Origin of the sequence: Treponema sp., from assembly GCF_024696245.1 — a bacterium.
Lineage (GTDB): Bacteria > Spirochaetota > Spirochaetia > Treponematales > Treponemataceae > Treponema_D.
Genome location: NZ_JAILGZ010000107.1, coordinates 1 through 46,115 on the forward strand (window position 1 = coordinate 1; position 46,115 = coordinate 46,115).

Below are 46,115 nucleotides of genomic sequence, written 5' to 3' on the forward strand. Positions count from 1 at the left end.
ATGATGTTTTGCATAAGTTATGTAATTACTCCATAAAAGGAAAAAGTCATAATGAAGTCGCAAAAAAATTCTTTTTTGCAAGAGGTGTTGTTTCTGGATTGTTAGATTCTGGAAAAATCAATTATACAAAAGATTGGAAAAACGATATTAAGAGTATTATGGTTTATGATCGAGAAACATTTAATATATTAAAACAATTAAAAAAAGAATTAGATAAAATTGGAGATTAGATTGGACAGTTTTAAGAATTATATATTGCAAACTTTTGTTGTTTTTATTGTTGTTTTAATAGGCGCTTTTATCAGATTTTTATTTTATGGTATTCCTTTTAAGGAATTGAAATGGATTTTTTTGTTTTACTTTCTTTTAATGTTTAGTGGGGGCATCTATATATTTGTCTTAAAGAGATAAATAATTCCCATCAATAGAAATTTGTCTGCCTCATGTCAGCAAACCGCAAGCCCTGCATACAAAACGCAGCCAAGCAGTAATTTGTATCACTAAGGGGGGCGGGAGAAAGCTTGTCTTATCTGAGTCAGTTTTTTAATTCAATGGGACTAATCTCTTTCCTTGTAATAAGGGCCCAGTCTGAGAATTTTGTAGTTGTATAAACTATCTTTTGAAATTTTGATATAAGGAATTTCAGATGATTTGCGGAAGAGTAAAGCTTCGTCGTGGGGCATACCGTGATTATAGCTGAGGAAGACAGCATCCAGATAAACTTCCGGGGCTGAATCGGATTCTCTTTCATAAAAGTAAAAAGTACAATCAATCATGATATCAGAAAGGCTTTTGATTTTAAGAAATTTTACCAGGTTTCCATCGACGATTGAATAACAAAAAACTTCAATGTGATAAACCATTTCATTATCGTAAACTTTTTTTGCAGACACAGGAGTGGACCTGGGATTTCGGAAAGTTCATCAAAGTAAATGTCCGTGTAGCTTTGTCCTTCATAATAGTCTTTTAAATATCCTCTAAAGATCCAGCCAAATTCAGGATCACTGTTTGTCCAGAGATATTTTGGCAGGAGGATTTCGACCCAGGCGCTTTTAATTCCATCAATGCAGTCTTCCGGACCAAGACAGGTGACATTCACATTAAAGTTGTGAGGCAGTGTGCAGAGATTCTCCTCATCGTGCAAAATCGTGTACTTTCCTCTTTTTACAGCATAAGTCTGTGGAGAATATTATTAAAACTATGACGGTGGATGTATTGAAGAAGGAATGGATTGGAAAGAAAGGGCCTCCTGAAATTGGATTCAGTTTATATAATACAATTTCAGGAGTTGTCTTTTTTTTATTTGATTTCGTTTACAAGGGGACTTCCATTATTAAAGTCACGGATGTTCTCAAGGGTTGTTTCGCTGATGTTCTTAAGGGCATTTGTTGTAAGGAATGCCTGGTGGCCTGTGATTATTACGTTAGGGAATGTAAGGAGGCGGGCAAGAACGTCATCTGTCATAATGTCTGTGGACCAGTCGTTAAAGAAATACTTGCTTTCTTCTTCGTAAACATCCATACCGATACCACCAATGTGCTGATGCTTAAGTGCGTGAACAAGTGCTTTTGAATCAATGAGGGCACCGCGTCCGGTATTGATGATAACTGCATCATGCTTCATCATCTTCATGCGGTCGTGGTTTACGATGTGTTTTGTTTCTTCTGTAAGAGGACAGTGAAGGCTTAAAACATCGCTCTGCTTAAATAATTCATCAAGAGAAACATAAGTAGCTTCTCTTGATTTTGCCCATTCTTCATTAGGGAATGGATCGTAAACAATAAGTTTCATTCCAAAGGCCTGAAGAAGTTCTGCCATGATGCGGCCGATTTTACCTGTACCAAGAACACCGGCTGTTAATCCGTGAAGGTCGCGGCCTGTTAATCCTTCGATATTAAAGTTAGCAGTTTTTGTGCGAAGGTATGCCTGAGGAATGTGTCTTGTAAGTGACATAAGAAGGGCGATTCCGTGTTCGGCTACTGCGTAAGGAGAGTAAGCTGGTACACGTACAACTTTAATTCCTGCTTCTGCTGCGGCTTTTAAATCAACGTTGTTAAATCCGGCACAGCGTAAGGCTATCAGTTTTACACCATAGTTTTTAAGGCTCTGGATAACCTGTGCATTTACGACATCGTTTACAAATACACAGACTGCTTCATAGCCCTGGGCTGTTACTACAGTGTTTTCATTCAGTTTGAACTCATGAAAAGCAATATCAAAGTTAAAGTCTTTGTTTGTTTCTTCAAAGGACTTTTTGTCATAAGAATGGGTGTCGTAAAATGCAATTTTCATTTTTTACCTCGCAATAAGATTATTCTGAATAAAATTCAGTTCTACTTTAAAGATAATCAAATTTTTAGAAACAAGCTAGTTTTTTATGTTATATTTAATATATAAAAAATAAGTATTATTAAGAGGTTTTTATGGGTGCTGGTAAGAGAGAATTTGTAATCATCCGTACAAGTATAGTTGGTGTTCTGGTGAATATAGCCCTTTCTGTTTTTAAGGCTGTTGCCGGGCTTATGTCTCATTCCATTGCTATCGTTCTGGATTCCGTTAACAATCTTAGTGATGCTTTATCTTCGGTTATTACAATTATTGGAACAAAGCTTGCAAGTAAACCGGCAGATAAAAAACATCCTTTTGGTCATGGCCGTATTGAATATCTTACTTCCATGATTATTGCTGTAATCATTTTGTATGCAGGTATTGCATCTTTTGGTGAGGCTGTTAAAAAAATCGTAAAGCCGGTTCTGCCTGATTACGAAAAAGTTGTCCTTATTATTGTGGCAGTTTCTGTAGTTGTAAAAATTCTTTTGGGGCTTTATTTTAAGCGTACTGGTAAAAAGGTAAATTCAGATTCTCTTTCTGCTTCGGGTCAGGATGCCCTTATGGATTCAATTATTTCTGCAGCAACTCTGGCAGGTGCATTTGTTTTTTTAATTACTGGAATTTCTACAGAGGCTTACCTTGGTGCTGTGATTTCTGTTTTTATTGTTAAGTCCGGCTGTGAAATGATCAGGGATGGTGTAAGTTCAATTTTAGGTGAACGAATTGACAGCAGTTATGCTAAAGAGATAAAGCATACTATTGTAGAAACAGATCCTGAGATTCAGGGGGCATTTGATCTTGTGCTGAATAACTATGGCCCGGATAAACTTTTAGGTTCCGTTCATATTGAAGTGCCGTCGGTCTGGAATGCTGCCAAGATTGATGAGGTTACCCGTAAGGTTCAAACAGCTGTTTTTGAAAAACATTCAGTTGTACTTACTGGTATTGGTATTTATTCAGTAAATGTAGACGACGAAGAAACCATGAATATCCGTTCCCGTGTTGCCCATATCGTTATGAATCATAGTAATGTTCTTGGTATGCATGGTTTTTATCTGGACAAAGTAAACAAAGCAATTTCTTTTGACGTTATTATTTCCTGGGAATCAAGAGACATGCAGTATTTGTGGAAGCATATTACTGATGACATTCAGAATGAATTTAAAGATTATTCCGTTAATGTTGCCCTTGATACAGATATCAGTGACTAAATATTTTTGAATTTATTGAAGTTTAACAAATAGAACTTTATAAAAAGAAAACCCTGGAGCTGCCATTTATTTGTTCTGTAAAGAACTTTATTCAGCTTCCAGGGTATTTTTTTAGTGCAGTTAATTTTACTTACTGCTTATTTAGAAGGGTTAAGGATTCCCTTGTGTTCATCTGAACCACAGTGACCTGCACCGTGGGATCCGCATGAGTGGGAAGAAGAGCCGCAGTTGTGTTCGTGGCCTTCTCCGTGATGATTGCATTTTACATCAGGGTTGTACTGCAGACTGTCAGAAAGAAGGGCATTTACTGCATCATCAGCTTTACCGTTTACACCGCCGTAAAGTTTGATTCCTGCTTCTGCAAGTGCTGACTGAGCACCTCCACCGATTCCACCGCAAATAAGAACATCTACATTTGCTGTTTTAAGGAAGCCGGCAAGAGCACCGTGACCCTGTCCGTTTGTTCCGGTTACTTCTGTTTTTACGATTTTGTTGTCTTCTACATCGTAAATTTTAAATTCTTCTGTGTGTCCAAAGTGCTGGAATACATTTCCGTTTTCGTAAGTTACTGCGATTCTCATAGTTTTATCTCCTTTGTCTTTTAATGTATTTGGAATTTCCGGTTGCTGACTTAACTGCCAGGAGCCGCCTGAAATTACCAGACGATTTCCGTTAACCAGACAGTCTGCAACTTTTTTTCGTGCTGAATCATAAAGGGCAGTTACAGTTGTGCGGGCAACATTCATCATGGCGGCACATTCTTCCTGAGTTAAACCTGCACAGTCTAAAAGGCGGATTGTCTCCAGTTCATCCAGTGACATAACAACATCGATGTTTGTACAGCCTTCTTCTGTGGCAAAAGTCCAGTACTCCGGAAGGGATTTAATCTGTCTGCATCTAACAGGTCTAGGCAATTGCGTCTCCTTGTTATTGACATTTGTCATTAATAAAAATAATAGTATATTTGACATTTGTCAAGAACCCTTAATTCCAGAATCTTTTGATTGAATGTACAATATTTTATATTTATGGAATAATTCTTTGGGAAAAAAAGGGGTGTAAAGATAATACCCTGGAATTTTTAAGGAGGGCTTTATGAAAAAGTTGTTTTGCAAAAGTATTATTATAGGATTGTTTTTATCACTTTTAGTTATACCTTTATTTGCAAAAGAGAAGCTGGACTGGTACATAATGGATAATGCAATTACCGTTACAAGCAGGGGTGAAGTTCACGAAAAGTATTATATACAGCTTGCAATTGGATATAACATAAGCGAAAAAAAAGCTCAGGCAGAACTTAAATCCCGTAAAATTGAATTGATAGATTTTTTAAGAAGATTTTTTTCTAATTGCAGTGCAGAAGATTTAAAGCCAGAAAATGATGCAGTACTTAGAGCTAAGCTTAAGGATGAAATAAACCAGAACCTGCTGACAAAACCTTTTGTTGAGGATGTGAAATTTATTCAGAAAAGAAAATTATAAATTAAAAAGATATTTGCAGTTTGTAAGGTAAAGAAGGCGTAAGATAATAAATCTTACGTCTTTTTTATTGAGGGTTTATTACAAAACCCTCAAAACGGCGAAGTCAAGGCTTTAAGCGTGAGCGTGCCTTGACTCGACGTATTTGCCTTTTTCCTCCTCCATAAGCTGCAGGACTTCTTCCCGGGTGATGGGGGTGTTGTTCTGGTAGGCTGTGGAGTCGGCCAGGATTTTTTCTTTGGGCCAGAGTTTGCCTGAGTTCATTCCGGGGCAGTCTTTAGCACATTCGTTCCAGGTGTCCTGGTCTTCTATCATCCAGGTCCAGAAGGGGTAGGTGGAGCACTGGACTGGTCTTGCAGGGTAAGCGGTACAGCCATTGTTCCAGAGGATGCAGTCGTAGTTCTTTTTTTCAAATAGGGCCAGTACTGTTTTGCCTTCGTAGTAGCCTGCCCAGCGGCAGTATTTTTTTACAAAGTCTTCTATATTACAGTCAAAATATTTGCAGAGGGTAAGCAGGTCTCTTTTGGAGAGGTAGACGTAACCAGGTGAGTGTCCGCAGCAGAAGGAGCATCTTTTGCATTCAAAGTGCAGGCCTTCCTGATAAAAAGGTTTTTCCATAGCTATAAGGATAGTGATATTTGCCTGGGAGTAAAAGGGCTAGCCCGGATTGGAATGGGTGCGGAGCACGTCCGGAACAGGGTGGAGGACCGGCCGGGAGGGTAAGCCATGGAAAGCCGGTTTACTTTTACATGGCTGCTTTTATTGAAACTCCTACTTATTCTCAATATAATTTGAGAATGTACCGCATTTACGTAGAAAGAAAGGACGGGTTTCAGAATGAGGCTAACCGCATTTATTCTGAAATCACAGGATTTTTGGGCATATCTGGTGTAACAGGTGTGCGTTACTTTAATCGTTATGATATTGAAAATGTTGCTGATGAGGTTGCAAAGGCTGCAGCTGTGCGTATTTTTTCTGAGCCTCAGAGTGACAGTGTGACTTTTGAAAAGCTGGAAGTTCCTTCTGGTGCTACTGAGATTATCTGGGAGTATCTTCCAGGTCAGTATGATCAGCGTGCCGATAGTGCTGCCCAGTGTCTTTCTCTTCTGCGTGAGGGAATGAAGAATTCTGCAAAGGTTGGAACAGAGCCTCCACGTGTTCGTTGTGCAAAGATTGTTTTTCTTGAGGGAGCGGTGTCTGCTTCTGATGTTGAGAGAATCCAGCACTATCTTATAAATCCAGTTGATTCACGTTTGACTGATGAAACTAAGCCTGAAACACTTGAGATGAAAGTAGAAGTTCCTGCTGACATTCCGACTGTTACAGGCTTTATTTCTTTAAATGATGATGATCTTGAATCTTACAGGCAGAAGCTTGGTCTTGCTATGGATCTTGCTGATATAAAATTCCTGCAGGATTATTTTAAATCTATTAAGCGTGATCCAACCCTTACAGAAATTCGTGTTCTTGATACTTACTGGTCTGATCACTGTCGTCATACAACTTTCCTTACTCAGCTTGATGAGGTAAAAGTAGAGAATGGTCCTTATCAGGATCTCTTCCTTCGTTCCCTTCAGAATTACAATATTCTTAGAACTGATCTTTACAAGGACAGGACTGACAAGCCGGTTACTTTAATGGACATGGCATGTATTGGTGCAAAGTTCCTTCGTGCTCATGGTAAGCTTGATGATCTTGAAGTTAGTGCAGAAATAAATGCATGTTCTGTTTATATTGATGTTCATGTTACTGATTCTTCTGCTGGCTCTGCAGGTCAGGATAAAGTTGAACGCTGGCTGCTTCAGTTTAAGAATGAAACACATAACCATCCTACAGAAATTGAACCTTTTGGTGGTGCGGCTACTTGTATTGGTGGTGCGATTCGTGATCCTTTAAGTGGTCGTTCCTGGGTTTATCAGGCTCTCCGCGTAACTGGTGCAGGGGATCCTACTGTTCCTTTAAATCAGACTCTTAAGGGAAAACTTCCTCAGATGAAGCTTACTCGTGAAGCTGCTCAGGGATTCTCTTCTTATGGTAATCAGATTGGTCTTACTACAGGTCAGGTTGCAGAAATCTATCATCCTGGTTTTGTTGCAAAGCGTATGGAGCTTGGTGCTGTTATAGCTGCTGCTCCTGCTGATCAGGTTATGAGGGAAGAGCCGGAAGCTGGTGATGTTGTTATTCTTCTTGGTGGTGGTACTGGTCGTGATGGTATTGGTGGTGCAACCGGTTCATCTAAAGTTCATGATGTTAAGTCAGTAACAACTGCTGCTGCAGAAGTTCAGAAGGGTAATGCGGTAGAAGAGCGTAAGATTCAGCGTCTCTTCCGTAATAAAGATGTTTGCCGCATGATCCGCCGTTCAAATGACTTTGGTGCAGGTGGTGTTTCTGTAGCTGTTGGTGAACTTGCTCCTGGTCTTGATATTAATCTTGATAATGTTCCTAAGAAGTATGATGGTCTTGATGGTACTGAGCTTGCAATTTCTGAAAGTCAGGAACGTATGGCTGTTGTAGTTCGTAAGGGTGATGTAGAAAAATTCATTAAGTATTGTAATGAAGAAAACCTTAATGCTGTTCTTGTTGCAACTGTTACAGATACAGACAAGCTTGTAATGAAATGGCGCGGTAAAACAATCGTAGAGCTTGACCGTTCATTCCTTGATGCAGCCGGTGCTCCTCATCATGCAGTTGCTTCTATTGAATCTCCAGAAGTTCAGGAAAAGTCTCCTCTTGTTAATCCACTTGATAGTGTAAAGAAGATTCTTGATGAAGATAAAAACTCTCCTGACCTTAAGGCTGCATGGCTTGCAGATATGAATGATCTTGCCTGCTGTTCTCAGCGTGGTTTGTGTGAACGTTTTGACGGATCAATTGGTTCTTCTTCAGTACTTTTCCCATTTGGCGGTAAGTATCAGGGTACTCCGGAAGCAGGTATGGCTGCAAAGATTCCTGTGGTATCTCCTGCAGAAACAACAACTGTAAGCCTTATGTCTTATGGTTATGATCCTCGTGTTGCCCAGTGGTCTCCATGGCACGGTGCACAGACAGCTGTTCTTTCTTCTCTTGCAAAGATTGCCTGTCTTGGTGGTAAACCAGAAGCATGTCGTCTCAGCTTCCAGGAATTCTTTGGTCGTGCAGTAAGCGAAAAGACCTGGGGTTATCCTGCTGCAGCACTTCTTGGTTCTATTGATGCTCAGATTGCAATGGGAACAGGTTCTATTGGTGGTAAGGATTCAATGTCTGGTACATTTGAAGATCTTAACGTTCCACATACACTTGTTTCTTTTGCTGTTGATACAGATGATGTTAAAAACGTAACAAGCGGTTCATTTAAGAGTGCCGGTTCTTCCGTTTATCTTGTAACTGTTCCTTACAGTAAGCAGCTTGCTCCAGACTGGGAAGCTTTTAAGAAGAATGCGGCTGCCCTTTATAAGCTTAATTCTGATAAAAAAATAAATGCCATGTATCCTGTTCAGGCTGGTGGTATTGCAGAAGCTGTTACAAAGATGGCTTTAGGAAACAGAATCGGTCTTGAACTTGATGAAGTTCCTTTAAGTGCAACATGTTCCGGTCTTGAAAAGGCTGCCGGTGCAGAAGATCTCTTTACTCCACTTTATGGTTCAATTATCGTAGAGACAAATTGTAATCTTGAAGAGGATTCTTCTTTTGAAAATGGAACTGTTTATAAAATCGGTACAACAATAGCAGCTCCAGAGATTGTTATTGAAGATGTAAAGATTGGTCTTGATGAAATTAATTCTGTATGGGAAGAAAAGCTAAGTAAGGTATTCCCACCTGTTTCTGGTGCAAAGGAACAGCCTTCACTTCCTGGTTTTGCAAAGAAGATTCATAAGTCCCTTAAGAAGGAACGCAAGTCATTTACTCCAATCGTTGCTTCTGCAAAGCCAAGGGTAATTGTTCCTGCATTCCCTGGAACAAACTGTGAATACGATATGGCACGTGCATTTAATCTTAATGGTGCAGAGACAAAGATTCTTGTATTTAAGAACCGTACACCGGAAGATCTTGCAGAAAGCCTTGATGCCTTTAAGAAAGAAATTGATCAGTCACAGATTATTGCTTTCCCTGGTGGATTTAGTGCTGGTGATGAACCTGATGGTTCTGCTAAGTTTATTGCAAATGTTATCCGCGAAGGAAGAATTGCTGACAGTATCATGAATCTTCTTAAGAAGCGTGATGGTCTTGTTCTTGGTATCTGTAATGGTTTCCAGGCTCTTATAAAGACAGGTCTTGTTCCTTATGGAGAAATCCGTGAGCCTTCAGAAGAAATGCCTACACTTACTTTCAATAAGATTGGCCGTCATATCAGCCGTGTTGTTCGTACAAGAGTTGTATCTGCTGCAACACCTTGGGCTATGGATGAAAGTGTTCTTGATGAAAGAAATCACCTTATTCCTATAAGCCATGGTGAAGGACGTATCTTTATTGATCCAAAGCTTGCAAAGAAACTCTTTAAGAATGGTCAGGTATTCTCTCAGTATGTAGACGAAAAAGGTCGTCCTTCTATTTCTGAACCTGACAATCCTAACGGAAGTCTTTTTGCAATCGAAGGTCTTATCAGTCCTGATGGTCACGTTCTTGGAAAGATGGGTCATAACGAAAGAACAATGGGCATGTGCTCAGATGGTTCAAGTATTGACCTTATTAAGAATGTTACCTGGGATGGTGCTAAAGAAACTTCATGTGAAAATATTTTCCGTGCAGGTGTAAGATACTTTAAATAATAAAGGGTAACACAGAGGGGTTCATATTGTTATAATATGTAACAATATGAACCCCTATTAATTAAAGGAAACAGAATGAAGATGAATAAATGTATTCTTAAACTTACAGCAGCTCTTGCACTGGTTTTTGCAGTAAGCTCCTGTTCAAAAAAAGTACAGAAAGTACCGGAACTTGTATGGCATGAAGATTTTGAAGCTGCAAAAAAAGCTGCCGCTAAGGAAAACAAGGGCATCATGCTTTTGTTTACAGGCTCGGACTGGGATAAGTACAGTAAGAAGTTTAAGAAGAACGTTGTTGAATCAGAAAAGTTTCTTATTAAATTTGCAAATGACTATGTTTTTGTAAATCTTGATTTTACAGAAAAAGAATTTAATGCTGCATATCTTGTAAGGGAAAGAACGGAAGAAGAACAGCAGCGTCATGAAGAACTTCAGCGCAGATTTTTTGAAAAGGAACATCTTGGCAGGGATGTTTATAATGTAAATCAGTATCCTTCAGTTTTCTTTTTAACTCAGGAAGGCTGGTATCTTGATTCAATTATTTATACAGATGAAGTTTCTACTTTTGAAGGTTTTGAAAAAACAGTTCACTATGATCAGATAAAAAAGCTTTCGGCTTGTGCTGATAAAATCCGTGAGTCATCCGGTGTAGAAAAGGCAGAGGCAGTAAATACTTTTTACGAAACAATTCCTCCTGTTTATATTTCTTCAATTACAGATTTAATTGAAAATTTCCCTGCATATGATCCTGAGAATAAAACAGGTTATCTTGGAAAATTTGAACAGGCAGAAGCTTATTTTGAAGCTTATGCCCTTAACTCTAAGGGAGAAGATGCGTCTGTTGTATATATAAAGGTTGCAGAAGATGTTACAAATCATCTTAGTGCAGCTGAACGTCAGAATATGTATTCAATGGCTGTTCTTGTAAAGCTTCAGCTGGGTAAGGATACAGGCAAGTATGATTATGAAGGTATTATTAATTATCTTCAGAAGGCCTATGATATTGATCCTCAGAATGAGATTGCTCCGGATATTCTTTATCAGCTGGAAAAGGCAAAGCAAGTTTACAGGGAACAGAAACAGTAATAGATGGTTTTAATTTTAGTCGCAGTTTTTCTTATAATACTCTCCATGATTTTTTCTGCAACGGAAAGTGCTTTTCTTGCAGCAAATAAACTTCGTATAAGGGTATTAAAAAATCAAAAGAACAAGGCAGCCATAAGGGTGTGGAAGCTTTTAAATGATAAGGAAAGGCTTATTAACACACTTCTTGTGGCTAATGATATTGTAAATATTTCTTTGTCATCAATCCTTGCATATATTTCCATTCAGCTTTTTGGTAATGCCGGTGTTGGTATTGCTACTTTTGCTGCAACAATTCTTCTTTTAATATTTGGTGAGATTTCTCCAAAAACTTTTGCTACTCATCATCCGGAGCCTATTGCTTTTTTCTTTAGCGGCTTTGTGGTTTTTCTTGAGTTTCTTTTGTATCCTTTTGTAATTGTCTTTTCTGCTTTTTCCAGATTTGTCCTGAGAGTTTTTAAGGTTCAGATTAATCACAACAAGGTTTCTTTTACTGAGGAAGAAATAAAAACTTATATCGATGTAAGCGGTGAGCATGGTGTTCTGGAAAGAAGTGAAAAGAACATGATGCATAAGGTTTTTAAATTCAGTGACCTGGAAGCAAAGGACATTATGATTCCCCGTAAAGAAATTAAGGCTGTGCCTCTGGATGAAAGTTATAAAAATCTTGTAGAGCTGTCAGAAAGATTCAGGTTGTCCAGGTTCCCTGTTTATAAAAAAGATATAGATGATATCGTAGGTATTCTTTATGTTAAGGACCTTTTGTTTTATAAGAACAGGCAGGAGGATTTTTCTATAGAAAAGGTTATGAGGCCTCCTCTCTTTATTCTTGAAACAAAAAAGATGTCTTCCATTCAGCAGATGCTTACAGAAAATCATCAGGGTATGGCAGTTGTAATTGATGAGTATTCGGGAACAAATGGTGTTCTTACAACGGAAGATATTGCCAGGGAAATCTTTGGTCCTATTGCAGATGAATACAAGCCTTATGCAAAGAGGGTTGATGTTGTAATCAACAATAAAAAGAATACGGAAGTCAGCGGCTTATCAAGAATCCTTGATATTAATGAGCAGCTTAATATTAAACTTTACTCTGAAAATTGTGAAACTATCGGCGGTTATATTTCCGAAGCTCTTGGTCATATTCCGGAAGAGGGAGAAGGAATTTCCAGGGACAACTATCGCTTTACGGTTAAAGAGATGGATGATAAAAGAGTGTCTTCTGTTTTAATCAGATGTCTGGGGGATGACCATGAATAATTTTCTTATGATTGCTTGTCCTATACTGGCAGAGATTATTCTTTTAATCTGCGGTGCATTTTTTGCTTCTACAGAAACGGCTTATACTGCTATTTCGAGAATTACAATTCGTCAGATGATGAAGGATAACGAAAAGCATGCAAAGAGGGTTTTTCTTTTAAAAAGCAATCTTGACCGCCTTATTTCTACTGTTCTTATTGGAACAAACTTTGTTACAGCCCTTGCTTCTTCTCTGGCAACAGCCTTTACCATGAATGTGGCAGGTCCTGCTTATGTTTCTTATGGAACTGCCGTGATGAGTATTTTTATTATTATCTTTACGGAAGTTCTTCCAAAGACTTATGCCGGTGTTAAAACTAAAGAGACTGCTCAGATGGCTGCGGTGCCGGTAAGTATAGTTCAGTTTTTGATTTTTCCTATAGTATGGATTTTTTCTTACCTTACAAAATTTATTGAGCTTATAGAAAAAATATTCTTCAGAAAAAAGCGTCCTATTATCACTGAAGACGAATTTAAAACCCTGCTGGAAGTTGGAGAAACAGAAGGTACTCTGGAAGCGGAACAGAAGAAGATGCTGGACAGAATCTTTGAATTTTCTGACCTTACTGTTCACGGAATAATGAAGCATCGTTCCCTGATAAAGTATGTAAGTATTGATTCCAGTCTTGAAGAAGTAATTAAGGTTTTTGCAGAGTCAGGTTATTCCCGTATTCCTGTTTATGATGGAACTTCGGAAAACATTGTAGGTGTGCTGCATTATAAGGCTGTTCTTTTTGCAAGTGAACTTATTACTCAGAGTCATGACTTTGTAAAGATTTGTATGAGGCCTGTGCTTTTTGTTCCGGAAACTTTTTCTGCAGAAGAACTGCTTAAAACCTTTAAGAAGGAACATAATAATTTTGCAGTCGTAGTTGATGAATATGGCAGCATGGCCGGTATTGTTACAATGGATGATATCCTTAGGGAAGTTTTTGGCCGTATGTCTGATGAGTACGGTAGTTCTGAACTTGCTCCGGAAAGCCGTATAACTGTTATCGGCACCTGGGAGTTCCTTGTTCCTGGGGATATGAAAATTGATGATTTAAATGAAGTCTTAAACCTTAAACTGGACAGTTCTTATTTTGATACTTTAGGTGGCTGGCTTCTTGAACGCTTTGGTGAACTTCCAAGTATTGGTGCGGTTTATAAAAAAGACGGCGTGCTTTACATGGTAGAAGACCAGAGTGCACGCCGTATTCAAAGTGTAAGAATTAAGTTTATTGACAACAGGAGTTAAGTTTTTTAACGGGCAGAAGCTATAAACTGTCCGCACTTAACCCTGTATTCTTTATCTCCTGCAGTTGCTTCTTTTATTTCTTCAAGAATATCAACTTTATCTTTTTTAATCAGAAGTACGATTGTTGAACCATGTAAATCAAAGTAACCTTTTTCTGTGCCTTTTTTAAAGTCAGCATTCTGGTCGTGATTTATGATTCCTCCAACGCTAAAGGCTCCAACTTCTATCTGTGCAATATCACCAAAGTTTTCTGTATGAAGAATTGCCCAGCTGCGTCTGTTCTTTGTAAAGACGCGGAACTTTTCTAAAGGAAGGGGCTGTACGCTGTAAAGCTTTCCGGGAATAAAGTGATTGTCATCAATATGTCCGTTATCGATGTAGCAGTATCTGTGATAATCTGTTGCACAAAGACGGAATACAAGACAAAGGCCCCCCTGATATTCTTTTTCTAAATCGGGGTTCTGTAAAAAGTCACTAATTGTATAGTCAGCTCCCTTAATAAAGAAGCTGCTGTTTTCTTTTATGTCGTAAATACTTAAAAGGCTGTCACTTGGACTGATTAAATGTTTTGGATCCGGGTCAAAGGTAATTTCTTTTTTGCGGGTAAAAAAATCGTTAAAGGTCTTAAACTTTGCGTTTGGCCAGGCATCCATGTTAATGCCGTTCTTTTTAATAAATTTTTTAATGTAAAAGTGGGAGAGAGGGCTTCTTAAAAAAGCTCCAAGGAGTTTTGGTACTCTTATAGCAAGGGCAAATTCAAGAAGTGCCCTTCCTATTTTTGTGCCGTATAAAAATTCTACTGATTTGTCATTTGCTGCCATAAAAAATTATTCCTGACTTACAATTTCTTCTGTTGATGGAGGTATTTCGCCTGCTGTTCCATCTTCTGAAGTTATTACTGGACTTCCATCAGGATTAAGGGCAGGGTCTGCTGGAATCGAATGTTTTTCTGAATCCCAGATAAGGCTCTGCTGTGGTGCATCAGGACTTGCTGCAGCTGTTTTTGTTTCCCTTACATAAGCTTTGCCGCAAAGAAGGAGGGCAAGTTCCATAAGGCCGATAACTATCATAATGATTTTACCGATAAAGAGGGGCTTTATAAGCTTAAATGGAGTAATAAAGGCAATCCCCATTACTGCAAGAAGGAAGGCACAAGGAACAACAGGCGGCTCTGAAGAACCGGAAAAATAACTTACGATAAATACAAATGGAAGGATAAGGGCAATGCTTGTTACAGGAAGACCGCGGTATTCGTGACGGCATTCATCTGTTTTAGTCTGGCGTTCCATTTCTTCAACATTAAAATATGAAAGTCTGATAAGGGCACAGAGAAGATAAGCTGCACAAATGCAAATAACTACATATTTTCCGCTTGGGTGTGCTGATTTAAATTCAGACAGGGTTGCAAGTTTGTAAACTATAAGTGAAGGGAAAACACCGTAGCTGATAATGTCAGCCATGGAATCAATTTGAATACCAAATAATTTTTCGCTTGGTGTGCGGTCTTTTTTTGTTGAAGCAACTTTGCCGTCAAACATATCCATGACAGCAGAAATCATTAAACAAAGAAGAGCAAGGATAAAGCTTCTGTCCATTTCTGAGAACACAAAGTGTATTCCTGCAAAAGAAAAAAGCATTCCTAAATAAGTAAGAATAACTGTATAATTGTAAACACCTAACATTTTTTTATCTCTCCCGAAGTTAATTCTACATCATTGAAAAAAAATATACCACAAGTCTACCATTTATATGGAAAAAAGTGGATTTTAAGGTTTAGTGGAAATTTAAGCCGAAAATCAGGCTGTATCCCAGAATACTCCATATTTTTGCTGTAATTATAATAAGGATGAACCTTCTGTATGACATGCCGGAAGCTCCTGTAAAGTAACAGAGAAAGTCATCCGGTGCGATTGGTGAACAGATGGCAAGCCAGAGGAAGATGGAATAATGCTTCTTGTACTTTTTCATCCAGTTCATGTACTTGTTGATTTTCTTTTCAGAAAAAAGAGCCTGCATAAAGGAAGGACCAAATTTCTTAGAAATGCAGAAGGCCAGTATTGAGCCGCTTACCAGGCCTAAGTAATTGCATATAAAACCTACCAGAGGACCAAAGAGGGCGCCACCTGCGGCACATCCGATTCCTCCGGCAATTACAACATAAAGAACTTTTATGCACTGGAAAACAGTAAGGAAGAGAGGTCCAAAAAGACCAAAGCTGTTAATGTAGCTTTTAAAAGTCTTCCAGTTACTGAAGCTTCCCTGACGGTACTGGTAAATTAAAAAACCAGCAACGATTACAAATGCAATTAAAAATAATATTGTAAGTACTAATTTAAAAGAGGACTTCTTTTTTGGAGTGGTCAGCTGTATTTTCTGAGGGGCAGTATTGTCTGTAGTTATATCTTCAACCTTGTTTTCAGAAACCATAATGGATAAATATAACACCTTATTTAAATAAAGTCAGTCATTTTGGCCGTATACGATACGATTTTATACAAGGACAGAAAGCTTGTTGTGAAGGCATGTATAGTGAATTTTCCTTACATTTGGAAAGAATTCACCGTCGGTATGCACTGTCACAGGATTTTCTGCCTCTATTGTAAAGCAGCTTGTGTCCCGGAACATAAAATTCTTGCTGAAAACATGGAGGCCTGTGGTAAGCTGGGCAAACTTAAACAAAAGCAGGGGTTTTTTTACGTTGTGTACTGCACAGACAGTAAAGCAGCCGTCATCAGGGCGGGCCATAGGGCTCATTTTAATACCACCGCCTTCTGCCTTAAAGTTCATTGCTGCAAGGAAAACCATGTTATTAAAATCCAGGCTTTCGCTTTTACCCTGGTCTTCAAAGTGAACTTTTGCCTTAAAGGGTTTCATTAAGAAGATTGTCTGCAGGGAAATTGCCAGGTAGCTGAATTTACCCATGTGGAGTTTATTAAGGGCCTTTTTAATTTTTGAAGAATCGTTTTTTTCGCAGATAAGGGCGTCAAAACCCATGCCGCTGCTTATGGAAAAAAGCAGGTCTTTTTCCTGCCCCTCCTGGTTACAAAACTGGGCCCGGCCTATGTCTATGTATTTTTTTATTCCTGAATCATGGGTCTTTTGTATTTTCTTAAAGGCTTTTACAGGCTGATGGCGGGGAATTTTAAACTGTCTTGAGAAGTCATTGCCTGAACCTGCAGGAATTATGGAAAGGGATATTTTGCTAAAGTCAGTAATGCCGTTTATTACTTCGTTAAGGGTGCCGTCTCCTCCTACAACGATAATGTTTATGTCGGGGTCATTAAGGCTGCATAAGTCTGCGGCTATTTTTTTAGCGTGCATTACGTATTCAGAATAAAGAACTTTGTATTGTATATGGTTTTTATCAAGGAATTTACTGAGTTTTTTCCAGCGTTTTACGGATTTTCCGCTTCCGCCGGTTTTATTAATTATAAAATAATACATCTCAAAAAGTATAACATCGATTTGAACAAGTGTTAATGTTTATAATATAATTTCTTGTATGGAAGAAAATATTAATCAAAGTGATGAATCTCAGGTAGAGAAGAAAGTTGAATCTTTATCAGAAAATGAATCAGATGTAAAAGTTGAATTCAAGACTGATGATGTAGAGAATCAGACTATTTCTGAAAGTAATCTTGAAAACTCTCAAGCTTCTGACTCAAGTGAAAGTGTCAGAACAAATGAGGCAGGTGATTCAGAAGACAAGTCGGATAAGGAAGCAGAAAAAAAGGATAGTGCTGACAAGAAAAAGAAGAAGCCTTTTATTCTTCGTTTTATTTTTGGCATCCTTAAGTTTATCTGTGCAATCCTGGTAATACTTTTTGTTGCAATGGTAGTTTGTGCATTCCATAAAAAGAATGTGCTTGAAGTAATACCACAGGGCTTTAGTCTTTATGTTCATACTGATTCAGTTTGGGAAGCTGTAGAGCCTCTTGCTGAACTTGATGCAGCCGACTTGCTTTTTAGCGATCCTGAGTTTGCAGATTTCCGTGAACCTTTTATGGAATTCAGAAGCAACGAATGGAGAAAGAGTCCTTTCCTTTCGTTTATAGCTTCACGTAAGGCAGACGTTGCTTTGTATCCAAACGAAAAAGGTGAATTTGATTTTCTTGCTGTAGTTGATTTAAGTTATCTTTCTTTAGCTACCCGTCTTGTTGAACCAGCCCTTTCATTTATAGATGTTGAGGGAGTTACTCTTAATAAGGAAACCGGCTTAATTGAATATTGTGATCCTTCTTCAGTTAATGCTGATGGTACAAGAAAAGAAGAAGATGTTATTTACATTAAGCCAATGCGCAATCTTGTTCTTGTAGCACAGAAAGAAGAGCTTCTTATAAAAGCAGTTGCTTCTGACAATAATAATTATTCTGCAAAAGAAGCAGAACTTATGACAGGTAAATCTTCTGATGCAATCAAGCTTCTTGTTGATTCAAGAAAGTTTGCAGATCAGGCTGTGGAAAACAGTCCAATGCTTTCCCGTCTGTCTTCAGTAATTTCAAATGACAGTCTTACAGAAGTTTCTCTTTCCATTACAAATGACAACATTAAGCTTAAGGCAAAACTTCCTCTCAGTAAGGAAAACGTAGATTCTGCGGCTCTTGCAAAAATCATTAACCGTGACTCTAAGGAACCAAAGCTTTTGTCTAAACTTACAGAAAATGTTCAGTACTATACAATCTTGAATGCAGGCAGCCTTGCAGAATTAAAGGATGTGGCATTCAGCTATATTCCAAAATCAGAGAAGGCAGATGAACTCTGGGCTACAGGTAACAAACTGTCACGTACAGTATTTGGTCTTTCCCTTGAAGAAATGATTTTCTCATGGACAGGTGGAGAGTTTGCAGCCCTTGGTCTTGAAAATCAGAATGACCCTGTATTTGTAATTAAGATTGAAGATGAGAACCAGCGCGGAATTGTATTTGATAAGTTTATTTCTTCCATCGTTATTGAAGAAGATTCAAGCCTGATCCTTGACGGAATGAGAATGCGCAGAATTATGCTCCCTGGATTCCTTCAGGATATCATTGCCCTCTTTGACGTAAATATTCCACGTCCATACTACATGGTTAAAGACGGATACATCTACTTCTCAGAAAATCCGGAAACTCTTGCCGGTATAAATGGCGCTTCCAAAAAAGAACTTTATCTTACAGACAGCGAAGTTTATAACTCTGTAATCGGTTCAACCGGTGATAAAAATACAATCGATCTTTACTATAACCTTGAGCGCAGTATTCCATTCTTCTTAAGAAGCAATGCGGGTCTTGCAAAGATTCTTCAGTTGTATTCAAACGGACGCTTTACTCTTGGTCTTCACGGAGACAATGTTGAAGTTCAGGTTGAAGCAGTTTCTAAACACATAATCGACCTTCACTGTGTACCAGGCTTCCCTGTAAGTCTTGAAGGAAAGGCTGATGGTATTCTTGAAAAAAGCGGCTCTACAATTTTCTGGCTGGAAAATTCAAGAAATATAAAATCCATGGGTATTCCAAGTACAAAGACTTACACTTATAAATCAGATGATAAGCTTTACATTAAAGCCGGCAGTGAATCCCTTAAGAAGGGCGGTTGTCTCTGGGTTGTCAGTGACAGAGGTAAGGTAACTCTTCTGGATAGCAAGCTTAAGGAAGTATTTGTTCCTGTAAATATTGAATCCCGTCCTGCTTCTGGTCCTGCATGTACAAAAGACAAGGTTGTGATTCCAACTGTAGACGGAAACCTTGTTTTTGTTGATAAAAAAGGAAACGTAACATCTAAGGCTTTGAATCTTACCGGTTCATTAAAGTCTGCTCCTGTTGTTCTTGGCGATACAATTGCTGTTTATGACAAGAGCTTTATGGGAAGCATTATTCTTCTTAAAGAAAATTCTTCAGAAGAAAAGAGGCTTAATGTTTCTTCAATCGGATTTGAATCTCCTGCCCTTATGAAAAAGGACAAGGATATTTACACAGCATTTGTAACTCAGAACGGTCAGGCTTTTGTATGGAAGAATGACAAAATTGTGACAGGCTTCCCACTTAAACTTGATGGTGTATTCTTTAAGAACTTTGTAACAGACGGAAAATATTTCTATGCACTTTCTTATGGTTCAATTCTTTACAGGGTTGGAATTGATGGTTCAGTTCTTTCTGTAAAGGTTCCATGTGAATCTGCAAAAGACGGATTTATCAGTGCCGGAAAAAATATTTACGTAACACCGGATTCAAATGTAATTTATGGATTTGATTCTAACCTTGAAATGCTTTACGGATATCCTCTTCTTGGATGGGGTAAACCTGCATTTGCTGACGTAAACGGTGACAATAAGGATGAATGTTTTGTTCTTACTGTTGATAAAAAATTGTATGCATGGAATATAAAATAAAAACAGAATCCGGAGGAAGATTGAATGAAGAAACTGTTTTTTTATGGTGCGGTTCTTTTTGCCGCTGTAAGTTTTTTTAGCTGCCGTTCCCTTCAGAGGGACATCATTATGTCTACTGACTCACAGGTTCAGACAGAAGATGTTCTCCGTATAGAAAAGAAGCTTGCAAAAGTTGACTGTAATTCTATTTGTAATCTTTCTGATGCAAAGACACTGCAGGCAGACTGTAATTACATTCTTTCTGATATACAGGAATCAATAGAGAAGGCTGGAATGAATAAAGCCCTTCTTGCCCGTCTCTATGCTCTTGAGGGAAGAACATATCTTATTGCCGGAAAGAGATCTAAGGCAGAAGATTATTATGAACTTTCAAGGGATTCATGTAAGGGTGACTCTCAGACAATTATTCTTGGAGTGCGTCTGGGAGAAATAAAAAACCTTAACAGTGAAGACCTGGTTGCCGGAAGTAACGAAAACGGACTTCTTATTCTTGAGAGGGGTGTTCAGGCTTACTTGAACAAGAGCTTCTCTGAAAGCGTTGTTTATTTTGACAAAGCTTTTATGATGCTTCCTGACCACTATGCAGAAAACTATGGTCTTATAAAAAGTTCTGCATGGGAGCTTCGTGCTGTAGAAGATGTTACTGATGATAAAAAAATAAAGGAACTTCTTCTTAAGAATCAGGTTACCCTTAGCGAAATGCTTTTGATTACTCAGGAAACAACTGACCTGCTGGATGAATACACAGGTGGAGAGACTCTTTCTGAGAAAAAGCTTTATAAGATTTTAAAGAACAAGGGTATCTTTACTGCAGCTTCAGATATGAATCTTTCTGAGAAAGACCAGTCTGTTATAGAAAGGGATCAGGTTATGACAAAGATTCTTTGTGCCCGTATCCTCTGGAATCTTTATGCTGCCCGTCAGGGTGAAGGTTTTGTTATGAGCAAGTATTCACAGTTCTATATTGAAAATAGTTTTGATTCACCAATCACAGATGTGCCTGCAGATAACAAGGATTTTGATGCAGTTCTTGGTTGTGTAGAAAACGAAGTTATGGATCTTGAAGACGGAAGCAACTTTGACCCTGACCTTAAGCCAAGTGGTGTTCAGGTTAATAAGTGGGCTCAGAAAGTTAAATAAGTTTTACTGATTTTATAAAACAAAAAAACCGGCTTTTATTTTGCATCAGTTTGCATTTGAATAAAGCCGGTTTTTTTATGTAAAAATATTTTTTAGAAGAAAATTATTCCGCAGATTCCCAGAGGAATAAGGTAGGCTGCAAACCATTCAAGCTTTCCTTTTTTTATAAGACGCATAAGAAAGGCCAGGGCAAGGAGTCCGCTTACAAATGCTGTAAGGCAGCCTGCTGCAAGTGGCAGCATTCCAATGCTTTCCTTAACGGCAGACAAATCTTTTGCTTCAAGAATAAAGGCTCCAAGAATTGCAGGTATGGAAAGTATAAAAGAAAATTCTCCTGCATTTACCCTGTCGATTTTGCAATAGAGGGCGCCGGCAATTGTAGAACCGCTTCTGGAAATTCCAGGGAGGGTACCAAAACCCTGAGCCAGTCCTATAAGCAGGGCTTTTGGCCATGAAGGAACAGGGCTTTTGTTAATAGTAAGCTTTTCTATTTTTGCAGATGAAATAAGAAGAAAAGAAGTTACAAGAAAACCTGCAGAAACAATTTTTAAGGAAATCAAGTCATCGTTAAGAAGCTTTGATGTAAAAATACCGATAACTCCTGTTACCAGCGTTGCCAGAATAACTGCAAGTATCATTTTGCGGTTCTGTGTTTCTTTAGCAGCTTCTTCCGGGGCAAGGCTGCTGCTTTTTTTAAAAGTGATGATTCTAAAAAAAGAAAGGAGAAGTTCCAGTATTTTCTTTCTGAAAAATAAGAAAACTGAACAAAGGGTGGCAAGATGAAGCATGACATCAAATAGAAGGGGTACTTCATCAAGTCCAAACAGATGCTGGGCTATTTTAAGGTGGGCAGAAGAAGATATTGGTAAGAATTCAGCTATGCCCTGAATAAGTCCTAAAAAAATTCCTTGTAAAACAGACATTTTTATCTCCTCATTTAGAGTATAAGATTTTAGAAAAAGTTGAAATATGACGATTTTATAGAAAAGACTGCCTTGCAGGTGAAAAAATTTTATATACTTAGTATAATCTTTGGCATTGGAGTTAAAATATGAACGAATCAGAAGAAATCTTGAATTTGCTGCGTGATAATGGACGTATTTCGGTTGAAGATATTTCAGCCATGACAAAAAGATCCGTTGAAGAAGTTAATGCTATTATTCAGAAGTTAGAAAACGACGGCGTTATCATGAAGTACGCGGCGATTATTAACCCGGAAAAAGATTTAAGTGCAAAAGAAAAGGTTCGTGCAGAAATAGAGATTCAGGTAACACCTGAGCGTGAACACGGTTTTGACGGAATTGCAGACCGTATTTACAGATTCCCTCAGGTTAAGTCTTTATATCTTATGAGTGGCGGTTATGATTTTAAGGTAATCATAGAAGGAGACACTCTTCAGGAAGTGGCGGATTTTGTCGCCCGTAAGCTTTCTACACTTCAGGGTGTAAGGGCAACAAAAACATGTTTTATTTTAAAGACTTACAAAGAAAACGACATCGTATATGTAGAAACAGACTGCGACCGTCGTGAAGGAGCTATGGCATGAATACTCGCGAAGACAGGTTAAGCAAAACAATACAGAACATTCCCCCAAGTGGAATCCGTAAATTTTTTGAGATGCTCATCGGACATGATGATGTAATTTCCCTTTCTGTAGGTGAACCGGATTTTCCTACACCATGGTGTATGAGGGAAGAAGCTTTTTATCATCTTGAAAAGGGTCACACCAGCTATACAAGTAACTGGGGTCTTCTTGAACTCAGGGAAGAAATTGCTAAATACATGAGCAGATATGGTATGGATTATAACCCTGTTAATGAAATTCTCATTACAGTTGGTGCCAGTGAAGGTGTTGATGCAGCTCTCCGTGCAATCCTTAATGAAGGAGACGAGATTCTTGTAAGCCAGCCTTGCTATGTAAACTATACTCCTCTTGCTGAATTGTGCCACGCAAAGGTTGTGCCTGTTGATTCAAGTAAAAACAATTTTTACCCGACAGCAGCACAGATAGAAGAGCTTATTACACCAAAAACAAAGGCTCTTATGATTTGTAGTCCAAACAATCCTACAGGAACAATGATTCCTAAAGAAGAACTGGCTAAAATTGCAGAAGTTTGTAAAAAGCATCAGATCTGGGTTATCAGTGACGAGATTTACTGTGAACTTGCCTATGAAGATGCAGAACATGTAAGTATCGGTTCCTTTGACGGCATGAAGGATTACACAATCGTACTTAACGGATTTTCTAAATCCTTTGCCATGACAGGATGGCGTATTGGTTATATTGCAGCTCCTGCAGAAATCCTTGCCCAGATAGTTAAGCTTCATGGTTACAATACAATCTGTGCTCCAATTTTCAGTCAGTATGCAGCTCTTGAAGGCTTAAGGCATGGCTGGAAAGATGTAGAAAAAATGCGCATCAGTTACCAGCAGAGAAGAAACCTTATGGTTAAAGCCTTTAATGATATGGGACTTCCTGTTCCGGAACCAAAGGGTGCCTTTTATATGTTCCCGGATATTTCTTCTACAGGAATGACAAGTGAAGAGTTTGCTACAAAACTTTTTCAGCAGCATAATGTAGCAGTTGTTCCAGGCAGCGTCTTTGGTCTTGGTGGTGAGGGGCATATCCGTGTCTGTTACGCTACCAGCATAGAAAAAATCAAGGTGGCTCTGGACAGAATCAAGCAGTTTGTAGAAGAAAACAGAAAGTAATATTATATGGGCTGTTCCTTTTATACGGGCAGCCCTTTTTTGATTGAGGGTTTATTACAAAACCCTCAAAACGGCGAAGTCAAGGCTTTAAGCGTGAGCGTGCCTTGACTCGACGTATTATAGTTAAATATTTTTAAAAAAAGTGCCGATATTATATAAGTATAGAAGTCGATTTTTATTTGTAAGTTTGAGGTTAATTGTAAAATGACATATCTGATAGCCGCAGTAGTTGTAGTTTCTCTTATTGCAGTCCTGATGCTTGTTTTTGGGAAGAAATCATCTTCCGGTATTTCAAGTCCCGGGGACCATAAAAATCAGGCTCAGATACTCCGCATGGCTAATAAAAAACTTGCAAAAGACCCTTATGATCCGGAAGGACTTATTACTATTGGTGAGATTTATTTTTCAAAGCAGATCTGGGATAAGGCTTTTCCTGTTTACCTTCAGCTTTCAAAACTTCCACGGGAAAAACTTACTGATGAACAGCATTTTAATGTAATGCTCAGATGCGGAATGTGTGCAGTTCATCAGAATAAATTTCAGGAAGCTGTAGTTTCTCTTTCTGATGCCTACAAAATGAATTCCCGCAATTTTGAAGTGAATTATTATCTTGGTCTTGCCTGTTTTAAGAGCCAGCAGTACGAAAGGGCAATTCCATGTTTTAAGAAAGCTCTTATTTCTAAGGCTGATGCAGAAGGTGTTTATTTTTACCTTGGACAGTCCCTTTACTTTACAAAAAAATTCAGGGACAGCCTTCCATGTTTTAAGAAAGCCCTGGATGAAGATCCTTCAAATAAAGAGGCCCTGTATGACATGGCAGACGCTATGACAGAAGAAGGTCACGGAGAAAAGGCAATTAAAGTATTTATGCATTTAAGGCCGGACCCTGTTTATGGTTCAAAGTCCTGTCTTCATGCAGGTATTTACCATAGAAAAGTAGGTGACACAGAAACTGCCATTCAGGATTTTGAGATTGGTCTTAAACATGAAAATGCTTTACCGGATGTTCGTCTGGAAATTGAATACAACCTTGCTCAGGTTTACTTTGAAAGGAATCAGGTTGCAAAGGGTCTTGCTCTTTTAAAGACAATCAGAAATGTAAATTCAAATTATAAAGATGTTAATGCCCTTATCAGCCGCTATCAGGAATTAAGCCAGAACTCAAACCTGCAGATTTACCTTAGTGCAGGAAGCAGTGACTTTGTTACCCTTTGCCGTAAATTTATTGCAGTCCGCTATAAGAATGCCAGGGTAAAAATTCAGGATATAAATGTTGGTCCGGTATTTACTGATATTGTTGCAGATGTTTCTACCCTTAAGTGGAGCAACGTAGAGGTTTACAGATTCTTCAGGACTTCAGGTTCTACAGGTGAATTGTATGTACGTGAATTCCACGGCCATATTCAGGATATAAAAGCTGACCGTGGTTTTTGTGTAAGTGCAGGAACTTTTACAGAAGAAGGCCGCAAGTATACAGAAGGCCGCCCTATAGATTTGATAGAAAAATCTGATCTTGTAAAAGTCCTTAAATTAATTTCAATCTGACATTGCCGGAATAAAATATTTGTCTGCAAAAGCATCTACAGTGTTCCAGTAGGTTTCTGGATCCTTAAATGCAGAGCGGGCATGTTTAGCACCTTCAATCTTAAGCATTTCCTTTTCACACTTTGCAGCATTAAAGCATTTGTAAAGATGGTCACTTGGAACGTAATCGTCTTCCATTCCATGAATAAACAAAGTTGGTGTAATGGATTTTTTTACAGCTGCAAGACAGTCTGTTTTTTTAAGATTGTAGTCGTATTTTTTTTCTATAATATAATTTGCGGCATACATTAAAGGGAAGGCAGGCAGGTTATATTCAACCTGGAGTCTGTAGTTAATCTGATCCCAGGCGGTAGTGTAACCGCAGTCTTCTATTGCACAGAGAACGTTTACCGGCAGCTTTAATCCTGTGGTAAGCATTACTGTTGCACCACCCATGGAAACTCCCCACAAAAGAATTTTTGCATGAGGGTCCTGGTCAATTAAATAACGGCACCAGCTTTTAATATCGTATTTACAGTAATAACCCATGTCTACAAAGTTTCCGTCACTCCAGCCGTGGCCTCTTAAACCTGGAACAAGAACATTAAAATCTTTTTCAAAAAAATGCTGGGCGTAAGGAGAAACGTTTTTTGGTTCAGACTTCCAGCCATGAATAACAATGGCATACTTGTGACTGTCTGTAGAGGTTTTTGCAAGGTAGGCATTAAGCTGAAGTCCGTCAGTACTTTGAATTGAAGCAAGGGTTGAATTTTCCCTGAGCCACTGGTAGCTGGAATTAAAGGAATCGTTGGCAAATATTTCTACAGGGTCATCTGAATCACATTCTTCTGTAAGCTGACCTGTATAGTAATCGGAATCCCTGGATTCATTTGGAAGGATAGGTGCAACTGCTTTGTTTGCCATAAAGTTTGCACCAAGGAAAAGTGTAAGTATTATAAAAAGAAAGATGATACTTACAGGTATAAGAATCTTTGAAATCTTTTTCATACCTGTAAGTATAGCAATTATTTAGAATTGATTCATCATGTTAACCATTTCGATAGCACCAAGAGCACAGTCGTAACCCTTGTTACCTGCTTTAGTTCCGGCTCTTTCGATAGCCTGCTGGATTGTATCAGTTGTAAGGATACCGAACATTACAGGCATCTTTTCGTTAAGGCCAACCTGAGCTACACCCTTAGAAACTTCTGCACAAACATAATCATAGTGGCTTGTTGAACCGCGGATTACTGCACCAAGACAAATAAGGGCATCGTATTTTTTGCTTTCTGCCATTTTCTGAGCTGCTACAGGAATTTCAAAGCTGCCTGGTACCCAGCAAAGGTCGATGTTTTCTTCCGGAACATCATGGCGGAGGAGGGCATCCCTTGCACCTTCAATAAGTTTTGAAACAATGAATTCGTTAAAGCGTGCTGCTACGATTCCAACCTTGATTTTGCTTCCGTCTTTTTTAGAAGCTACCATTTTTCCTTCAATAATGTTCATATATTTCTCCTTGATATTTTGATAGGGCCTTTTGTAAAATCAGCACCTTCTTGTTTTTATTATTTAAGCCTGCTCAGACATTGGTCAGAATATGACCCATGCGGACAGCCTTTGTTGTAAGGTAAAACTTATCCTGGGCATGAACCGGCATCTGAATCGGAACACGTTCTGTAATTTCAAGACCGCACTCCTTACTGTTAAGACCGTAAATCTTTTTAGGATTATTTGTCATAAGCTTAAGCTTGCTTATTCCCAGGTCACGAAGAATCTGGATTCCGCAGTTATAGTCGCGGGCATCTTCCGGAAGTCCAAGGGCAAGGTTTGCATCTACGGTATCCATTCCCTGGTCCTGAAGGGCATAGGCCTTTATTTTGTTTAAGAGACCGATACCTCTTCCTTCCTGTCTCAGGTAAACAAGAACGCCTCTTCCTTCCTGAGCTATGTGCTTCATTGCAGAGTCAAACTGTTCACCACAGTCACACTTTAATGAACCAAAAGCATCTCCTGTAAGACATTCACTGTGAACACGGCAGAGAACTGGATTTCCGTCAGAAACATCTCCCATTACAAGGGCTGCATGTTCTACTCCGGAAATCAAATCTTTGTAACCGTACATTTTAAACTGGCCGTATCTTGTAGGAAGGTTAGCAACAGCAGCTCTTTCTACAATTTTTTCGTGGCTCTTTCTGTAAGTAATAAGGTCTGCAATGCTTACAAGCTTCATTCCCCATTCCTTAGCAAGCTGTCTAAGTTCAGGAAGGCGGGCCATGTGTCCGTCCTGGCTCATAATTTCGCAGCAGAGACCTGCTTCTTCAAGACCTGCAAGGCGGCAGAGGTCAACAGTTGCTTCTGTGTGTCCGTTACGTTCAAAAGTTCCTTTTGGTTTTGCAATAAGAGGGAACATGTGTCCAGGACGTCTGAAATCTTCCGGCTTAGCTTCTGGATTGACAAGAGCCATTGCTGTAGCAGAACGATCGAAGGCACTGATTCCTGTGGATGTAGAAACGTGGTCTACAGAAATTGTAAAGGCAGTTTCGTGGTTGTCTGTATTGTTTGAAGTCATAGGAACAAACTCAAGTTTTTTTGCAAGGGAAAGACTTACAGGCATACAGATAAGTCCCTTTGCATAACTTGCCATAAAGTTTACGTTCTCTGGAGTAGCATAGCGGGCAGCAACAATAAGGTCACCTTCGTTTTCCCTGTTTTCGTCATCGGTAACCATTATGATTTTACCATTGCGAAGATCTTCAAGAGCTTCTTCTATTGTGTTAAAAACTTCTTCCATGTTCTTCTCCTTATTAATGAAAACTTGTAAAGCCGGTCATAAAATCCTGGGGAATTGAATCGTCTGCCGGATTATTTTCAAAATTCATAAAGTGTTCTATATACTTGCCTACCATGTCACATTCAATGTTAACAGGGGCACCTGTATTTTTTTTGCTGAGGATTGTGTTCTCCCAGGTGTGGGGAATCACTGCAACGCTAAAGACATAATCCTGTCCGTCTTTAGTAAGGCTTGCTACAGTAAGGCTGATTCCGTCTATGGCAACGGAACCCTTTTCTATGATGTAGCGGCCAAGCTTGCTGCTAGCACAGAAATAAACGTTTACTGCATTTTCTTCTTTTTCTGTTTTTACTAAACGTCCGCATCCGTCAATATGTCCGCTGACTATGTGTCCACCAAAGCGGCCGTCTGCCTTCATGGCACGTTCAAGATTTACAGGACTTCCGCTTGATAAAATATTTAAGGAAGTACGCCTGAAGGTTTCCGGAGTTACGTCTGCACTAAAAGAAGAAGGGGTAATGTTTGTTACGGTAAGACATACACCATTAACTGCAACGCTTTCTCCTAAAGTAAGTTCTCTGGCAAAAGAGCAGTTAAGCTCAAGAACAAGGGAGGAGCCGTTTTGAGTTATCTGGGATACGCTTCCTAATTCTTCTACAATTCCTGTAAACATTTACACCTCGTATTTTAAAAGGATGTCATTGTCAAAAAATTCAACTGAAGGCTTTTTTAACTCAAGGGCATCCTTTGCAAGTTCAACACCAAGACCTCTTACCGGATTAAAAATACTCTGGCCGTCATTACCAAAGAATTTTGCAGCAAGGTAAACATGTACTTCGTTTACAAGAGGCATGCTTTTCTGAAAGAGGAAAGAAGCATTAAGGTAGCCGCCGCTTTCTATAAGTATGCTGTCTATACCTTCCTGACCTAAGAGAGTCAGAAGTTTTTCAAGATCGATTTTTCCGTCACAGCTTTCTGTCTGAATGAATTTTACCCCAAGACTTTTAAGATGTTCCATGCGGCTGTTTTCTTCTTCTGTAAGGTCCAGGGCACAAACTTCAATAAGGGGAATATCTTTTGCACTTTTAACAAGAGCTGAATCTTCCTTTAACTGAACATGGGAATCAAGAATAATTCTTGTGGGATTAAAATGTTTTTCTCCGTCATTAAGGCGGCAGTTAAGCATAGGGTTGTCACAAAGGGCTGTCTGTATTCCTGTAAGAACAGCTGCTACATTTGCCCTGGTTTTGTGAACGTTAAGCCTTGAAGCTTCTCCGCTTATCCATTTACTGTCTTTTGTATAGGTTGCAGTCTGGCCGTCTAAGGTCATTGCATATTTTAAAATTACATAAGGTTTTTTATGCTGAATATAATGGAAGAAAATTTTATTTATTGAATCACATTCATCTTTAAGAAAATCCTGAACTACTTCTATGCCTGCAGCTTTTAAAAGTTCTACGCCTTTTCCGTTTACAAGTGGATTTGGATCACGGCTGCCTATATAAACCTTTTTTATTCCTGATTCAATAATTGCCTGGGTACAAGGAGGCTGTTTACCCTGGTGACAGCAAGGTTCAAGAGTTATATAAATCTCTGCACCCTTAACATCTATATTATTGTCAGCTGCATTTTTAAGGGCATCCCTTTCTGCGTGAAGATTGCCGTAATTATGATGATATCCTTCTGCAATTATTTTATTGTCACGAACAATTACGGCTCCAACCATAGGATTAGGATGTACAAAGCCTTCTCCCTTTTGAGCCAGTTGAATTGCGCGGCGCATAAAATCTTCAGAATAGTTTGATATCGAACTTTTCATACTTTATTTGTATATCTTATAAGCTATTTAATCAAGTACAAGGATATTGTAAAAAAAAGAAGGATTTATAAAATTTCTTAACTTTTTTCAATAATTTTACACACTATTGAATTAATATTACTAATATTTATAATTTTGTTTCCTATAAGTAACACTTAAATATTGATGACAATGTTATTGTTTTTATTTAGTGATTACATCTGGGTATTTAGGAGTATTTACGATGAAAAAGATTTTTGCAGTCGTATTAGCAATGGTTGCTGCCCTTTCACTTGGAAGCTGCAGCAAAAAAGATTCAGCAAAATCAGTAGAACTTAAAGGAAGAGTTTTTGAATCCTCTGAAGCTTCTGCTACAATTAAATTTGTTGATGAAAAAAATGTAAAGCTTGAATCTGGATGGCAGGAATATGAAGGAACTTATTCTGTAAGTGGAAACAATATTGCTGTTACTGTTCAGGGAGAAAAAGGTAAATTCGTTTATAAGGATAACACAATCATCGACAAAACATCTGACGTAGAATTTGTTTATAAAGAAGTAAAAGCTGACTCTGATGACGAAGAAACAGCTGACGAAGATGAAGACGAAGATGAAGACGAAGACGAAGATGATGACGACGATTATAGCGAAGATGAATTTGATTTAGATGATCTTGAAGATGCATTAGATGGTTTAGATTTCTAATCTGTCATAAATTTCTTTAAGGGAAGGCTTCCTGCAATGCGGGAGGCCTTTTTTCTTTTAAACATAACTTTCTGTGTAATTATCAGGATTATTGATTTTAGCTTGAAATCTGTTATTTAACATGATACCTTTTAAAAAGAGGATGATATGAAAAAGTTTGTTCTGTTGATATTAACAGTAGTTATGTCTCTGACTTTATTTAGCTGCGGCAAAAAAAAGGCTAAGGCAAAGAAAGATACCCGTTCAGCTGCAGAAAAAAAATATGAAGTAAAGCTTTCTCCACCAGAATATGCTGATGATGCCTTTGATCTTGAAGATATAGAAGTAGATGATTTTGGCTTTAAGGCATCTGATTTTGAGTATATAGAATAGTTGTCTGGTAAAATCTTTCGTTGACAGAAGAAAATATTTCTTAAATAATAAACTATCGTGTTCAGAAAATTATTTGCAATTTCAGTTTTAATTCTAACTCCCCTTCTTTTGCTGTCCTGCAATAAAAATAATAAAAAGAGTTCTGTAATTACAGTTGATGATTTTTCTACTGCCTGGCTTAAGGGAAGCTGGGATGCAGAAATCTCAGAGACAAAAGGCATATATCAGGTAAACAGGAATTTTACCGTAACAGTAGATTCAGAAGATAAGGTAGAGATTGTCCGTCAGTCAGGTTCTAAGGAAAGCACTGATATGGATGGTCTTAGGGATGAAGTCTTCTATTATTATGTATCAGATGTGCCTTCTCCTGAAGATATAAAAAAACTTGAATATGATGGATTAAAAATAGAAGGAGATGCACTTTTGTATTTAAATCCATCAAAAACTAAAATTACATCGGAAATAAAAATTACTGAATTAGATGGCCGTACTGAATTTTATTCATTCAGTATGACAAAAAAATAATGTAGTTTTTAGAAATAGAAATACCATCTAGGAGGATGATATGAAAAAGTTAATGGCAGTACTTGCAGGTTTATTCCTGGCTTCAGCAGTAACATTTGCTGACAAAGTAATTGAAGCAGACGATTTGAATTCAAAGTGGATTGTAGGAAACTGGACACTTGAAGTTTCAATGGAAGAAAATGGAGAAGCTCAGACAGAAACTGCAGAAGTAGAAATTAAGGGAAAGAAGGACTCTTCTAAAGTAATCATTAAGTCTGAAGGTGAAGAAGAAGAAACAACACTTGAAGAACTTAAAGACATGATGTTTGTTGAACTTCCAGGCCAGATTCCTTTAACAGACGAAATTATTGCTCAGTCTGCTGACTACGGAATTACAATTGGTGGTGATACTGCATGGCGTTTAACTGATGACAAGAAACAGTTCTATTTTGCACTTTCTATTGCTGCAGAAGATCAGTCAATGGTTGTAAAAATGACATTTACTAAGAAAGACTAATTGATTCTTTCTGTAAAAAAAAAGCCTGATGCTTAAGAAAATAAAACTTAAAACATCAGGCCTGAGTGCCCGGCAGTTAAAGCCGGGTATTTTTTTTATTGTGTAAGTTCAAGATATTTATATGAGAGGGCTGCACATTTTGCATCGTCTCCGTCTACTGTGTAGCTGTAAGGATCATCACTTGTTGCACGATAAACACAATATTCATGTCTTATATAAAGATCATCATCACTTGCAAGCTTAATAGCCTTCCATGTTACATAACCGTCTGAAGAACCTGCATCATTTGTTCTGTAAGAAGAATAATCTTCCATATAGAAAGTAGCAGTCTTGTAGTTGCCAATCAGGGTGTTGATTGTATCAGTATCTTTAATAAAGAGTTTGTTTGTTCTTGCATTATTGTCATCTACTGTAGTGTTCCATGCGGACATAGATGTACCTTCTTCTATTTCCAGAGTGTCGCTGGTATCTGCAAAGAGATAAAGGTTAGAGAGGGTACCTACTGTTGTAATGCTGCTGTAGCTGCTGTTGCCGCCGGTACAAGCCATAAGACTGAAGGCGTCAGGGTTTGTATCATCACATAAGCCAGGCATTACAAGCCAGTAACGGTATTCATTTTAGTCATAGTTTTCCCTCCTTAAGTATTTATGAAAACGTTTTCACGTAATTATAAATCCGGCCTTTAAAAAGTGCAATTTTTTTAGATTTATAAGCTAATTTTAAGCAGACAGGGCCTTTATAGGGGACTTCATTTATGGACAACAGACATTTTCAATGTTATTATTGTATAGATAGATAATTAGTAAAAAAAAATAAGACGGAATGCGAGGTAAATATGGCAAATATACTTGTAGATGTAGTAATTCCTGAAGGTACTATCGAAATTACAGAAGATACTATCGAAAATCACAGAAACGTACGTTCTGTAAAAATACCTGAAAGCGTTCTTGTAATAGGTGACAGGGCTTTTTCTGATTGTATTCACCTTACTAATATCGAAATTCCCCCAACAGTTATGGCTATTGGTAAATATGCCTTTGCAAACTGCGAAAGTCTTGATTCAGTAGAGATTCCTGATGGAATTGCTGTTATTGATGACGGTACTTTCTGTGACTGTGTAAATGTTGAATCCATAATTCTTCCGGAAAGTGTTACAGCTATTAAAGAAAGGGCTTTTGCCAACTGTACTGGTGTAAAAAACCTTGTTCTTCCGGATAATCTTACTTCCTGTGCAGCATCGGCTTTTCCAAATACCAATAAATATCTGTCTGTAAACAAGAATTATCTTTACCAGGATAATATGATGATTAATACAGGCAACAGCATGCTTCTTTTTTATAACGGCGACAGTGATGTAGTAAAAACTACCCGTGAAGTTCGTGGTATTTCTCCAAGAGCATTCTATGGAACAAAGGCAAAGCTGGTTCGTATTTCTGAAGGCGTTACTTCTATTAGTGAAGAAGCTTTTGCCGGTACAAAGGGAATCAGTGTAATTCTTCCTGAGACTGTTGATTACATAGAGTTGAGTGCTTTTGATAAACATGTTAAAGTCTTATGTCAGAAAGGTTCTTATGCAGAGAACTGGTGCCATGAAAGTGGCCTTAGACAACTTGAAGACGAGATTGCATAAAGTACAGCTATGTTTAGATTATTAAAAAAGTTAACCTCTAAAAAAGACAGGGAAGACCCAAACAGTTCCCTGAGTCAGATTAAGACCCATATGGTGACTCTTAATGAAAAAGCTACAGCTCTTCCGGATCTTTATTCAGAAGAAAAGGAAAAGATTGCTTCTATTTGTGAGATTGTAAGGGGAATTAAGCCTGAAACAAATCCAACTGCCCTTAAATTTGAACACAATATTCTTGAGCGTCTTACTACTGCTCATTACTCATGTTCACAGGCTATCATCGGAAGAAAAGGTGACGAGTTTAAAAAAGACGTCGCTTCCCTGGCTCATGCAGTAAAGCAGCGCACTGTTTTTGAAAAGTAAAAAACTCTTTAAAATTTATTATTGACTCCCGTAAAAAGTATAAAAAAAGAGGACCCGACTTCTGTATTAACAGGGCCAGGTCCTTTGTTGTCAGGTTAAAGCTCTTGTTTTAATCAGGCAGCTGTGATTGCAATCTTCTTTACTGAAGGTTCAGGGCGTTTCTTCATAGAGATGCTGAGAACACCGTTTTTGAAGGTTGCATTAACCTGTTCAGGATCAATGTCGTTTGGAAGCTGGAAGGTTCTTCTAAAGTCAGAGTTGCGGCGTTCTTTAATGAGCCACTTTTTCTGTTCTTCTTCAGATTCTGCTTCTTTATCATCAGTTTTTTCATCAGCCTTTCTTACAGAAGAAATTGTAAGGATTCCTTCTTTAAGGGAAAGGTCAATGTCGGATTCAGTTTTTCCAGGAAGATCCATCTCCAGAACGTATGAATCCTTTGTTTCCATTACATCAACCTGTGGCATTGTGTTGCATCCAGTTAATGCAAAGCCGTCGTTACCAAAAAGTGTGTCAAAAAGTGAAAGTGTATTCATATCGTTACCTCCTGCAGTACGATTTAATTTTTGTTTTCATATATAGTTATAGCAATTTCTGTGCCAAGTTAAAGTTTTGATTGGAAAAATCCTGAAAATTTGTGGATTTTTTGAAAATTTCTTATTTTTAAGCTGAATTCCGGGGCAAAGAGGCAAAAAAATGGGTTAAACATAGAAGAAAAGTGCTTTTTGGGATGGAGCAGGGGTGCCGGCAGGAGTTTTTTTGGGACAAAAAAAGGCTGAAATTTTTTTTTACAGAGCTTTTTTTAAGGGTAAGGAGAGGGCTTTTGGGCTTTGAACGGCCAGTTTTATGGTGAATTGGGGCAGGATGGGTAATTTTGACCCAGTGGCATGTGTCATTTTGATGCATTTTGATTCAGGCTGACGCTTTTTACTAAAGATTATTTTTAAGTAAGTGACTTTCCTTATAAAATTTCAATAAATTTCTGTAGACAAAGCTTTTACTTGTAAGTATATTGAAGTTCTTATGACAAAAAGACGTAAAATGTCATTTTGTACAGGCTGAAGATGAAAGTGTCAAAGTCATTCAGGCATTTTCTTTTTACCCTTCATGGGTTTAACAAGGAGAGTTTTATGAAAAAGTTGGTACTTACTGTAATTGCAGCTCTTAGTACAGCAGCTGTTTTTGCCAGTGGCGTAGAAAACAAGACAAACATGAGCACTGGTTACCTTCGTAATCCAAGCCGTAACACAGAAGCAAAACGTCCAGAAGCTTCTTATTACAATGTTGCCGGAACAGTATTTATGGAAGACGGTCTTTATTTAGAAGCAGGAAACCAGTTTGTATTTAAGGAATATGGTAACGAACTGCAGACAGGTAATGCTTATGCTTCTTATGGTATAAACGATTACTATTCAAATGACGAAACAACTGTATGGGTATACCCTGATGCTGATTTTGTTTACAAGCGCGGTAAGTTTGCAGTATTTGGAAACTTTGGTGTTTATGCTGGCGGTGGTTCCCTTTCTTATAGTGAAGGTACTTCTGCTACAACCCTTCTTTTTGCTTCTGCAGCTTTAGATTATCAGACTCAGGCAACACAGGCTTATACAGCAGCAGCAGCTTATACAGCAGCAGGTGATTCTACTACAGCAGCAGCTTATACAGCAGCAGGTGATCAGGCATCAGGAGCAGCAACAGCTCTTGTTGGAGCAGCTACAAATCATTCCCTGGATGTAACTTCAATTACTTACGGTGGACAGCTGGGCGTTGCTTACATGTTCCTTGATAACCTTTCTTTTGCAGCAGGTCTCCGCTATGTACACGGAACCCAGAGCATGGAAATTCAGTCTGCATATTTTACTTCTTTAGGAAATGGAAGCGATTCAATTTCTTATGAAGCAAACGGCTATACAGTAAGTGGTGTATTTGGCATTCACTACCGCCCTATTGAAGAAGTAGACCTGGCAGTTCAGTTCCAGTCAAAGTCTTCTGTTAAATATGAAGTTACAGAAGTAAAGGGTGCACTTGCTTCCAGCTTTGGTATTTATGACGGAAAAACTTTCCATACAGATCTTCCAGCTGCCCTTAACCTTGGTGCAGGATGGCAGGTAATTGAACCTGTTTACGTAAGTGCAAGCTTTAACTATTACTTTAACAAGTTTGCTAATCAGGATTCAATTCTTGGAGAAACAGACTATGATGATTCATGGGAAGTTGCTCTTGGTGCTGACTGGGATATCTGCAAATGGGTTTCTTACAGCCTTGGTATTCAGTACGGAAAGCAGGGAACTAAGGATGATTCAAACTCTACATTCAACCCTGTTCTTGACAGCTTCTGTGTAGGAACTGGTTTTGAAGTTTACCCTGTAGAAAACCTTACAGTTACAGCTTCATGTCTTTGGGCAAAATACTTTGACACTGATTATTATATTGAAGGAAACAAGACAGAACTTAGTAAGTCAGTTACTAACCTTTCACTTGGTGTAACTTACGTGTTCCCTAACTTATAATTTTATTCAATAAACCCTGGCAGCCTTCCATTACATCAGTGAAGGTTTGATCAAAGTTGCCGGTATACCAGGGATCGGCAATCTGACCCGGACGGTTTGTGTAATCCAGCAGGAGAGACACTTTCTGATCCGGGTCATTTTTTATTATCCCCATAATGTTGCGGTAGTTCCATTCATCCATTCCGATTATCAGGTCAAAGTTATCGTAATCTGCTTTTGTCATTTGAGAGGCGCGGTGCTTTAAAACGGGAATATTCATCTGGCGGAGTTTGTTTACGGTGCCATGGTGAGGCGGATTGCCGATTTCTTCTGTACTTGTGGCTTTTGAATCTATATAAAACTTTTCAGAAAGGCCGGCTTTGTTTACAAGATCTGTCATTACAAACTGTGCCATTGTTGAGCGGCAGATGTTGCCGTGGCAGATAAAAAGTATGCGTGTCATGGTGGTATTGTAAAATAAAAGAAGGCTTTTTTACAGACCTTTGCCTGGGACTTTAGCAGCTGATGATGACAGGATTGGGGACATGGGGTATTATTAGGGCATGGAATTAACTAAAGTCAGTGATGGCTCCATAAGATTAACAGGTCCTCAGAAGGCAGCAATTCTTTTGTGCGAAATAGGTTCTTCGCCGGAAGGACATGGTGTAGCCCGTTCCCTTTATAAAAGGCTTAAGCTTAAACCGGAACAGGTAAAAAGACTGACTGAAGAAATAAGGGCTCTTGGATATTACGATCCTTTTGATGAAAAAATGGTCCGCAGGGAAAATTCCGTACTGGAGTTTTTCAGGTCCTGGGGAAAAAACAAGGGCTTTGCCGTAAAAGAGCTTACTGATTTTGAAGCTGCAGCAAAGGCAAAAGTAGATCCGGATTACCTTAAGAAGCTTAGGGAAAATCCGGATGTTGTTACAAATGTTCTAAAAAACTGGCTTAAAGATTAGGCTTAGTTATTTTTGCAAAAATCATTCAGCCTGGTTATTAATCTTTTCTGCCTTTTCTATATTTTCTACAGCCTGGGCAGCACCTGAACCACCACCTTCTCCAGGGCGGGCAGTTGAATCCTGAATCTCAAGCTTTTCTTCATTTTCCTGAGGGGGATTTTCTTTTTTAGAAGAACAGCAGCTGCTTAAAAGTAAAAAAAGACTGCTGATAAAAATAAGCTTTTTCATTCAATTTGCTCCTTAAAAATTATTCCTTAAAACTTAAATCTGAAGTTCACCATCTTTTAAAACAGTAAATTCACTTTTATCTTTATAGCTGATTACGATTGTAGGATTACGAACAACGCCGTCAAAGTGGATGAGGGCATTTCCGTCTCCGTCGTAGTTTTCTCCCACAGCAAAGTGGCAGGTGCGGAAAGCTTTTTCGTCTTCAAGCATATTGCCGGTAATTGTGGCATTTGGATTAAGACCGATTCCCAACTCTCCGATACTGCGGGCATTTCTTGCGTAAAATTCTCCCTGTCCCTTAGGAAGGGTTCCCTTGTTTTCCATTTCTACAGCGGCCTTTTCTGCTGCAGTAATATCTTTAAGAAGACGCTTTGCTTCTTCTCCACCGCTGATGTCTGTTATATAGCCGTTTTCGATTTTTACATCGATTGGTGTTTCAAGAATAGAATCCCCGTCACTAAAGGTCATGCTTCCGTCGTAAACAATGCGGCCGTGGGTTTTACCTACAACAGGACTGATAAAAACTTCTCCTGCAGGAATGTTGCCACCTGAGCCGGGCTTAGAAAAGTCACCGTCGTCTACAAGACCTTCCCTGCCTTCTACGTTAATAATTACGTCTGTTCCACCAGAGGCTGTTACATGTACGCTTACTGCATCCTTGTATTTTTCGCAGATTTTTTTACAGCGTTCACCAAGAAGTTTGTAGTCAATCTGTACCGTACGGTTAAACATGTCCTGAGTAAGACCAGGTGTCCATACAGCACGCATGGTTTTTTTACCGTCAAGAAGGTAGTCAAAGGCAGAGTCATAGCTTTTGCCGTCTTCTGTCTTGTAAGGATTTGCCTGAGCTTCTTTGTCCTTACCAAGTTTTACTGCACTGATAGAAAAACATACGTCAGGTTCTGATTTAATTGCTGCAACAACTGCATCTTCTGCCGCATCCATAGATGTTTTTTTAGGCTGAAAGATAAGGGTGGGATTTGCACCATTATCACTGGCGGCTGTGTATAAATCCTGGGCAATAAGATTTGTTTCCGGATTTGCAATGATTAAAACTTTTTCACCTTTTTTTACTTTGCACACATCCTGAATGACTGTCTGCGCTGGTGTTTTGTCTTTAGAAGAAAAGATGCTCATAGTGTGTCCTTATAAAAAAACTGCATGCCTTAACTTGAGAAAAGACAATGCAGTTTTTTGATTTAGAAATTACTCTACAGCGTTATCAAATTCATCCTGAATGAGGATAATTACATCTTCATTGGAATTTGACTGACTTGTAAATGTAAGGGTTACTGTATCAGAATTTGCCACACCTGCATAGTGAATCTGGAAACCGTGTGGTCTCAGGTTTGAAAGTGTATATCTTTTATTGTTGTAAGATATAGCATCCGGATATGACTGATCATCATAGATGGCAGGACCAAGAAAATCACTGTCTGAGTAGACAAAGTCAGTGGAATAAATATCCAGGGCATTCATTACACTGATAAAGTTGTCGTCGGTAATTTCTCCACCGGCATCCTGGTAAAGAGTTGGCAGGTCATTTGCCGTTGCAAAATTATTTCTGAAGGCACAGGCTTGAATGAATCTTCTGCGCAGCTGGTTTGCAGAAAGGTTTTCTCCTGTAAGTTCATAGATAGCCTTTCTTATGGATTCCATTCCGGTATAGTCGTTCTGACTGATTGAGCTTATAAGTTCAGGGCCTCCAAATTCACGGGCAAGCCAGGCTCCAAAAGTATATGCAGTTGAATAAGAGAATACTGCCAGGTCTGACATATCATCATCTTCACCCAGGTATTCATCAATTCCGGAAACATAATAATAGGCATTAAAGGTAGGGAGACGGGCACCCCATGGAGCATCATCGTCACTTACACCAAGATTTGTAGCAAACATATCTTCTGCAAGCATGGAAAGCATTTCGTTATACCAGGTTTCTACAGAACCGTAGCCCTTCTGGTAATAATTAATCATGTGCTGGAATTCGTGGAAGAGGGTAGTAAGGGCAGTATCGCTGGCAATAGAGTTACCATCTGAATCCTGAACACCTGCATATCTTACTGATTTACTGTCTGATGAACTTGAAGAACTTACATAGTTACAGAAAGAAGAATCAAGATAGAAGTATTTTCCTTCGTTAGAATACATGGCCATTGAGCTGCTGTTGTCACAAGGAACCCAGTAGTCTTTTGAATAGAAGTAACCAACTATACCACTGGTATTGTCATCAGAATAATCATTACCGATATCATAAATTACAATGTTTACAAGAGAACCTGTATCACTGTCTCCGTTTTCCATGGAAGTTGAAGAAATATATCCTGAGCCTGATGAAGTTTCGTGGATAAGATATTCACCTTCTTCTCCAAAGACTGTGCGTTCATGATTGTAAAGGCTGGCAAATTTTGAAGCTATGTATTCAGCCAGATCTGTGTTTACATATTTACCGTTGGCCTTGTTTTCCGTTGTATAACCGGAAATTACCCATACAAGACAAACAGAATTTTTTGCATAAAGGGTAGCTGTCTTGGACTTAAACTGAGAAATAGAAGAGTTAACGTCAACGTAAAGGGATTTAGTATCTCCTACATTAAAATCACTGGCACTTACAGTTGAATACCTTGGCTCTTCTATAGAAGCAGAACGGTCGCTGGAAGTAAGAACCTCTCCCATGTCAGCTTTTGGAATAAAGTGCTTGATTGGACTCGATTCAACTTCTACAGTTTCTTCAGATTCATCCTGAACATCAGCACTTCTTGTAGTGATGCTGCTGCTTGTGGTAAGACCGGTGGAAGAAGACAGGTATCTGAGGTAACTTTTGCTTATGGTTGATGATGAACTTTCGTTGTAGTTTACATAAAGAATAGTTTTGCCGCTGACGTTGTTCAGTGTAATAGTATTTGCAGAACCCAGGGTTTTTACGTAGTCAGTATCTTCGTCACTTGCATAGTATTCACTTGTTTCTTCAGTTGAATCGATAAAAAAACATCCGCTAAAGGCAAAAAGTGAAGCTGCCAGAAGGATTCCCTTTGAATAAAGCTTAAATATTTTCATGTGTAACTCCGTCTAAAAATATTCTCCATTAAATTATATAGCAAAAATATTGATAGAACATAAGATTTTTACAGATTCAATTTAATTGAGAAAAAAATGCTTATATAAGGTAGAACACGGCTCTTTGCCCCATGTTACGGCTTTCTTTATTTACTAAAGTATTTTTCTCCTCTAAAATATGGGTATGGCTAAAACAGTTGACGATAAGAAAATCATTTACACGATGGATCGCGTTTCCCGCGCGTATGGTACAAAAGTTGTTTTAAAGGACATCAGTATTTCCTATTATTATGGAGCAAAGATTGGTGTAATCGGTGAAAACGGTGCAGGTAAATCTTCTCTCTTTAAAATTTTTGCAGGAAAAGATACTGAATATACCGGCGAGACTCATCTTGAAAAGGGTTATTCAATGGGATATCTGGAACAGGAGCCTTATCTTGAACCAGGCAAAACCGTTATGGAAATCGTTAAGGAAGGTGTTAAACCTATAACAGACCTTCTTGAAGAATTTGATAAAGTGAATGAAGCATTTGGTGACCCTGATGCTGATTTTGATAAGCTTTGTGCCCGTCAGGCTGAACTTCAGGAAAAACTTGATGCAGCTGATGCATGGAATCTTGATGCAAATCTTGAACTTGCTATGGATGCCCTTCGCTGTCCACCTGCTGATCAGGTAGTAGACGTGCTCTCCGGAGGTGAACGCCGCCGTGTTGCCCTCTGCCGCCTTCTTCTTCAGCAGCCTGATATTCTTCTCCTTGATGAACCTACAAACCACCTTGATGCAGAAACTGTAGCATGGCTTGAACGTCACCTTCAGAATTACCCTGGAACAATTATTGCAATTACTCACGACCGCTACTTCCTTGATAACGTTGCAGGATGGATTCTTGAAATGGACCGTGGTGAAGGCTATCCGTTTAAGGGTAACTATTCTGAATGGCTGGAAGCTAAAGAAAAGAGAATGGCCCTTGAAGAAAAACAGGCTTCAACCCGCCGCCGTGAAATGCAGGAAGAATTGGAATGGATTCACGCAGGAGCAAAGGGACGCCAGGCTAAACATAAGGAACACATCACTAAGTATGAACAGCTCCTTGCCGAAGAATCAAAACGCATTCAGCTTAAGGACACACAGATTTCTATCCCTGCAGGTCCTCGTCTTGGAAATGTTGTTATTGATGCAGAAAAAATTACCAAGAGTTTTGACGACCGCGTTCTTTTTGAAAACCTGGACTTTCATATTCCGGCAGGTGCAGTTGTTGGTATTGTCGGCCCTAACGGTGCAGGTAAAACAACTCTCTTTAAGATGATTGCAACAGCTGCAGGTCAGCAGGTTGAACTTCCTGATGGAAAACTTGGTGAAGAAAAACCTGATTCTGGAAACATTAAAATCGGTGAAACAGTTAAGCTTGTTTACGTTGACCAGATGAGATCTAAGCTTGATATGAACAAGACCATTTACGAAACTTTAAGCGGCGGTTCTGACTTAATTAAACTTGGTGCCGTTGACGAAAAGGGACGCCCTCTTAACGGTGGTGTTCGTGAAATAAATGCACATGCTTACTGTTCATGGTTTAACTTCTCTAATGCAGAACAGAATAAAAAGATAAACGTACTCTCTGGTGGTGAACGCAACCGCCTTAACATGGGCCTTATGTTTAAGGAAGCCGGCAACGTCCTACTCCTTGACGAACCTACAAACGACCTTGATATTGCAACAACCCGTTCACTGGAAGAAGCAATCAATTCTTTTGCAGGTGTAGTTCTTGTTGTAAGCCACGACCGCTACTTCCTTGACCGTATCTGCACCCACATACTTGCCTTTGAAAACAACTCAGAAGTTAAGTGGTTTGAAGGCAACTGGTCTGAATATGCTGAATGGCGCAAGAAGGAACTTGGCATTGACGACGATCACCCACACAAGACCGTCTACCGCAAACTTACAAGATAAGCCCCTTTGCTGTAAGGACGGCTCTTCTTAAAATACTAACCCCTGCTTCCCGGGATGTCTGGCTGCTGTAGCTGTCTGGATGGCTCCGGGGGCGGGGGTGTTTTTTTGTTTTGGGGCTGGTGGTGCTGGGGTTACCTGGGGCGGTGTTGCTGGTGGAGGGTGGCTGGTTATCCGGGGTTGTGTGAGGGGCTGGGTAATGGGGGCGACTTATTAAGTGGTGGCGGTTGGTTACGGGGGAGGGCTGGGTATCTGGTTGAGTTTTTTGGGGAAATGGAAATAGGGGAAATTTTCTCTTAATTTCCCCTAATTTCTTTTAGGCGGGAATCGAAGGTTTTACTTCTGGTGTAGGCTGTGAGTCTTTTGTTTAGAGGGATAGATTCCATTAAACCGGCGGAAACAAGACCTTCTAAATCTGAACGAATCGTTTTTACCGAAACATTAAACCTTGTTTGCAAATCCCTGCTTGTAAACATGGAAGATGGTTTTTCTGCACAGATTTTTATTATCTGCATCTGGCGTTCATTAAAGCCTGGAATCATGTATTGGAGAATTGCTGCATCTTCTTTAGATTTTCTATCCAGATAAATCTTTAATTCTTCAAAAGCTTTATTTAAAACAAGAAGATTGTAGTTAATAAAATAACCTAAATCAAAATCATCATGTTCTGTATAAAGGAATGCCTTTTCGTACTGACTTTTTGCCTTGTAAATAATTCTTGAAATAGAAAGATATTCAGTAAGCCAGTAACCTTTTTTAAGCATATACCAGTAAAAAAGAGAGCGGGCTGTACGACCATTACCATCTACAAAGGGGTGAAGATAGGAAATCATAAAATGAAGAATTATTGCCTTAATAATGGGATGAATAAAATTTTTTGATTCAGTATTAATGAATTTGCAAAGTTCTTTTATTGTTTTTTTAATTGCTGTGTAAGAAGGAGGTTCGTGAGCAACTTCTCCAGTAATTCCGTTTACAACAAAAATATTGTCGTCACTTCTAAAGCGGCCCTCATCCTTTGGATCATCTAAAGTTTTTTCTGTAATCTGCCTGTGAATTTCCAGTAAGAGTTCCAGGGAAAATTCATCATCCTTATGTTCAGAAAGATATCGGATTGTATTGTAATTGTTTAATATCATCTGCTGGCTTTTATCTTTTGCTTTAGCCTGCTTTCTGAGCATTTCCTTAGCAATCTTTCTGGTAGTAGAAGCACCTTCCATTTGACTTGAAGCAATAGCTTCTTCCATGATTGAACTTAAAAGATAGTACTGCCTGTTTTTGTCAGAGAGAATATCAGAAGAAGCCAGAGTACCACCAAAATTCATATCAAAACTATGGAGATATTCCTGCATCTTATTTGTTTCTTTATAGAAAAAAGTACAGGCAGAAAAACTGAACTGCTTATTACCAATGAGCCGGCTTTGCTTTACTGCATTCCAAAAATCTTCTGCCTTTACTCCTTTTGGAACATGATACTTTACCTTATCCCAGTAATAATACTCATTATTTATTTTTTCTATTTGAGAAACATATTCCGGATTAGTGAGAATATCAAAAACCGCATGTGTTCCTTTTGTTTTAGGAGCTTCTTCTATCATATCAAAATCATAACACCGGAAAAATAAATAGGCAAGAAAATAGGGGAAATTTTCCCTTAATTTCCCTTGTTTTCTTTGCGGGGGGGGCAAACAAGGGGATTTTGTAAACTGTCGCCAATCCAATAAGACAAAGTGTAGTAATATTCTTAAAAGCTTGTTAAGGCTGCCTCAGGAGTAATTCCTTGTTTGTTATTTTTTATACTCCATCCAGCTGATAATTTCTTGCTCAAGTTTGCAGTTATTTTCCAGCATATATTTCATTGTATTCAGATATAATCCTTGAGAAATAAGTCCAGTGGCTTTTGTAATATCGTTTTTTTCCAGTGATTTGGTATAAGTTGAATAATTTTGTAGTTCAGTAACTGTCATTTTATATTCTGAAAAAGGAATTCCTGTTTTTCGTTTTAGATTTTCTAATATTAAAAATCCGTCTGGATCTATATCGCCAAAATGATAGTATTTTTTGTTTTTATTATTTTCATATATTAGTTTTAAAAAATTCTGTTTTGTTGAGTTATGGTAGCCGCTTAAATAAATACAGAATAAATCGTCTTTATTTACTCTATTAAATGTAGTCAGATTTTCAATAGTAATGATTTGTGTATTAATGATTTCCAGTTTTGTAATGTTTTTTAACGAAACAGAAGACAGGGCAATAGGATTTTCTTGTGAAATAGTAATAAGACTTCCATCAGAAAAGTGAATATTTGCTTTTCCTTTAAAATACACATAAGTCGGATTATCAAAAATATTATACTGTTCAAGAATTATTTTGTTTGCTTCTTTTTCATCTGCATTTTGAATTAGGTCGAAAGTATTTATTTTTTCTTTTAGAAGTTTGCAAATCTTTGATTTATATTTTTTTTCCCAAAGCTTGGAATCATGAAGAACTGAAATAGAAAGTTCACGTTCGAGAATCTCTTCTTTGTTGTTTAGAATAAACAGAAGTAAGTTAAATATTTTTTCTGCTTCTGTTCTTTCATATTTTGCTTCTTTTCCAAGATTAAGACGCTCAATTTGTTCTTTTGCTAATTCTGTTATTATTTGATTTGTATTAATATACTTTGAGTAATATTCAATTTCCTCTTTTAATCGTGTGTTTTTATCTTTTACCTCAAGAATATTTCTATATTTTTCCCAATTTTCAGGATTATCGTATGCAGTAATTCTAGAAATTCTATCATATTTCCAGTTAAGGTGAATAAGGTTTTCATTCTCAAGATATTTACATTGTTTTTCAAAATCATCGATGGTGTTAATATCCGCTGAATCTTTTTCATAATCTTTGAACACATCAGTAGGTTTTATTGAAAAGTTTTGATTTACAGAGTTTTGACCTTTGTATGTTTTACTGGATTCATATTTAGTGAGAAGTTTTTGTAATATTTGCTTTTGAATTTTTGAATAATTCATCTTGTTGTTACACTCCTGGAATACCAGCTTCCTTCTACAGGTTTGGTGTATTTTCCTTGTGTATAAAGTGAAACTGTATTATCAATATGCTGTCCAATACTGTTTATTTTTTCTGGAGGAGCAGCATAGAAAACCTGAAAATTATTATCTTCCAAAAATTTTACCATTTGCTCAATTCTTTCTTTAGACAAGGCTGAAAAGGCTTCATCTATAAAAGCAATTCTGGCACAACAAACATCTTTAGGATAAAACTGCAGGAGACTGGCTGCAAGGACAATAAAATATGGAGTTTGTTTTTCACCACCGCTGGCTGATCCCTGCTTTTTTGATAAATCCATTTCGGATTCTTCATCTTCGATGTGACTTCTGATTGTCATGTCATAGGTAAAATAATTTCTATAATCTGAATAGTCTTCTTCGTCATCTGTATCAAGAATTTTATTGAGAAAGCTTTGCACATCATCTGCTAATTTCTCATTACTAACAGCACGTTCGGTAAATAAATCCGGGCTCTCTGAATATAGCTCAAGATTTTGACAGATGGTGAAAAATATCTGTCTGTCAGGTTTTTCTTCCATTTTGAATTGATAAATATCTCGGCCAAACGGAATGCGTTTTAGTTCTGAATT

At 38.3% G+C, this 46,115-nt stretch carries 44 protein-coding genes; 21 read left to right on the forward strand and 23 right to left on the reverse strand.

Annotated features, from left to right (window positions below):
- The coding region (locus K6D58_RS07245; RefSeq protein ID WP_296829093.1) for a hypothetical protein at positions 1 to 230 on the forward strand (230 nt) is incomplete at its 5' end.
- A gap of 327 nt (positions 231 to 557) precedes the next feature.
- On the opposite strand, the gene K6D58_RS07250 is transcribed toward K6D58_RS07245, so the two are convergent.
- Both K6D58_RS07250 and K6D58_RS07255 read right to left on the reverse strand, forming a co-directional pair.
- Positions 558 to 893, reverse strand: coding sequence for a hypothetical protein (locus K6D58_RS07250; protein WP_296829095.1), 336 nt, complete (start codon positions 891 to 893; stop codon positions 558 to 560).
- A 406-nt stretch (positions 894 to 1,299) separates the two neighbouring features.
- Complete coding sequence (locus tag K6D58_RS07255; RefSeq protein WP_296829098.1) at positions 1,300 to 2,292, reverse strand: 2-hydroxyacid dehydrogenase; 993 nt, start codon at positions 2,290 to 2,292, stop codon at positions 1,300 to 1,302.
- Positions 2,293 to 2,423: 131 nt separating this feature from the next.
- Here K6D58_RS07255 and K6D58_RS07260 point away from each other — a divergent pair, with 131 nt between their 5' ends.
- On the forward strand, positions 2,424 to 3,542 hold the full coding sequence (locus tag K6D58_RS07260) for a cation diffusion facilitator family transporter (RefSeq protein ID WP_296829100.1): 1,119 nt from the start codon (positions 2,424 to 2,426) through the stop codon (positions 3,540 to 3,542).
- A gap of 137 nt (positions 3,543 to 3,679) precedes the next feature.
- Here K6D58_RS07260 and K6D58_RS07265 read toward each other — a convergent pair whose 3' ends face one another.
- Positions 3,680 to 4,456, reverse strand: a complete 777-nt coding sequence (locus K6D58_RS07265; RefSeq protein WP_296829102.1) for a NifB/NifX family molybdenum-iron cluster-binding protein — start codon at positions 4,454 to 4,456, stop codon at positions 3,680 to 3,682.
- 181 nt (positions 4,457 to 4,637) lie between these two features.
- Between K6D58_RS07265 and K6D58_RS07270 the strand changes: the two genes are divergently transcribed.
- Positions 4,638 to 5,024: a flagellar basal body-associated FliL family protein gene (locus K6D58_RS07270; RefSeq protein WP_296829103.1), complete on the forward strand. Its 387-nt coding sequence runs from the start codon at positions 4,638 to 4,640 to the stop codon at positions 5,022 to 5,024.
- 111 nt (positions 5,025 to 5,135) lie between these two features.
- Here the strand turns inward: K6D58_RS07270 and K6D58_RS07275 are convergent, their stop codons facing one another.
- The gene (locus K6D58_RS07275) at positions 5,136 to 5,639 is read right to left on the reverse strand and encodes a YkgJ family cysteine cluster protein (RefSeq protein ID WP_296829105.1); all 504 of its coding nucleotides are present in this window, start codon (positions 5,637 to 5,639) and stop codon (positions 5,136 to 5,138) included.
- Positions 5,640 to 5,818: 179 nt separating this feature from the next.
- Between K6D58_RS07275 and K6D58_RS07280 the strand changes: the two genes are divergently transcribed.
- The 4 genes from K6D58_RS07280 to K6D58_RS07295 all read left to right on the forward strand — a co-directional run bounded on the left by K6D58_RS07280 (position 5,819) and on the right by K6D58_RS07295 (position 13,385).
- Complete coding sequence (locus K6D58_RS07280) at positions 5,819 to 9,766, forward strand: phosphoribosylformylglycinamidine synthase (RefSeq protein ID WP_296829107.1); 3,948 nt, start codon at positions 5,819 to 5,821, stop codon at positions 9,764 to 9,766.
- A gap of 75 nt (positions 9,767 to 9,841) precedes the next feature.
- Positions 9,842 to 10,852, forward strand: coding sequence for a thioredoxin family protein (locus tag K6D58_RS07285; protein WP_296829108.1), 1,011 nt, complete (start codon positions 9,842 to 9,844; stop codon positions 10,850 to 10,852).
- 3 nt (positions 10,853 to 10,855) lie between these two features.
- Positions 10,856 to 12,109, forward strand: a complete 1,254-nt coding sequence (locus K6D58_RS07290; RefSeq protein ID WP_296829110.1) for a hemolysin family protein — start codon at positions 10,856 to 10,858, stop codon at positions 12,107 to 12,109.
- Positions 12,102 to 13,385, forward strand: coding sequence for a hemolysin family protein (locus tag K6D58_RS07295; RefSeq protein ID WP_296829112.1), 1,284 nt, complete (start codon positions 12,102 to 12,104; stop codon positions 13,383 to 13,385). Before K6D58_RS07290 ends, K6D58_RS07295 begins: the two co-directional genes overlap by 8 nt.
- Positions 13,386 to 13,390: 5 nt before the next feature.
- Here the strand turns inward: K6D58_RS07295 and K6D58_RS07300 are convergent, their stop codons facing one another.
- The 4 genes from K6D58_RS07300 to K6D58_RS07315 all read right to left on the reverse strand — a co-directional run bounded on the left by K6D58_RS07300 (position 13,391) and on the right by K6D58_RS07315 (position 16,829).
- Positions 13,391 to 14,206 carry a phosphatidylserine decarboxylase gene (locus K6D58_RS07300; RefSeq protein WP_296829113.1) on the reverse strand — a complete coding sequence of 272 codons (816 nt, stop codon included), beginning with the start codon at positions 14,204 to 14,206 and terminating at the stop codon, positions 13,391 to 13,393.
- 6 nt (positions 14,207 to 14,212) lie between these two features.
- Positions 14,213 to 15,067, reverse strand: a complete 855-nt coding sequence (locus K6D58_RS07305) for a CDP-alcohol phosphatidyltransferase family protein (protein WP_296829114.1) — start codon at positions 15,065 to 15,067, stop codon at positions 14,213 to 14,215.
- 91 nt (positions 15,068 to 15,158) lie between these two features.
- Positions 15,159 to 15,812, reverse strand: a complete 654-nt coding sequence (locus K6D58_RS07310; protein WP_296829116.1) for a TVP38/TMEM64 family protein — start codon at positions 15,810 to 15,812, stop codon at positions 15,159 to 15,161.
- A gap of 63 nt (positions 15,813 to 15,875) precedes the next feature.
- Positions 15,876 to 16,829: a diacylglycerol/lipid kinase family protein gene (locus K6D58_RS07315; protein WP_296829118.1), complete on the reverse strand. Its 954-nt coding sequence runs from the start codon at positions 16,827 to 16,829 to the stop codon at positions 15,876 to 15,878.
- Positions 16,830 to 16,887: 58 nt separating this feature from the next.
- Here K6D58_RS07315 and K6D58_RS07320 point away from each other — a divergent pair, with 58 nt between their 5' ends.
- Together K6D58_RS07320 and K6D58_RS07325 are read left to right on the forward strand one after the other, a co-directional pair.
- A complete protein-coding gene (locus K6D58_RS07320) occupies positions 16,888 to 19,752 on the forward strand; it encodes a hypothetical protein (protein WP_296829120.1) in 2,865 nt (954 codons plus the stop codon).
- A gap of 24 nt (positions 19,753 to 19,776) precedes the next feature.
- Positions 19,777 to 20,892: a hypothetical protein gene (locus K6D58_RS07325; protein WP_296829122.1), complete on the forward strand. Its 1,116-nt coding sequence runs from the start codon at positions 19,777 to 19,779 to the stop codon at positions 20,890 to 20,892.
- A 92-nt stretch (positions 20,893 to 20,984) separates the two neighbouring features.
- Here the strand turns inward: K6D58_RS07325 and K6D58_RS07330 are convergent, their stop codons facing one another.
- Positions 20,985 to 21,815 (reverse strand): undecaprenyl-diphosphate phosphatase, encoded by an 831-nt coding sequence (locus K6D58_RS07330; protein WP_296829124.1) that lies wholly within the window; start codon positions 21,813 to 21,815, stop codon positions 20,985 to 20,987.
- 128 nt (positions 21,816 to 21,943) lie between these two features.
- Here K6D58_RS07330 and K6D58_RS07335 point away from each other — a divergent pair, with 128 nt between their 5' ends.
- The 3 genes from K6D58_RS07335 to K6D58_RS07345 all read left to right on the forward strand — a co-directional run bounded on the left by K6D58_RS07335 (position 21,944) and on the right by K6D58_RS07345 (position 25,149).
- Positions 21,944 to 22,438, forward strand: a complete 495-nt coding sequence (locus K6D58_RS07335) for an Lrp/AsnC family transcriptional regulator (RefSeq protein ID WP_296829126.1) — start codon at positions 21,944 to 21,946, stop codon at positions 22,436 to 22,438.
- Positions 22,435 to 23,604 (forward strand): pyridoxal phosphate-dependent aminotransferase, encoded by a 1,170-nt coding sequence (locus K6D58_RS07340; protein ID WP_296829128.1) that lies wholly within the window; start codon positions 22,435 to 22,437, stop codon positions 23,602 to 23,604. The genes K6D58_RS07335 and K6D58_RS07340 overlap by 4 nt, the downstream gene beginning before the upstream one ends.
- 204 nt (positions 23,605 to 23,808) lie before the next feature.
- Positions 23,809 to 25,149: a tetratricopeptide repeat protein gene (locus tag K6D58_RS07345; protein ID WP_296829130.1), complete on the forward strand. Its 1,341-nt coding sequence runs from the start codon at positions 23,809 to 23,811 to the stop codon at positions 25,147 to 25,149.
- On the opposite strand, the gene K6D58_RS07350 is transcribed toward K6D58_RS07345, so the two are convergent.
- The 5 genes from K6D58_RS07350 to ribD form a co-directional block, all read right to left on the reverse strand.
- Positions 25,141 to 26,136, reverse strand: coding sequence for an alpha/beta hydrolase (locus K6D58_RS07350; RefSeq protein ID WP_296829132.1), 996 nt, complete (start codon positions 26,134 to 26,136; stop codon positions 25,141 to 25,143). The two genes, K6D58_RS07345 and K6D58_RS07350, sit on opposite strands and share 9 nt — an antisense overlap.
- A gap of 21 nt (positions 26,137 to 26,157) precedes the next feature.
- On the reverse strand, positions 26,158 to 26,634 hold the full coding sequence (ribH, locus tag K6D58_RS07355) for a 6,7-dimethyl-8-ribityllumazine synthase (RefSeq protein ID WP_296829134.1): 477 nt from the start codon (positions 26,632 to 26,634) through the stop codon (positions 26,158 to 26,160).
- 73 nt (positions 26,635 to 26,707) lie between these two features.
- On the reverse strand, positions 26,708 to 27,919 hold the full coding sequence (locus tag K6D58_RS07360) for a bifunctional 3,4-dihydroxy-2-butanone-4-phosphate synthase/GTP cyclohydrolase II (protein ID WP_296829135.1): 1,212 nt from the start codon (positions 27,917 to 27,919) through the stop codon (positions 26,708 to 26,710).
- A 13-nt stretch (positions 27,920 to 27,932) separates the two neighbouring features.
- Complete coding sequence (locus tag K6D58_RS07365; RefSeq protein WP_296829137.1) at positions 27,933 to 28,592, reverse strand: riboflavin synthase; 660 nt, start codon at positions 28,590 to 28,592, stop codon at positions 27,933 to 27,935.
- Positions 28,593 to 29,738 (reverse strand): bifunctional diaminohydroxyphosphoribosylaminopyrimidine deaminase/5-amino-6-(5-phosphoribosylamino)uracil reductase RibD, encoded by a 1,146-nt coding sequence (ribD, locus tag K6D58_RS07370; protein WP_296829139.1) that lies wholly within the window; start codon positions 29,736 to 29,738, stop codon positions 28,593 to 28,595.
- 223 nt (positions 29,739 to 29,961) lie between these two features.
- Here ribD and K6D58_RS07375 point away from each other — a divergent pair, with 223 nt between their 5' ends.
- From K6D58_RS07375 to K6D58_RS07390, 4 genes are all read left to right on the forward strand, one after another.
- Positions 29,962 to 30,420 carry a hypothetical protein gene (locus K6D58_RS07375; RefSeq protein WP_296829141.1) on the forward strand — a complete coding sequence of 153 codons (459 nt, stop codon included), beginning with the start codon at positions 29,962 to 29,964 and terminating at the stop codon, positions 30,418 to 30,420.
- A gap of 147 nt (positions 30,421 to 30,567) precedes the next feature.
- Positions 30,568 to 30,792: a hypothetical protein gene (locus tag K6D58_RS07380; RefSeq protein ID WP_296829143.1), complete on the forward strand. Its 225-nt coding sequence runs from the start codon at positions 30,568 to 30,570 to the stop codon at positions 30,790 to 30,792.
- Between the two features lie 57 nt (positions 30,793 to 30,849).
- Positions 30,850 to 31,317, forward strand: a complete 468-nt coding sequence (locus K6D58_RS07385) for a hypothetical protein (protein WP_296829145.1) — start codon at positions 30,850 to 30,852, stop codon at positions 31,315 to 31,317.
- Between the two features lie 40 nt (positions 31,318 to 31,357).
- Positions 31,358 to 31,813, forward strand: coding sequence for a hypothetical protein (locus K6D58_RS07390; protein ID WP_296829147.1), 456 nt, complete (start codon positions 31,358 to 31,360; stop codon positions 31,811 to 31,813).
- Between the two features lie 95 nt (positions 31,814 to 31,908).
- On the opposite strand, the gene K6D58_RS07395 is transcribed toward K6D58_RS07390, so the two are convergent.
- Positions 31,909 to 32,406: a hypothetical protein gene (locus tag K6D58_RS07395; protein WP_296829150.1), complete on the reverse strand. Its 498-nt coding sequence runs from the start codon at positions 32,404 to 32,406 to the stop codon at positions 31,909 to 31,911.
- A gap of 242 nt (positions 32,407 to 32,648) precedes the next feature.
- Here K6D58_RS07395 and K6D58_RS07400 point away from each other — a divergent pair, with 242 nt between their 5' ends.
- Together K6D58_RS07400 and K6D58_RS07405 are read left to right on the forward strand one after the other, a co-directional pair.
- Positions 32,649 to 33,443 (forward strand): leucine-rich repeat domain-containing protein, encoded by a 795-nt coding sequence (locus tag K6D58_RS07400; RefSeq protein WP_296829153.1) that lies wholly within the window; start codon positions 32,649 to 32,651, stop codon positions 33,441 to 33,443.
- Positions 33,444 to 33,452: 9 nt separating this feature from the next.
- Positions 33,453 to 33,803: a hypothetical protein gene (locus K6D58_RS07405; protein WP_296829156.1), complete on the forward strand. Its 351-nt coding sequence runs from the start codon at positions 33,453 to 33,455 to the stop codon at positions 33,801 to 33,803.
- A gap of 113 nt (positions 33,804 to 33,916) precedes the next feature.
- Here K6D58_RS07405 and K6D58_RS07410 read toward each other — a convergent pair whose 3' ends face one another.
- Positions 33,917 to 34,336 (reverse strand): Hsp20/alpha crystallin family protein, encoded by a 420-nt coding sequence (locus tag K6D58_RS07410; protein WP_296829159.1) that lies wholly within the window; start codon positions 34,334 to 34,336, stop codon positions 33,917 to 33,919.
- Positions 34,337 to 34,930: 594 nt separating this feature from the next.
- On the opposite strand from K6D58_RS07410, the gene K6D58_RS07415 reads away from it, so the two are divergent.
- Positions 34,931 to 36,310: an OmpP1/FadL family transporter gene (locus K6D58_RS07415; RefSeq protein WP_296829162.1), complete on the forward strand. Its 1,380-nt coding sequence runs from the start codon at positions 34,931 to 34,933 to the stop codon at positions 36,308 to 36,310.
- Here the strand turns inward: K6D58_RS07415 and K6D58_RS07420 are convergent.
- A complete protein-coding gene (locus K6D58_RS07420; RefSeq protein WP_296829165.1) occupies positions 36,300 to 36,752 on the reverse strand; it encodes a low molecular weight protein-tyrosine-phosphatase in 453 nt (150 codons plus the stop codon). The two genes, K6D58_RS07415 and K6D58_RS07420, sit on opposite strands and share 11 nt — an antisense overlap.
- 100 nt (positions 36,753 to 36,852) lie before the next feature.
- Here K6D58_RS07420 and K6D58_RS07425 point away from each other — a divergent pair, with 100 nt between their 5' ends.
- A complete protein-coding gene (locus K6D58_RS07425) occupies positions 36,853 to 37,248 on the forward strand; it encodes a hypothetical protein (RefSeq protein WP_296829168.1) in 396 nt (131 codons plus the stop codon).
- A gap of 21 nt (positions 37,249 to 37,269) precedes the next feature.
- On the opposite strand, the gene K6D58_RS07430 is transcribed toward K6D58_RS07425, so the two are convergent.
- From K6D58_RS07430 to K6D58_RS07440, 3 genes are all read right to left on the reverse strand, one after another.
- The gene (locus K6D58_RS07430) at positions 37,270 to 37,476 is read right to left on the reverse strand and encodes a hypothetical protein (protein ID WP_296829171.1); all 207 of its coding nucleotides are present in this window, start codon (positions 37,474 to 37,476) and stop codon (positions 37,270 to 37,272) included.
- Positions 37,477 to 37,509: 33 nt separating this feature from the next.
- Positions 37,510 to 38,613, reverse strand: a complete 1,104-nt coding sequence (locus K6D58_RS07435; RefSeq protein ID WP_296829174.1) for an aminopeptidase — start codon at positions 38,611 to 38,613, stop codon at positions 37,510 to 37,512.
- Positions 38,614 to 38,682: 69 nt separating this feature from the next.
- Positions 38,683 to 40,530: a M30 family metallopeptidase gene (locus tag K6D58_RS07440; protein ID WP_296829177.1), complete on the reverse strand. Its 1,848-nt coding sequence runs from the start codon at positions 40,528 to 40,530 to the stop codon at positions 38,683 to 38,685.
- 184 nt (positions 40,531 to 40,714) lie between these two features.
- Between K6D58_RS07440 and ettA the strand changes: the two genes are divergently transcribed.
- Positions 40,715 to 42,478 (forward strand): energy-dependent translational throttle protein EttA, encoded by a 1,764-nt coding sequence (ettA, locus tag K6D58_RS07445; RefSeq protein WP_296829179.1) that lies wholly within the window; start codon positions 40,715 to 40,717, stop codon positions 42,476 to 42,478.
- Positions 42,479 to 42,771: 293 nt separating this feature from the next.
- Here the strand turns inward: ettA and K6D58_RS07450 are convergent, their stop codons facing one another.
- The 3 genes from K6D58_RS07450 to K6D58_RS07460 all read right to left on the reverse strand — a co-directional run.
- Positions 42,772 to 44,073 carry a Fic family protein gene (locus K6D58_RS07450; RefSeq protein WP_296829183.1) on the reverse strand — a complete coding sequence of 434 codons (1,302 nt, stop codon included), beginning with the start codon at positions 44,071 to 44,073 and terminating at the stop codon, positions 42,772 to 42,774.
- Between the two features lie 189 nt (positions 44,074 to 44,262).
- Positions 44,263 to 45,486 (reverse strand): Wadjet anti-phage system protein JetD domain-containing protein, encoded by a 1,224-nt coding sequence (locus tag K6D58_RS07455; protein ID WP_296829186.1) that lies wholly within the window; start codon positions 45,484 to 45,486, stop codon positions 44,263 to 44,265.
- Positions 45,483 to 46,115, reverse strand: a 633-nt coding sequence (locus tag K6D58_RS07460) for an SbcC/MukB-like Walker B domain-containing protein (protein ID WP_296829189.1), incomplete at its 5' end; no start/stop codon positions are given. The genes K6D58_RS07460 and K6D58_RS07455, both read right to left, overlap by 4 nt.

Coding starts and splice junctions, on each gene's coding strand:
- K6D58_RS07255 (WP_296829098.1), bottom strand. CDS start 2,292: ATGAAAATTGCATTTTACGACACCCATTCTTATGACAAAAAGTCCTTT.
- K6D58_RS07260 (WP_296829100.1), top strand. CDS start 2,424: ATGGGTGCTGGTAAGAGAGAATTTGTAATCATCCGTACAAGTATAGTT.
- K6D58_RS07270 (WP_296829103.1), top strand. CDS start 4,638: ATGAAAAAGTTGTTTTGCAAAAGTATTATTATAGGATTGTTTTTATCA.
- K6D58_RS07275 (WP_296829105.1), bottom strand. CDS start 5,639: ATGGAAAAACCTTTTTATCAGGAAGGCCTGCACTTTGAATGCAAAAGA.
- K6D58_RS07280 (WP_296829107.1), top strand. CDS start 5,819: ATGTACCGCATTTACGTAGAAAGAAAGGACGGGTTTCAGAATGAGGCT.
- K6D58_RS07285 (WP_296829108.1), top strand. CDS start 9,842: ATGAAGATGAATAAATGTATTCTTAAACTTACAGCAGCTCTTGCACTG.
- K6D58_RS07290 (WP_296829110.1), top strand. CDS start 10,856: ATGGTTTTAATTTTAGTCGCAGTTTTTCTTATAATACTCTCCATGATT.
- K6D58_RS07295 (WP_296829112.1), top strand. CDS start 12,102: ATGAATAATTTTCTTATGATTGCTTGTCCTATACTGGCAGAGATTATT.
- K6D58_RS07300 (WP_296829113.1), bottom strand. CDS start 14,206: ATGGCAGCAAATGACAAATCAGTAGAATTTTTATACGGCACAAAAATA.
- K6D58_RS07305 (WP_296829114.1), bottom strand. CDS start 15,067: ATGTTAGGTGTTTACAATTATACAGTTATTCTTACTTATTTAGGAATG.
- K6D58_RS07310 (WP_296829116.1), bottom strand. CDS start 15,812: ATGGTTTCTGAAAACAAGGTTGAAGATATAACTACAGACAATACTGCC.
- K6D58_RS07315 (WP_296829118.1), bottom strand. CDS start 16,829: ATGTATTATTTTATAATTAATAAAACCGGCGGAAGCGGAAAATCCGTA.
- K6D58_RS07320 (WP_296829120.1), top strand. CDS start 16,888: ATGGAAGAAAATATTAATCAAAGTGATGAATCTCAGGTAGAGAAGAAA.
- K6D58_RS07325 (WP_296829122.1), top strand. CDS start 19,777: ATGAAGAAACTGTTTTTTTATGGTGCGGTTCTTTTTGCCGCTGTAAGT.
- K6D58_RS07330 (WP_296829124.1), bottom strand. CDS start 21,815: ATGTCTGTTTTACAAGGAATTTTTTTAGGACTTATTCAGGGCATAGCT.
- K6D58_RS07335 (WP_296829126.1), top strand. CDS start 21,944: ATGAACGAATCAGAAGAAATCTTGAATTTGCTGCGTGATAATGGACGT.
- K6D58_RS07340 (WP_296829128.1), top strand. CDS start 22,435: ATGAATACTCGCGAAGACAGGTTAAGCAAAACAATACAGAACATTCCC.
- K6D58_RS07345 (WP_296829130.1), top strand. CDS start 23,809: ATGACATATCTGATAGCCGCAGTAGTTGTAGTTTCTCTTATTGCAGTC.
- K6D58_RS07350 (WP_296829132.1), bottom strand. CDS start 26,136: ATGAAAAAGATTTCAAAGATTCTTATACCTGTAAGTATCATCTTTCTT.
- ribH (WP_296829134.1), bottom strand. CDS start 26,634: ATGAACATTATTGAAGGAAAAATGGTAGCTTCTAAAAAAGACGGAAGC.
- K6D58_RS07360 (WP_296829135.1), bottom strand. CDS start 27,919: ATGGAAGAAGTTTTTAACACAATAGAAGAAGCTCTTGAAGATCTTCGC.
- K6D58_RS07365 (WP_296829137.1), bottom strand. CDS start 28,592: ATGTTTACAGGAATTGTAGAAGAATTAGGAAGCGTATCCCAGATAACT.
- ribD (WP_296829139.1), bottom strand. CDS start 29,738: ATGAAAAGTTCGATATCAAACTATTCTGAAGATTTTATGCGCCGCGCA.
- K6D58_RS07375 (WP_296829141.1), top strand. CDS start 29,962: ATGAAAAAGATTTTTGCAGTCGTATTAGCAATGGTTGCTGCCCTTTCA.
- K6D58_RS07380 (WP_296829143.1), top strand. CDS start 30,568: ATGAAAAAGTTTGTTCTGTTGATATTAACAGTAGTTATGTCTCTGACT.
- K6D58_RS07390 (WP_296829147.1), top strand. CDS start 31,358: ATGAAAAAGTTAATGGCAGTACTTGCAGGTTTATTCCTGGCTTCAGCA.
- K6D58_RS07395 (WP_296829150.1), bottom strand. CDS start 32,406: ATGCCTGGCTTATGTGATGATACAAACCCTGACGCCTTCAGTCTTATG.
- K6D58_RS07400 (WP_296829153.1), top strand. CDS start 32,649: ATGGCAAATATACTTGTAGATGTAGTAATTCCTGAAGGTACTATCGAA.
- K6D58_RS07405 (WP_296829156.1), top strand. CDS start 33,453: ATGTTTAGATTATTAAAAAAGTTAACCTCTAAAAAAGACAGGGAAGAC.
- K6D58_RS07410 (WP_296829159.1), bottom strand. CDS start 34,336: ATGAATACACTTTCACTTTTTGACACACTTTTTGGTAACGACGGCTTT.
- K6D58_RS07415 (WP_296829162.1), top strand. CDS start 34,931: ATGAAAAAGTTGGTACTTACTGTAATTGCAGCTCTTAGTACAGCAGCT.
- K6D58_RS07420 (WP_296829165.1), bottom strand. CDS start 36,752: ATGACACGCATACTTTTTATCTGCCACGGCAACATCTGCCGCTCAACA.
- K6D58_RS07425 (WP_296829168.1), top strand. CDS start 36,853: ATGGAATTAACTAAAGTCAGTGATGGCTCCATAAGATTAACAGGTCCT.
- K6D58_RS07430 (WP_296829171.1), bottom strand. CDS start 37,476: ATGAAAAAGCTTATTTTTATCAGCAGTCTTTTTTTACTTTTAAGCAGC.
- K6D58_RS07435 (WP_296829174.1), bottom strand. CDS start 38,613: ATGAGCATCTTTTCTTCTAAAGACAAAACACCAGCGCAGACAGTCATT.
- K6D58_RS07440 (WP_296829177.1), bottom strand. CDS start 40,530: ATGAAAATATTTAAGCTTTATTCAAAGGGAATCCTTCTGGCAGCTTCA.
- ettA (WP_296829179.1), top strand. CDS start 40,715: ATGGCTAAAACAGTTGACGATAAGAAAATCATTTACACGATGGATCGC.
- K6D58_RS07450 (WP_296829183.1), bottom strand. CDS start 44,073: ATGATAGAAGAAGCTCCTAAAACAAAAGGAACACATGCGGTTTTTGAT.
- K6D58_RS07455 (WP_296829186.1), bottom strand. CDS start 45,486: ATGAATTATTCAAAAATTCAAAAGCAAATATTACAAAAACTTCTCACT.